This window comes from Ruegeria sp. CJ3, from assembly GCF_056536725.1.
The window spans coordinates 1-57,671 of record NZ_JBQFQE010000011.1 but is presented as its reverse complement, the minus strand read 5'-3'; the positions used below and the strand labels follow the sequence as shown (position 1 = coordinate 57,671).

Genomic DNA, 57,671 nt, shown 5'->3' with positions numbered 1-57,671 from the left:
GCCGATGACGAGGTCGATTTGGTTCTTTGTGTGACCTCTCATCAGTATTTTGAGATCCACCAGGCCCTGGCCGAGATATCGCGCATTCTCACCCCCGGAGGAGAGTTGATCATCGTGGGCGGAACCCTGGGCGCGTATGGCTGGTATGAAGCGCCCGCGCTGTTCCGGGGATTGGGGCAGGCAAAGGCCTATACCGTTACCATGGTCAATACGCTCGCCTATACCGTGTCGGGCCGGCGCCTGCTGCGCCCGCCCGGGGCCTATTCGACGTCGCGCCCCATCTATCCAAGCCGCAGCGCAATGCGCCGCTGGCTGGCGGCGGCGGGTTTGACCCAGATATCACCGGAATGCAGCGCAGGGGTCGAGACGTGTTTCCATTACTCGGCGGCGTCGTAAAAGTGGCCACAATACCGGCCCTGTCAGGGTAATGTTTCGAAAAGCAACGTAGAACCGGCGGGGTTTCCAAATTTCTTGAGCGGGTCCTGCGTTAACCTTAGAGTAGAATCGTTTTAGTGAGTTGTTCCAGTCATGCAGGTACTTAGCCACAGAGGTTATTGGCAAACGGCAGAGGAAAAGAACCTGTCGATTGCTTTCAGACGATCGTTCGAAATGGGTTTCGGTACCGAAACGGATCTGCGGGATCTGGCCGGGGCGCTGGTGGTGTCTCATGACCCGCCGGTTGGGGCGTGTATGTCGGCCTCAGAAATGGCCGAGATTCATCGCGAACTTGGGCCGGATCTGACGCTGGCGCTGAACGTTAAGGCGGACGGGCTGACCGATATGACCCGGGATCTGCTGGACGCGTTCTCGATCCGCGATGCTTTTGTCTTTGATATGTCCGTTCCCGACGCGCTGCGCTGGTTGTCCTCGGGCATTCCGGTCTTCACCCGCCACAGCGACGAGGAGATGGACCCCAGCTTCTATGACCGCGCAGCAGGCGTTTGGCTGGATGCGTTTCACTCGGACTGGTGGGGCCCGGATGTGGTCGCGCGCCATCTGGATGCGGGAAAGCGGGTTTGCATCGTCTCGCCCGAACTACATGGCCGCGATCATCGCCCGGTCTGGGAGATGCTGCGTGGTTCCGACATATCGGGTCATGAAAATGCCCTGATTTGCACCGATTATCCTGAACAAGCCAGAGAGTTTTTCGATGACCATTGAAGCCGTAGTATTTGACATGGACGGCGTGCTGATCGACGCCAAAGAGTGGCATTTCCACGCCCTGAACCGGGCGCTGGAACATTTCGGATATGAGATTTCGCGCGCCGATCACCTGTCCACCTTCGACGGGCTGCCGACCCGCGTAAAGCTTGAGATGCTGTCGAAAGAACGCGGCCTGCCGCGTGAATTGCATGGTTTCCTGAACACGTTGAAGCAAAAATTCACGATTGATCAGGTGCATCTGAACTGCAACCCGATCTTCGTGCATGAATACGCGCTGTCGAACCTCAAGGCGCGGGGCTACAAGCTGGGCCTTGCCTCGAACGCGGTACGCAGCAGCGTTGAACTGATGATGGATCAGGCGGCACTGTCGAAATACCTGGATGTGATGCTCAGCAATGAGGACGTGAAAAAAGCCAAGCCGCATCCCGAGATTTACCTGACCGCCGCCGAAAAGCTGGGCCTGAAACCCGAGCAATGCCTGGTGGTCGAGGACAACCCAAACGGGATCAAGGCTGCAGAAGAGGCGGGCTGCCCGCTGCTGGTTGTCCAGACCGTATTTGACGTGCAACTGGATCGCATTTTGGATGCCATTGCGCAGGTAGAGGAGCGCGCCGCATGAAAATCGTGATCCCAATGGCGGGCGGGGATGATCTGTTCCGCAAACATGGCTTTCCCTTTGCCAAGCCGATTATCGAGATCGACGGTCGCCCGCTGATCGATCACGCGACCGAGCCGCTGACCGGTATTGATGGGGCTGAGTTTGTCTTTATCGTTCGCAAAGAGGATGATCTGCGGTTCCACCTTGGCGACGTTCTCCGTTTGCTGATCCCGGGCTGCTCGGTCGTGCGTGCTGATGGCAAGACTGCCGGCGCTGCCTGCACCGCCCTGTTGGCGGTGGCGCATATGGACAACGATGAGGAACTGGTGATCACCAATTCGGATCAGGTTCTGGCCTTCGATATCGGTTCGGTGATCGACGGGTTCCGGGCGCGCGATCTTGATGCGGGAACGGTTGTTTTCGACAGTGTTCACCCACGTTGGTCTTTCGTCAAAACCGACAGTGAAGGGCTGGTGATCGAAGCCGCTGAGAAGCGCCCGATCAGCCGCGACGCAACGGCCGGGATCTATTATTTCCGCAAGGGTGCTGATTTTGTCGAAGCGGCGAAAACGATGATTCTGAAAGGGGCCGATGTGAATGGCGGTTTCTTTGTCTGCCCGTCTTTCAACGAGATGATCCTGTCGCAAAAGAAGATCGGAATTCACCGGATCGAGCGGGACCAGTATATCTCATTGGCGACGCCGCAGGCGGTCGAGGAATATGAGCAGGAGCTGGTCGCGCGTAGAAAGGCGGCGCGGGCATGAAGACGTTTCGCCTGAATGACATGACCAAAGGATGGTTTGTGGGCAACTTCGACCCGGCTGTCTTGCGGACGGACGCCGCGGAGGTTGCCGTTAAAACCTACGATGCGGGCAGTCTTGAGCCGCGCCACATGCACAAGGTCGCGCCCGAGGTGACGCTGATTGTGTCGGGCCGCGTGCGCATGAATGATCAGGAATATTCGGATGGCGACATCGTCCTGATCGAGCCGGGCGAAGCCACCGATTTCGAGGCGCTGACCGATACCACCACTGTTGTTGTAAAACTGCCCAGCGTAGCCGGAGACAAGTATCTATGTTGAACATCGTCGTGCCGATGGCAGGTCGCGGCAGCCGGTTTGCGACGGCTGGCTATGAGTTGCCCAAACCTTTGATCCCGGTACACGGGATCCCGATGATTCAGGTTGTCATCGCCAACCTGACCCCCAGCATCCCGCATCGTTTCACATTTCTGATCCTGCGGGATCACGACGCGGAATATGGGCTGGCGGACAAGTTGCAAAGCTGGGCACCGGGCTGCGGTATCATCTACGTGGATGAGGTGACTGAAGGCGCAGCTTGCACGGTATTGCTGGCGCGGGATGTGATTGATAATGACGATCCGCTGATGATCGCCAATTGCGATCAGTACATCGATGCCGATATCGACGCCTATCTGGCCGATCTCGGTGAAGCTGACGGGCTGATCATGACCATGTGGGCGGATGACGACAAATGGTCCTTTGTGCGTCGGGATGACACCGGGCGCGTGGTCGAAGTGGTGGAAAAGGTCGTCGTCTCGGATGAGGCGACGGTTGGTATCTACAACTTCGCCAAGGGTTCCGATTTCGTCGCGGCGGCGGATCGGATGATCGCGGCGGACATCCGGGTGAATGGCGAGTTCTACGTGGCTCCGGTCTACACGGCGATGGCGGATCAGGGTGCGCAGATTGTTTGCCATTCGATTGGGAAAGTCGGCGCGGGTATGCATGGGATCGGCGTGCCGGTCGATCTGGACGCATTCCTGGACTCTGCCGTTTCGCGGGTCGCCGTCGAGGGATTGGCAGATGAATAACGATCCCGAAGGCGAAAACAGTATCCCGCTGAAAATCGGCCGCCGGATTCTGTTGTCGACGATGCACAGGATGAACCGGTGGGGCGAGGCCTTTCTGACCTATACCAGCAGGCCAAAATACAGCTACCAGGTGGCCCCGATGGCCGAGCCTGAAAAAGATCTGGGACCCATGGCGATTGTCATGCAGGGCCCCATTCTCGAAGACGATAATTTCACCCTCGAAACGATGCGCATCTACGAGAAGACGATGCCGGGGGTTCGGCGGTATCTGTCGACCTGGGAGGATACGCCCGAAGCCCTTTTGGCACCGCTGCGGGCGCAGGGGGTCGAGATCGTTCTGTCCGCCAAACCCGAAATTCCGGGGATGTCCAATCTGAATATGCAGCTGGTTAGCGCAGGTGCCGGGGTGCGCCGGGCCCATGAGGACGGCGCCGACTGGATCATGAAAACCCGCACCGATCAGCGCCTGTATCGCCATAACGTCATGGGATTTCTGGCCAGCATGGCGCATACCTTCCCGCCCAATGGTGGATTCGATCAGAAGTTCCGCATTTTTGGCGTGGGTCATGGAACCCTGAAATACGCCCCCTATCATCTAGGCGATCAGACCGTGTTCGGCCATGCGGATGATATGTTGACGTACTGGACGCCCGACCTGAACCTGTCGCCGCCGCCCGACGACTGGCCCCAAACCGTACCTGAGATGTATGCCAGCAAGCCCCTCGGCGAGATGTGCCGGATCGCGGTCGCCGAAAGCTACATCGCGTCGCGCTTTCTTGAGAAAATCGGCCGCCCGCTGGATTGGACGATCGAGGATAACTGGGCCGTCTACCGGGATTGCTTCGGGGTGGTCGATTACGCCACGACCGACTTTTTCTGGGCCAAGGTGCAGACCGGTACCCTGCGTGAGTTCATCAACCGGTACGATCTTGTCTGGACCCGCAACGAACTCACGTTCTCGGACTGGCTGCTTCTGTATTCCGGCACCGTCACACCAGCGGACGGGCGAAAATATGAAAAGGCGCTGGATCTGCGGTTTATGGAGGTCATTGAACCCGGATCATCGGGGTAAGCCCCCGCTATGATCAGGACCTGATGTGCTTATGAGTAGAAAACTTCTTTTTATTGCGATTATTGCCGCGTTCATTTTTGGCGTGATTTACCGTCTTTTCCCGATCGTGGCGGGTGAAGCGGCGCTGGCGCAATTCTTCATTACCGAAGACGGCTACCTGATGCTGACGATTGCTCGAAACATGGCAATCGGGCTGGGCATGACCGTCTCGGAAGGGACGATCGTCACAAATGGCGTCCAGCCGCTGGCAACCTTTCTGTTCACGGTCCCCTATTTCATCACCGGGGGCGACAAGGTGGACAGCCTTGCCGGGATCATTCTGATTTCCGCGGCGCTTTCGGTGGCTGGGTATTTCGTACTGCAACGTTTCGCGCGAACCATCCTTGCCCCCCACACCGACGATCCCGTCTGGAGCTGGTTCGTGGCAACCCTGTGGTTTGTTGGGCCGCTGCTTTTGCTGCACAGTATGAACGCTCTGGAAACCGGGCTTTACACGTTGATGGTTCTTCTGACGCTGCTGCAGTTCGGAAAGATCCTGGATAAGGGGCTTGAGGCAACGGGGGCCGACCGGCTGTATCTGGGCGCTCTGTGCGGGGTGACATTTCTGGCGCGTATTGATGGCGCGTTGCTTGTCGTGGCCATTTTCGCGGTCTGGGGACTGTTTGAGCTGCTGGTTCTCAGGGTCCGGTTCTTGTCGGTTATCCGCCGGCTGGTCCCGCCCGGGCTGCTGTCGCTGCTGTTTGCGGCGCCATGGTTGATCTACAACAAGCTGCTGTTCGGCTCGATCACACCCATCAGCGGGATTTCCCAGTCTCATGGAGCGGGGTTCGGCAGCAATCTGTCTCTACTGCCAACCCGCCTGTTCGAGCATCTGTTCCCGATGTTGCCGCTGCCCGCCGCGGTCGAAGGGATGCAGGTCGTGATAGTTGTCTGTGGGTTGGTCGTCGCATTGGTGCTTGCCGTGTTCCTGACCTTTGTCTGGCGCACGGGGCATCGGTCTCGTCTGGTGGTCGCGGCCTATTTTCTGTTTGGGGTCTTTCTGGCGACTTACTACGGGCTCTATTTCGGGGCACCGCATTTCCTGAGCCGCTATATGGCGCCGCTGGCCCCTTTGCTGATCCTCGCTACTGTGGTTATCGGGCTGAAATCGGTCGAATGGTCGCGAGGGCGTGTAACCCGACCGATGCTGCAGGTGCTGGGCGTCATTGCAGTCGCCATGTGTCTGGGCCTGCTGGGGCGTTTGCTGATCCCCGGTGTCAAGGATCAGGGGCATTTCCAGGTTGTCGGCTGGGTGCAGGATAATGTGCCCGACGGTGCGTGGGTCGGCGCCGTGCAGACGGGGACGCTAGGCTATTGGCGCGACCGGACTATCAATCTTGACGGCAAGGTGAACCCCAACGCGTTGCGCGCGCTCAAGCAAGAGGGCCATGTCCTCAACTATGTCGTTGCCAGCGACATTGAGTTCATAGCGGATTGGAGCGGCGTTGCCGACTGGCCGGATCATGAGCCGGGCCCGGACAAGCCGTTTGGGCAGGCCTTCGAAGTTCTGGTCAAGGATGATGCTGCCAATCTGGGCGTCTTGGGCCGCCGGTCAGATCCCTCGTCCTGAGCTTAATAGCCGATGAATCTCAGGCGCAGGCGCTCCAGACTGTCATAGCGCCCCACCAGAACCCGCGGGATCGCGTAGGGATCGGGGGGCGTGGTCGCGCTCAGGGTTCCTTCCAGGATCGTTGCCGACCGAAATCCGGCGCGCCGGACCGCTTCGCCAAGTTCAGGGGTATGGTTCCCGTTGGGATAGGCAAAGTGGTCAACGGGCTGGCCGGTCCAGTTCTGCAACAGATCGCGCGACTTTTGGATGCTGGTCTCGGCCTGATCAAGTGGGATCTGGTCCAGAAGATTGTGGCAATGGCTATGCGCCCCGATGGTGACATGCGGGGTAGCGCCCAGTTCTTGCAGTTGTCCGACGGTCAGCGGGGCCAGCGGTGTGAATTTGCTTTGCACTGGCCCGGCCTGTTCCAGAATGGTGCGGGTCAGACGCTCGCGCCGTTCGGGGCTGACGGTTTTGAGGGTTTCGAGGATGTCCGATATCACCATCCACCGCGCGGCACCGGTCTCGGGTCCTACCTGCCATGTTCTGACGCCATTTAAATCGAGGCTGATCGTTGTTGGCCCGGGGTTTTGCAGCGCGTTCATGATGCGGTCGAACCAATAGGCCTGACCGCTTTCGATCTGCGCGGTCGCGATATAGAGCGTGACCGGAAGCGCCTCGGCTTTGACGATTGGCAGAAGATGCGTGAACAGGCCGATATCGCCGTCATCGAAGGTGATCACTGCCCGGGGCCGGCGTGAGGTCGGCATGGCAGGATCCAGCGCCTCACCGAGGCTTACAATATCGAACCATTGCCGCAAAAGGGCGATCTGGTCCCTGAAATCCGCCGCGCGGGTCACGGTCCAGGCGTCGATGGTGTCGGTATCCGGCCCCAGCGAATGGTAACACAGCACCAAGGTTGGCGCGTCGCGCAGCATCCGCGCTCGCAATACGGCGTGCACCGGTCCCTGGCTGAGCAGGGCCAGGGCGGTTGTCTTGAGCGCCCGCATCTCTCAGCGCTGCTCCTGATACAGTGCGCGCAGCTTTTCGACCTCGGTGCCAATGCTGTGGCGCGCGCGCACCCGGTCCAGCGCCGACCTGCCCATCTCGATCCGTTGTTCGGCAGAGGTGGCGAGGGCGGTCTGCATCGCATCAGCCAGCACTTCGGCATCGCCTGCGGGGACAAGCCAGCCGGTTTTGTCGGGCTGGACCAGTTCGGGTATGCCGCCCACATAGGTGGTGATGACCGGCCGGGCTTGCGCCATGGCTTCCATGATGACGACGGGCAGGCCCTCGATCAGGCTGGGCTGCACCAGTGTGTGGCACTGCTGGATCTCGTCGCGCACCTGATCCGATGAGATCCAGCCGGTGATGCGGACCGCATCGGTCAGGCCAAGCTCGCTCAGGCGGGTTTCGATGGTGCTGCGCAGCTCGCCATCCCCGGCCAGGACCAGCCGGGCTTGCGGATGGGTGCGCCGGATGTCGGCGAAGGCCTGCAACAGGATCAGATGGCCTTTTTCCGGGCTCAGCCGACCAATGCACAACAGGTGCGGCGCGGTGACAGCGGAGATTGAATTGGCGTCGGCAAAAGCATCCTGTTCCAGCCCGCAATGGACCACTTTGAGCCTTGGCCAGTCTTGCGGCGGGACATGCCGCATAAGCTGGCTGCGGCTGAAGGCGCTGATTGCGACGGCAAAGCGGGCCTCGGCCACTTTGCGGTCGAACGCCAGTTTCGGCGCGTTGTCGGCCTCATCCATCCCGTGGATCGTGAAGCTGTAGCCTGGGCCGCCAAGCTGGCGGATCAGCAACGCCACTTCGGTCGGGTTCGTGCCGAAATGCGCGTGCAGGTGAGAAACGGGGTTTTCATCCAGCCAGAGTTTGATCCGGCAGGCATGGGCCAGATAGATCAGATGGTAGGGCCACGGTCGCATGGCATTGCGCGACAGCGACAGCGCCGCCTTCAGCCCGCGCCAGAACGGCCCGGGGTTTCGCACCGCGTATCGCACGCCATCGATCAGCAGCGACCCCAACCCGTTATGCAGCGTATAGCGGGTCTTGCTGCGTTCGGTTTCATCCTGAGGATCTGCGACATCAGCGTCCCAGCCCCGAAAGGCAAAGCGTTCGACCTCGACCCCTTGCCGTTCAAGCTCGTTGATCTCGCGCCGGATGAAGGTGTGGCTTACTTTGGGGTACTGGTTGGTTAAATAGGCCACACGCATTGGGCATACCTTACTGTTACTTGCCACGGACCCCGGACCGGGGTCTTTGGGAAATCATATGTTCAAATCGCGATCCTGCCGTTGCAGAAGGGCAGAAAGAAGGCGCATCTGCAAGGCTTCGGGAGGTTCCGGATCATTTGTATTCGATAATTCCCGCAGGTTTGCCACGCCATTGCCGCAGGTGAAACTCGACAATGCCCAGTGCTTCGGGGAAGTTGCCCAGAACCAGAAAGAAAGCATGTTCCCAGGCGGATTTTCTGCCCAGGGCGTCCCGGCGGGCGATGCGGGCGACTTGAAGCGGGTATATCAGACCCAGACACAGCGCCCAGGGCGACACTAGAGCGACTGCCAACACCAGCATGACTGGCAAAATGCCCCCCCATACCAGAATCCGGCGCACCTCGCGGATGCGGTGCCGTTCAGGGGCAGCGCCATGCAGGGCAGCGCCTTCGGCGAAGGCGTGACCGCTGCGGCGGGCCCGGCGCCACCACTGTCCCAGATGGGTGATGTCCGCGTCGTGCAGCGTCATCTCTTCGTCCAGCCGCCAGACCTGCCAGCCTTGGGCGCGCAATCGCACGCAAAGCTCGGGTTCTTCGCCTGCGATCATGGTCTCGCGATAGCCGCCCACCTGAGTCAGCGCATCAACGCGCATCATGGCATCGCCGCCGCATGAATCCGTCTGGCCGACCGGAGTGTCCCATTCGATGTCACACAGGCGGTTATACACGGTGTCATCGGGAAACCGTTCGCGCCGACGGCCGCAGACGACGGCGGTTTTGCGGGATTGAGCCAGAAAATCGGCGGCAGTTTTGAACCAGGTAGGCTGTAGTATGCAGTCGCCGTCGACAAACTGCACAAAGCTGACCTCTGCGCATTCCCTCAGCACGCGGAACCCTGCATTTCTGGCACGGGCCGCGGTAAAGGGTTGATTCATATCCAGTTCGACGGTTCTGGCCCCGGCGCGCCGGGCGGTTTCAAGGCTTCCGTCGGTCGATCCTGAATCGACATAGACGATCTGCCCGATGTTTTCCGGAATCGAATCCAGGCACGCGACAAGTCGGCTGCCTTCATTTCGCCCTATTATGACGATTCCAATGCGCGAGTTGCCGTCCATACCCTCTCCTATAGGGAGAAAACGAAAGAAAATCGGCGTTTTTGCGCCCATATGGCAAAAAATTGCGCTGCAAATTGCTTGCCGTCAATGTTCCAATCATCCTTAACTTGAACTGTTACAAGATTTGAAACAGTCCAATAACAGGTACGCGGTTGAACCGCAAAATGATGGGCGAGCAGTAAGTATGTGGAATCATTGGGGCAAAGGCGCCAAAGGACGGCTTAATTGCGTCCGAAGCCAGATGTGCCCGGAACATCGTCCAGGGGTAGCTGACAGGCCCCCCGAAAGTAGTGCTCAAGTTGTTTCTAGTTTGCGGGCGAAGACGACGGCAACTGCCGCCCGACATAGTTTTGCCGTACTTGGGCCTCTCTGAGGTCAGTAAGTGGAAACAATCATCCCGAAACATCGGGATTTGACAGAACGGGCGTAGCTATGAGTCTTATCGCAGAATATTTCACCCTGGATTCGGGCTATACCGGGCTCGCGGATGTGGACTTTGCCGGTGTTCCGACAGGTATGTCGACCGTGGATGCCGTGGATATCCGCAGAATGCGGGGTGCCTTCTGGGAAGGTGGGGCTAAGAACTATTTTGCGGCGCGCTACCACGGCGATCTCAATGTTTTCGAGGGGGGATCGTATACATTCTACCTGAAGTCCGACAGCAACGCGATGCTGTATCTGGATGGTGTGCTGGTTGCGGAGAACGCAGGCGGCCGGGGTGGCCGCAAGAGCCAGATCACCTTGGACTTGGAAGCGGGCGCACACAATATCGAGATCCGCTATTTCGACGCCCGCGGGCGTTCGACGCTGCAGCTGGACTGGAAAGGTCCTGACAGCGACGGAGTTCGTGAGAACATCCGCGGCGAGGCGTTCTCGAACGGGGATACGACGGATAACGGCGATCAGGGGTCTGATGGCGATACCGACGGAGATAGCGGCACCGAGACCGGTGGTGAGACGGGCGAAGGCGGTACCGATAAGCCGGACACCGGTGACGAGACCGGCGGCGACACTGGCGACACCGGTTCGGGTGACGAAACCGGCGAAGACGACACCGATGGCGTTGACACAGGTGACCAGACCGGCGGCGATGCAGATACTGACGGTTCGGGTGATGAGACTGACGGCGAAACCGGCGAAGGTGACGGAGACCAGCCTGATACGGGCGATCAGTCCGGCGGCGATACGGGTGACACCGGATCGGGTGACGATACCGATGAAGATGGTTCCGACGGTTCGGACGCGGGCGATCAGACGGATGAAGATACCGATCAGTCCGGCTCGGACGGAACCGGCGAAGGTGGTCACGACACCGGATCGGGCGCGGCGCGGCAGGGTTTGCAAGGGGCCTACTTCATCTTGGCGCAGGCGGCGCACAGCATCCGCGACATCGACTTTGACGCCACCCCCTACGGCACCGGCACGGTCGAGAACCTGAGCTTCATGAATGGCTATGAGCCCTTCTGGGAAGGTGGCCCCGGTGATCTGTTCGCAGTGCGGTACACCGGCAAGCTGAACGTGGCCGAGGCGGGTACGTACACGCTGTATCTGACATCGGATGACGGCTCGGCGCTGTATATCAATGGCGAACCTGTGATCGACAATGACGGGATCCACGCGACCCTTGAGCAGCAGGTGACGCTGGAGCTTACGGCCGGGGCTCATGACATCGAGATTCGGTATTTCGAGGCCTATGGTGGCGCAACGCTGCAGCTGGAATGGGCTGGCCCCGATAGCGATGGCCGCCGTGAAGTGATCGATGGCACAGCGTTGAGCTATGCCGATGCCACCGACACCGGAAACGGTGGACATGGTACTGACGGGCATGATGGCTCGGATGGCGACACCGATACAGGTGATGGCGATCAGACCGGCGATGGTGACCATGGTTCGGGTGACCATGATGGTTCGGATGGCGACACCGATACGGGCGATGGTGATCAGACCGGCGACGGTGACCATGGTTCGGGTGACCATGATGGTTCGGATGGCGACACCGACACGGGTGATGGCCATCAAACCGGCGATGGTGACCATGGTTCGGGTGACCATGATGGTTCGGACGGTGACACCGACACGGGTGATGGCGACCATACCGGCGATGGTGACCATGGTTCGGGCGACCATGACGGCTCGGACGGTGACACCGATACGGGTGACGGCGATCATACCGACGGTGGCGACCATGGTTCGGGTGACCATGATGGTTCGGACGGCGACACCGATACGGGCGATGGCGACCATACCGGTGGTGGAGACCACGGCTCGGGCGACCACGGTTCAGGCAGCGGCCACGACAACCACAGCGACGGCCACGTTCCGCCGCCGACCAGCCCCGATGAAGTTGAAGACTATGTCGCCGCGGTCATGGCGCAACCGGAATCCCATGCACATAGCGGCGACGCTGGCATGGCGGCCGAGCATATGCAGGTTCTGAACCTCGTACCTCGCGCCGAGGCGACTCATGTGGCGATCAGCGACGGCGACTGGTTCGATGAGAGCACCTGGTACGAGGGCCGCATTCCGGGCGAAGGTGCTCAGGTTCTGATTCCCGAAGGGATCTCGGTGGACTACGCTGGCGTCAGCGATGCGTCTTTGTTCACGGTCCGCGTCGACGGCGAGCTGTCCTTTGCACATGATACCGACTCGAAGATGCTGATCGACACGATGGTCGTCTCTCCGACGGGCCGTCTGGAAATCGGGACCGAAGAAAACCCGATTGGCGACAACGTTGATGTTGAGATCGTGATTGCCAATAACGGTGACATTGATACCGGCTGGGACCCCATGCTGCTGTCACGCGGCGTGATCTCGCACGGTTCGGTCGAGATTCACGGGGCCGAAAAGACAAGCTTCCTGACCGTGGCCGACGCGCCGATGGCGGGTGACACCGAAATCACGCTCAGCGAGATTCCCGAAGGCTGGCAGGTGGGCGATACCATCGTTCTGACCGGCACCCACAAGCAGGGTTGGTACCGCGCCCCGGGTGAAGATGTCATTCGCCACCACGAGAGCGAGGATGAAGAGGTTGTCATCACCGCAATCAACGGCAACACGCTGACGATCGACCGCCCGCTGGAGCATGATCACGATGCCCCGCGCGAAGATCTGGCGGCATATGTCGCAAACACCTCGCGCAATATCACCTTCTACAGCGAGGACGGAGAAGATACGGCAACCCATCATCGCGGCCATACGATGTTCATGCATTCGGATGACGTCGATGTGCGCTATGCGGCCTTTGATGATCTTGGCCGGACCGACAAATCAGAACCGGCATTTGATGTGACCACGCTGGACAATGTCCAGGCGGATTCCAACATCAAGACCCGTTATCCGTTCCATTTCCATCGGACCGGTACCGAGGATCAGGAAAACCCTGCGATTGCCATCGGCAACTCGGTCAGCGGGTCGCCGGGCTGGGGCTACGCCCACCACGACAGCCACGCCATCTTTACCGACAACGTGGCCTTCGACATCTTTGGCGCGGCGTTTGTGGCCGAAGATGGCAATGAAACAGGTGTCTGGTCGCACAACATCGCGATCAGGACCGTTGGCATCTCGTACGGCGAGTCCGAAGTTAAGCTGGGCCCGGACGTGGCGCGGCACGACAATGGACGTACCGGTGAAGGGTTCTTCTTCGCGGGCCGTCTGGTTGAAGCCGCGGACAACGTCGCGGCCAACACGACCCATGGATATGTGTGGATGACCCGCGGCCATCCCCGCGATCCGCTGAGCGAAAATCTGGACCAGCCTGAAATTGCATTTGGCAGCGAGTATACGCGCCTCGATACGCCGCCGATCCAGGGGTTCCATAACAACGAAGCCTTCGGAACCGAGGTTGGTATTATCGTGGTCAAGGCTAGCCCCAGCCAGAACCATGATGTCCGCTCGGTGATGGACGGGTTCCTAAACTGGGAGACGTCGCGCGGCGTCGATCTATCCTACAGTTCGCACTATACGCTTATTGATTTCGATCTTCTGGCGGCGCAGGGCGGCTATCCGCAATATCCCGAGATCGGTTTCCAGCTTGGTGCCAACGCCTTTGACATCGTTGCCAACGGGCTGACCATTGATGGCTTTATCATTGGCGCCCATCTGGATCAGCCTTTCCACTTTGGTGAGGACGGCGTCGACTATGATGATGTCTTTATCGACGTGGTCATGCGCAACGTTGAGACAGATTATGTCGGCTATAATCCTGACCGGCACACGATCATGTCCTCGGATGAACTGGTGGCCGGCCGTCTGGGTTATGTTCTGGGTGCCGACAGGGCGATCTCCGAGAACGAAGACTATCAGCTTGGTGGCATCAAGACTGACTCGATCGGGACCCGGCCCCGCGACTTTGAAGGCGATGTGCATACGTTGTCCTGGCATGATGACATCGCGTCGTTCATTGCCACCCAAGGCTATTATAAGACCGAATCAGGCCAGAATGTTCTGGTGATCGAGGACTTTGTGGCCGACCGGGCGACGGGTGAGCTGCTGAAGTTGAGTCATGTAATCACGCTGGACATGACGGACGAACAGATCGACAGATCCTGGGCCATCAACTATTGGGGCGGCGCGCAGTACAACGGTGTCATTTCGTTTGACGGTGTTGGACCGACCACTCAGGACGACTCGGCGTCGACCGAGGCCGGTGGCGACGGGGTGTTGATCGACGTGCTGGCCAATGACTCGCACGCGGCGGGCGATGATCTGCGGGTCGATGGCTTGTCCACCACTCCGAATGGCAACGTCTATGTGCAGGACGACGGGCAGCTGCTCTATGTCCCCAACCCCGATTTTGTCGGAGTGGATACGTTCAACTACTGGGCTGCCGATGACGATGGTGAGTTCACTCAGGCTACGGTAACCGTGGAAGTGTTTGACCTGTAAGTTAGGCTCAGACCGGGTCCGCCCTGATCAGGGTGGACCTTACACGGGATGGATTTCCGCGGGCCCCGGGAATTTCGGGGCCCGTTTTCCTGATTGCAAGAGAGGTTGCGTCGCCCAAATGCCGGATTCAGCGTTTCTCGGCGCTTGAGATCGTTGCAGCCGGTAAGACCGCCTTGATACCGGTCAGCAGGCGCTGCCTGAACAGCATCACAAGAAATACAACCATACCGGTAATTGCATATGCTGCCACAGCAGCCCAGAGGCCAAGGCCTATTGCCAGACTGGCAATGCTGGCCAGAAGGCCAAAGCAGATTGAGATGATGAGCGCGCCAATCACGGGTCTGTTCCTGATTCGATGCCTCGGATTGGGCATTCTGCCATAAAGGCATAGAATGTCAGACTGGGACAGGGGTAGCGCGATGAGCACCGAAGAGGCGCAAAACCTCGCCTGTGCCCGGCAAGTCTCTGCCGATATGCTGGTGCGGGACCTTGAGAGCTTACCGTATGACGTGCCCTGGAGAAACACGTATAGGCAGAGTGGCGTCCTAACGTCAGCTCGTATGAGGATACAGCTAGATTGGACGTCGAGCGGACTACCCTGACATCGCTCAACGGGATGGGAAGGTTTGGTCTTATTTCACCTTGGCGCGGCGCTGTCATTCTTTTACCAATTTTCCCTGTAAGATGCCGGTATTGTTGACTGTTCAGCCACATGAAGTTCATTTTTGCCAGAGTATCTGTATAGTGTTGAAAAGATTGGAAGGCCCCTGGGCGCTCATGGCGCTTCTGCATGTGTATGGGCGAGTTTGGTTGTTTGTTACGAGTGCGCGCGGTCTGCAGATTGGATGGTGGCCGGGCCGGCAAGAAAGGTCTGAAATATGAAGGTGGAGGTCACACCACTGGCAGGCATCCTGATCCTGACACCTGCACGCTTTGAGGATGAGCGTGGCTATTTCAGTGAAAGCTGGAATCAGGCCCGACTGCAAGAGCACGGGATCGATGTGACGTTTGTTCAGGACAACCATTCGCTTTCGCGCCGGGCGGGGACGTTGCGGGGGTTGCATTACCAGTCTCCACCTCATGCGCAGGACAAATTGGTGCGCTGCGCGCGCGGGGCTTTGTTTGATGTCGCCGTGGATATCCGCAAGGGCAGCCCGACCTTCGGCCACTGGTTCGGGGCAGAGCTGAGTGCGGAAAACGGCCGCCAGATGCTGATCCCAAAGGGCTTTTTGCACGGCTTCGTGGCTCATGCGCCGGACACCGAGATCTGCTATAAATGCAGCGATTATTATGCGCCCGACTGCGATGGCGCGATCCGGTTTGATGATCCGGATATCGGGATCGACTGGGGGCTGTCCGGGCCGCCGGTATTGTCGGACAAAGACCGGGCTGCGCCGGGACTGGCCGATTTCGACAGCCCGTTCGTCTGGGAAGGATAGACCATGAGGCTGATGATAACGGGTGGCGCAGGGTTTATCGGGTCGGCGGTCGTGCGTCTGGCGATTGCGCGCGGGCATGAAGTGGTGAATATCGACGCGCTGACCTATGCAGCCTGTCCCGAAAATGTAGCAAGTGTCGCGCAGAACCCGAATTATCATTTTATTCAGGCCGATATCCGCGACCGGGATGCGATGAATGCGGCGCTGGCGGAACACAGGCCCGACGTTGTCATGCATCTGGCAGCCGAAAGCCATGTGGACCGGTCGATCGATGGCCCCGGCAGTTTTGTCGATACCAATATCACCGGCACCTACATCTTGCTCGAGGCTGCCCGAAAGCACTGGAGCGACCGGGGCAAGCCCGAGCGTTTTCGCTTTCATCATATCTCGACCGATGAAGTGTTCGGCAGCCTTGGCCGGACGGGTCTGTTTACCGAGAATACGCCCTATGATCCGCGCAGCCCCTATTCTGCGTCCAAGGCGGCCTCGGATCATCTGGTGCGGGCGTGGAACGAGACCTATGGCTTGCCGGTGGTGCTGACCAATTGCAGCAACAACTATGGCCCGTTTCATTTCCCGGAAAAACTGATCCCGGTGATCATCCTGAACGCTTTGGCCGGTGAACCTCTGCCGATCTATGGTGACGGTGCAAATGTCCGCGACTGGTTGTTTGTCGAGGACCACGCCGATGCCTTGCTGCTGGTTGCTGAGAAGGGGCAGGTGGGCCGGTCCTACAATATCGGCGGCAATAACGAGCGGTCCAATCTGGACCTTGTTCACATGCTTTGCGCTATTCTTGACGAGCTGCGCCCGCGTTCGCAGGGTCGCTACGCGGATCAGATCACATTCGTTCCCGACCGTCCCGGGCACGACGCACGCTATGCCATCGACGCCTCGCGCATCCGCGATGAGCTTGGCTGGCAGCCTTCGGTCACGCTTGAGGAAGGGCTGCGCCGGACGGTGCGGTGGTATCTGGACAACGAAGACTGGTGGCGCGCCTTGCTGGATCGCCACAATGTCGGCGGTCGGCTGGGGGTTGGCGCGTGATCCTTGTCTTCGGGTCATCGGGTCAGCTGGCGCGCGAGTTGCGGATGCTGCCAGATACAGAGTGTCTGTCGCGCGACGTCGCTGACCTGTCAGTCCCTGAAAGCTGCGCGGCTGCGATCGCTCAGAGACGGCCTGCCGCGGTGATCAACGCCGCGGCATACACCGCGGTAGATCAGGCGGAAGAGGAAGAGGGGCTGGCCACAACGATCAACGCCCGCGCCCCCCAAGCCATGGCGCAGGCCTGTGCCGATCTTGATATCCCATTCGTCGGGGTCTCGACGGATTATGTCTTTGACGGCACGGGTCAGGCACCGTGGGCACCGACGGATGACCCCGCCCCGTTGGGTGCCTATGGGCGGTCAAAGCTGGCGGGTGAGCAGGCCGTGGCTGGCACGAGCGCCCAGTGGGTGATGCTGCGGACCTCGTGGGTCGTCTCGGCGCATGGCAATAACTTTGTAAAGACCATGCTGCGCCTTGGGGCCGAGCGCGACAGCTTGAACGTGGTTGCCGACCAGATCGGCGGCCCGACGCCGGCGCGCGATCTGGCCCGCGCCTGCCATCAGATCGCACTCCGGATGTGCGAGGACCGGGGCAAACTTGGCATTTATCACTATGCTGGCGCACCAGCCGTCAGCTGGGCGGATTTTGCGCGCGAGATTTTCCGGCAGGCCGGTTTGACCTGCGCGGTCACCGATATATCGGGGTCCGATTATCCCACGGCGGCGCAACGACCCCAGAATTCTCGCCTGGATTGCGCCGAGACTGCGCGTGATTTCTCCATTTCACAACCTGACTGGCGGCAGGGACTGGCCAGCATCCTATCAGAGCTAGAAGGACATTCGCCGTGACACAGCGCAAAGGCATCATACTGGCGGGCGGCTCGGGCACACGGCTGTATCCCATTACCGAAGGGGTCTCGAAACAGCTATTGCCGATCTATGACAAGCCGATGATCTACTATCCGATCAGTGTGCTGATGCTGAGCGACATCCGGGACATTTGCATCATCACCACGCCGCAGGATCAGGATCAGTTCATGCGCGCACTAGGAGATGGCAGCCAATGGGGCCTTTCGCTGACCTATATCGTTCAGCCCAGCCCCGACGGTCTGGCGCAGGCCTATATCCTGGCCGAGGATTTTCTGGCCGGTGCGTCAAGTGCGATGGTCTTGGGCGACAACATCTTCTTTGGCCACGGTCTGCCCGAATTGCTGGCCCGGGCCGATCAGTCGCCGCAGGCGGCAACGGTGTTCGGCTATCACGTGAACGATCCGCAGCGTTACGGCGTTGTCGATTTCGATGCGCAGGACCGGGTGCAGGCGATCATCGAGAAACCTGAGACCCCGCCGTCGAACTATGCGGTCACGGGCCTGTATTTTCTGGACGGGTCGGCCCCGGAACGGGCGCGCAAGGTTGTGCCATCGGACCGCGGAGAGCTTGAGATCACCAACCTGTTGGAACAATACCTCGCCGAGGAACAGCTGAACCTGCTGCGGATGGGGCGGGGATATGCCTGGCTGGATACCGGAACGCATGGCAGCCTTCTGGATGCCGGAAACTTTGTCCGCACCCTGCAAGAACGTCAGGGCTTGCAGACGGGCTGTCTGGAAGAAATCGGGTTTCTGAAAGGTTGGATCACCGCCGCCGACCTGACCGAACGCGCCAGATTGCTGGCCAAGAACGGCTATGGCCGCTATCTGGCAAATCTGGTCAGCGGCTGAGGGGCGCGCTCGCGTCTACTGCTGAGGCACCCCAGTTGGGGCGTAGCTGGTGACCACATCCCAGACCACCTCTTGCATGACCCGGGCGGCCTCGGCCCCGGGATCGTCCGCGTCCGAGCCATCGGCCCGCTTCAGTTGATGGGGCAGGCCCAGCGGCGATTGCTGGTAAAGCACCGCGTAATGCGTCAGCGCAACCAGATAAGCACCCAGATCGTTATAGTGGATGTTGTCCTGCGTACCGTCTTCGGCCTTGAAAAACAGATCCTCGCGTTGCTGAATGGATCCGATACCGCCGCGGTTTTCGACTTCGCGGACGAAGCGGGCAAATACCTGCCCGGCCGGGATCACGTAGATGGGATTGGGCATGTCGTCATACGCCAGAGCACGGCGCAGAAGTTCGGTTTCCCAATAGCGATCCAGATCGAGATCAATCCGATTCAGCCAGCCTTCCTTGTCATCAAGCGGGTGCCACGTTTCATAGAGAAACACGCGGGTTTCCGGGTTCGCATCCCAAGCGGACCGAGCCCAGCGGTGCAGGTAATCGCCGCTGTCAAAGTATTTGATCGCATCTCGGATTTCGACCATTTCGGTGACGACAAGCGCATCATATTGACCCGAGTCCACGGCCTCATCCGCATCCCGATATCGGGGGTGATCATTTTCGACATCGAAACCGTTTATCGGTTCATCGGGTTCCCAATGGGCCTTCAGCGCCGTACCCCAGCCCAACTGGCTGTCATAGGAATGCCCGTTCCCGGCCAACTGAGCCAACATCGCCGGCATGTTACGGCCAACAAGGCTATGCCCGATGTGAAAAACGCTCTGCGCTGCCGCTGGGCTTGGGGCCGGGACGCGATAGAGTTCTTCGAATTCCGACTTGTCGATCGGCTTTGGTCCACCGCATTTGGTCAGACTGCCGCAGGCTGCCAGCAGCAGAAGAAGTCCGGGGGAAAGAACACGCTTGAAACTCTTGAACATGGGCAGCTAACTCGTTTTTTATGCGTCACAATTTTGGCGTATCGCGATGGCAATATCCTGTAACATATAGGTGTGCCGCGCCATCGTGACAAAGCATTTCGAAACCGGCATTCCAAATAGGAAACAGTAGGTGAATTCGTTGATGAGTACCGACAAAAAAACACTGATGATCTATGCACCGGTTCCGCTGTTTCAGGGGCCTTCCGGCTTTCTTCTAGAGGATCAGGCCTGCAACGGGCTGCGCCTTTGGGCCGAGAATTTTGAACGTGTGATCGGACTGTATCCGGTTGATCCCGGGCAACCGCCGCAAAGCTGGTGTCCGATCGAACGGGTCGGCCCGGCGTTGCAACGGGTCGATCTGGTGCCGTTGCCCATGGCGTACCGTCCGGACCAGTTTGCGCGTCATTACCGCAAGACCCGTGATCTGATACGCAAGAAGATCGCTCAGGCTGACTATCTGTCCTTTTCAATCGGCGGCTTGTTCGGAGACTGGGGCTCGGTCGCCTGTTATCAGGCGCATCGGATGGGACGTCCTTATGCCGTCTGGACAGATCGGGTCGAATCCGAAGTGGTGCGCCGCACGGCGCATACCGGGCGATGGCGCAGGCGGATGCTGGCCCATCTGAGCCACAGGCCGATGGCGCATCTTGAACGATTCCTGATCCGGCGGGCCGAACTTGGGCTGTTTCATGGCCGCGAGACATTCGACACTTATGCGCCTTATTGCTCCAACCCGCAGATGGTGCACGATATCCATATCAAGAAGTCCGAGCACATTTCGCCGGAACAGGTCGCAGCAAAAGCCGAACAGGCGCAGAGTGGGCCGTTGCAGATTGCCTATGTCGGACGTGCCGATCCGATGAAAGGCGGGTTCGACTGGGTGGATGTGTTGAGTGGTTTGAACCAGTCCGGCATCAGCTTTCAGGCGACCTGGTTCGGTGAGGGAACCGATCTTGAAGGCATGAAGGCACGCGTTACCGAAAGGGGTCTGGCGGACAGCGTGTCATTTCCCGGTTTCCTCCGCGACCGTGGCGCGGTTCTTGAGGCTTTGCGTAAAGCGGATCTGTTTTTGTTCTGCCATAAATCGCCCGAGTCGCCGCGATGTCTGATCGAGGCGTTGGTATCGGGCACGCCGATTGTTGGGTATGACGGCGCCTTTGCCAGAGATCTCATCTCGCAACACAAAGCCGGGCGGCTTGTCCCCTTGAACGATGTCGCTGCGCTTGAAGGGGCGGTGCGCGATCTGAACAGTGATCGCGCCGCACTGGGTCGTATGATCGCGGACGCGGCCCGAGATGGTGCCGACTTTGACGACGAGCATGTCTTTAAACATCGCAGCGACGTGATCCGCCAGTTTCTTTGAACGCAAAGAAAAACACCGGGCGGCGAGCCCGGCGTCCTGAATAGGTTAAGTGATTGGCGGCGGATCAGTATCCGGTCGCCCGGACCACCACACCAACGGTTGCATAGAGAATGCCCAGATCGGTCCGCAGCGTCAGATCTTCTGCATAGCTGGTGTCAAACTCGGCGCGGCTTGCAAATGTGCTGGCGTTGCGTTCGGACACCTGCCACGAACCGGTCAGCCCGGGACGCAGCGAGAAATAGGCCTGACCGGGGTACAGTTCGCGCTGTTCGGGCATCATGGGACGCGGGCCGACGAGGCTCATTTCTCCGATCAGAACGTTCCAGAGCTGCGGCAGTTCATCCAGCGATGTCTTGCGCAGCAGCTGACCGAAGGGCGTGATCCGCGGGTCGTCCTTGAGCTTTTGCGTCTCTTGCCACTCAAGCCGCGCCAGCGTGTTTCTGGCCAGATAATCCTCCAGCAGCACATCCGCATTCGGCACCATGCTGCGCAGCTTCCACATCGTAAAGACCCGACCGTCCTTGCCGATGCGACGCTGACCGTAGAAAGGATTGCCCCCATCAATTGCAATGCAAGCTGCCAGAACGATCACGATCGGCAGAATGATCGGCAGCGCAAGCAGGACAAAAGCCACATCCATCAGGCGTTTGAAAACCTTGCGGTACAGCTGAGCCGGTTCGGTGGAAACGTCTTCGGTATGACGGGCAACTTGTTGTTGCTGCCGCTTACCGGGAATACTCGTATCCTGAATCGTCATCTTCTTAACTTTCAAACCAAAGCCAAAATACGGCTTCACTATTTCAACGCACTTCCAGAGGCCTCAAATTGGTCTCTGAACTCAGTCACAACACGGAAAAGACAAACACATCCAACGTAGCGGCAACCTCTTCCACTTCATATGTTTACACTATCTTAACGAAGTCCACAAATCTCCTGTGCCACAGTAATGCTGAATTTTTGCCTCAATTCAGATTAAGTCCAGTTAAACTAGCTGTATTGTTTCTCAAAAAGTCGGGTCCATCACGCATAGGTTGTTCGTGGTTGCGCGTCTCTACCTATGGGCTTTGAGGTCGCCGTTCAACTCTCTGCTCTTCAGCCCTTCCAGAATCGCCCAGAGAAACTCGGCAGGAGGACTAGGCTCTGGACTTGCGGATATGTTTTGGCGGGATAGGTCTCTGAGCGTCGATTGCCGCGAGGCTGTCGTTGATTTCCGGATCAACTGCGCGGCGCTTGTTGGTCACATAGCCCGCCAGAGAACCGCCAATCAGCCAGGTCACTGGTGTCAGGGCGGAATTGGGGATCAGGTCAATGAGATTTGCCGCCATTACGAGGGCGAGGCCACTCGTGACCAGCGGGATAGATCGTTTTCGCCCCCGAGCCATCAGCAATAGCAGGGGGAACGTCAGTATGCCGAACCGAGCGATGTAACCAAGCCAACCGTAGTAGCCGATGAAAATGATCCATTGGCCATCAACGATCACAAGATCAACCCCTGTAACCGGGTCATAGACCCGGTTGCGGGCCCATCCGCCCCAGCCAAACCAAGGTTTTTCCTGAGCCCGATCCAGCAAGATGTCCTCATTCCTCACGCGGGTATCGAATGACGAGGCGCGCTCGGCGTCTATTTCCTGGGCGATGCTGGTGACTTCGTTGACCGGGACCCAGTCCAGAGCCCGCAGCATCGGGTAAGTGAGTACGATCAGTGCAATGACTGCCGCTGCGCGCATGATCCAACGGCTGGTTCCGAAAAGCACCAGCGGCAGCAGCAGCACCGTGATGATTAGCGCGCCCAGCGACTTGACGAAAACCAGCGTCATGAGCAACCAGAGCAGACTTAACGACCAGATCAGAGTGTTTGACGCAGCGAGTTTCTGACTTCGCAACATCGCGGCACCGGCCAGCGTCGCCATTGAAAAGAATATACCAACCATCAATCCGTGTTGCAGAAAGACAATGGGCCTGAAACCGCTGCCTCGTATGTGCTGATCAAAGGCGTGGGGGAAGAATCCGTAGAACCAGATGTTGAGCTGCGGGCTCATCCTGACCTCGAAGAGGGTGGGAAGGCTGTATATCAACCCAGCAACAGCCAGAAGACCGAGTACCTGTTGATGGTCCGCTTTGGTCGAAAGATATCGCCAGCCCAGATAGAAAGGCAGCAGCATCACAAGCGTATCCATCGCAATCGAAAAGGCGTCATAGATCCGCATCGGACGTAGATAGGCGGGACCAAAGATCAAAGCTTCCTGGTTGACCAGGACCGAGCCGAATATGCCGAACCCGAGGGTCAGCAACAGTATAATGAGTATTGCACGACCGCCGGCAGAATAGTCGGGCGACGGGGGCAGTTTCTGACGATATCCTGCGGCTTGGGGGCTGCCGTCTTTTATCAGCAAACACATAGTGATCGCGCTGAGGGCCGGGATCAGCGCCTTGTCAAAGGTCGGCAAGAGCGGAAGGTCAAAACCAGCAACCAGCGGCAGAAACAGATAGCCGCCCAGAACCGAGATGACGATTGCCCGCGGCCGGTCAAATATCCTGAACAGGATCGCGACGATCACCGGCCACGAGAACAGAATAAAATAGGCGAACACGTTGGGCATTGATGGACGGTCTCTGGCACGGATCGATTGCGTTCGGGGGCGTTCTGAGCGGGCTCAGATACGCAGGTTTTTGAACAGGGCTTCGGGAATGCACTTTATCACTGTCATCACCACCGCCCAAATGGGTTTGACATAGATTGTATTTTTCTGTTTCCGAATTGCGCGCCCGATGGCCGAGGCAACCTCGGTCGGTTGCGCGGTCAGTTTCTCGGGCAGGTCCAGATTCTCGGTCATCTTTGTGTCGACAAAACCGGGCAGAACGGTGACGACGTGGACTCCCTTTTTGGCCAGCCGGTTGCGCAGCCCTGAAAGGTAGGCGGTGAACCCGGCCTTGGCGGATCCGTAGATGTAGTTGGTCGCGCGTCCGCGCTCGCCCGCGACCGAGCTGATGCCGACCAGCACGCCAGCGCCGCGGTGCTCGAACCTGTTTGCCAGCAGGGCTAGGATACTGGCCGGACCTTCGAAATTGGCGCGCATGACTTGTGCCGCCGCTGCGATGTCCTGTTCGTCGTCTTCTTGGTTACCCAGCACGCCGATCGCGCAGACGGCGATGTCGGGCATTTCGGGCAAACCGTCAACAAAGGCGGCATGATGCCCGAGATCGAGAACGTCGAAATCGTGCAGTGACACTGGAACCTGATATCGGAGTTCCAGATCGTCTTTTTCAGGCTGAAGCGTCTGCGCGTTGCGCGCCGCAAGCTGTATCGGATGGCCGGACGCGGCCAGTTCATGCGCGACGGCAAGCGCGATATCCGAGCGCGCACCAAGGATCAGGACCGGGCCATTGCTCATAGTTTCAGCCTTTCTGATTGCACCGAGGCAAAGCGCTGTGCTGCCCCGCTATTCTGTCTCATGTCTTCAAACGCCCTGACGCGGGCCGCATCGGTCGCGCGCAAAGCCTGCGCATCCATCATGCTGTCTTTTGCCAGGTAGATTCGTCCGCCATTTTCGGCAGTCATCTGCCCAAGCTTCCGGATCAGTACCGTCGAGGTGTCAGACATCGGAAAGTCCAGCGCCAGGGTGTACCCTTCCATCGGGAACGAGAACCGGCTGTCCTGTTGGCCAAACCGCTTCAGCACAGCCAGAAATGAGCCGCGACCCGAAGCGGATATCTCGTTTAGCATGTCATGTAGGCCCGACCGCGCCGTATCCATCGGCAGGACGCATTGAAACTGCGCAAAGCCTCTGCGCCCGTAGATACGGTTCCAGTCAAGGATCGCATCCAGCGGGTAAAAATAGCTGTTCCAGTTCACATAGCTGATCGGCCCGCTGCGCTTACCATTCCAGTAATAGAGGTCATTGAAGGCACGCACCGAATATCGGTTCAGGCAAAATCCCGGCAGGTTGAAGGGCACGCCCAGCTTTTGTTGCGCAACGGCGGGAAAGGGGGTTTTGCGCTGTTTGTCGGGCAATTCGGCCAGCGATGCATGTTCGCCCAGCATCACAAGCGACCGGCCAAGAGAGTCGCCGCTGCTCAGGCAGTCGATCCAGGCGACTGAATAGGTGGCGTCCAGCGATGCCTCGAACAGATCGATCGCGGCGTCGACGTTTTGCGCCGCATGCGTCGTTTGCCGGATCCAGCCGGTTTCGACGGGGCGCAGCCGGAAGGCAATGCGCAGGATGACTCCGGTCAGGCCCATGCCCCCGATGGTCCAGTCGAACAGCTCGGGATTTTCGGTGCGAGAGCATCGCGTGACGGTCCCGTCGGGCCCAACAAGGTCCAGCCAGTCGACACAGTTTCCGAACGAGCCGTCGATATGGTGGTTCTTGCCGTGTACGTCGGCGGCGGCCATGCCACCTAAAGTTACAAACCGGGTGCCGGGCGTGACCGTAGGAAACCATCCTCGGGGCAGAAAGGCGGTGATGACGTCCGACAGCAGCACGCCTGCTTCAGCGACCAGCTGTCCGGTTTCGGGGTCGAACGACAGCATATGATTGAACCGGCGCATATCCAGCGTGTTGGTCCGGCTCAGCGCGCTGTCGCCATAGGACCTTCCGTTGCCGCGGGCGATGGCGCCGGATTTGCTGATCGCGGCGGTCAGCTCCCGGTCGTCTCGCGGGCGGCTGAGCTGGCAATCGACCACTGGGTATTTCCCCCAACCAGATAGCTTCATCGCGACGCTCCGATCGAAAGCGTGGAATCGGTGAACACAAACCGGCGATCCAGATTGAATTTCACGATATAGCCAATCGCGAGGCCCAGAACCGCTCCGGTCTCGCGCATGAGGTCGGTGTGCCAGATCAGCCAGAACGCCGTTTCCATCCCCCAGAAGATTGCTGTGGTGACAATCCCCATAGCGGTATAGGCCGAGAACTTTCGGCTATGGTCCGAGACGCCGGTGCCCAGGTCATAGAAGATCCAGCGCTTATCCAAGACGTATTTCAGAACCAGCCCCACGGCGGTTCCGACCAGAATCGCGGGGATCAGGGCATTGTCGCCCAAAGCGCCGAACACAAGTCTTTGCGCGCCCAGATTCGCCACCGTCGCCAGAACGGCGAACAACGCATAGCGCAGGACCAGCGATCGAAGACTCACAACACCGACCCCCCAAGTGCAAGCGCGGCAACCAGCGCAAAACAGATCTGGCTATTGCGATCACGCGCGGCAAAGACAATCGGATCGTCGTGCATCAGGCCCCGATGGGTGATCATGATGACCCGGCTGATCCAGAACAGCAGGATCGGGCAAATCCCCCAAAGCACAGTGGGCCAGGCATAAAGGGCGACCACGGCGGGCGAGTTGAGATAGAGCGCCAGAACCAGAACCGAGAGATACCCCGCCGCGACTGCCATCTGCGTCATAACCGGCAGATCATCGACATGGTATCCGCGCCCCGAAGCGCCCAGCTTGCCGCGTTTGGCGCTGTCAACCAGTTCGGCCTGCCGTTTGACCGCAGCCAGCGAGAAGAACAGGAAGATCGAGAAGGCCAGCAGCCAGACCGACAGCTCAATACCCGTCGCGACTCCGCCCGCGATGATCCGGATGGTATAAAGCCCTGCCAGCGTGCAGACATCCACGATCAACTTGCGTTTGAGGGAAACGGAATACGCGGTCGTAATTGCGAAATAGACAAGCATGATCCCGATGAAGGCCAGATTTGTCAGTGCCGCCAGCAAGAACCCCCCCAGCAATAGCCCTGACGCCATCCAGACCCCGTGCGAAACCGGAATGGCTCCCGAAGCAAATGGCCGGAGCCGTTTGCGCGGGTGGGCGCGGTCGGCTTTCAGGTCCAGCAGATCGTTCACCACATAGACGCTGGATGCGATCAGGCTGAAAGACAAAAACGCCAGCAGGCTGTTCAGCAAAGTGCTTGGCGCAAAATTATGCGCCGCGATCATGGGCAGAAAGACAAGCACGTTCTTCAGCCATTGATGCGGCCTCAGGGCCTTGAGATAGGCTTTGCGAGAGACATTCGGCGCGACCAAATGCTCGACCTCGCATCCCAGTTTGCTCAGCTTGTTTCGGATTGCGTCCGCGGCATTTACGGTGATCGCCTTTGCGGCCTTGCTCCAGACGGCCAGATCGGCGGCGCTGTCACCCATATAGGCGAAGCCGTTGGCCCCGTATTTCTGTTCAAGAAACCGGGCCTTGTTATCGCCCTTGAGGTTCAGGGTGCCGTCGGAGCCATACACCTCATCAAACAGCCCGACATGAGCTGCAATCTGATCTGCAATGCGCTGATCTGAGGCGGTCACCAGAACGGCCTGTCCCCCGCTTTCGCGCCAGGATTTGATATAGTCGATCACAGGCTGATTATAGGGCAGCGCATCCACCTGCACCTGAGCTGTGTCTTGTAGGGCTGCTTTCAGCGCGGCCCGCCCCTGCAGCAGGGCCAAAGGCGCCCGGAAGAATGTCGTCCAGTCCTGAGACAGCGAGGCCCAGAACGTTTCGTGCAGCATATCCGATGCAATCAGAGTCCCATCCAGATCGACCACCAGAACGGGGTCGGCAATCTTTAGGGCCTCTGTTTCGGACAAAACAGCCTGATCAGTCATCTATTTCGCCTCCTTCAGGAAATGCCAGTTTCCGGCGCACATCTCTCCAAGGCCCAGCTGAGCCTCAAAGCCCAGCACTGTCCCCGCCTGCGCGGTCGCTGCACAGGAAACCGCAGGATCACCGGCCCGGCGGTCCGTGATGGTATAAGGAATAGGTCGTCGGCAGACTCGTTCATAGGTTTTGACCACGTCCAGCACACTGTACCCTCTGCCTGTCCCCAGATTGACACAGTGATTGCCCTGATCGCCGAATAATGCATCAAGTGACAGCACATGCCCCCGGGCCAGATCCTGAACGTGGATATAGTCCCGGATGCCGGTTCCATCCGGCGTGGGGTAATCTCCGCCAAAAATCATCAGTTCATCCATCTGCCCCATGGCCACGCGGGCAATGACCGGAACCAGATTGGTTGGCGGCTGGCTGGGGTCTTCGCCGATCAAGCCCGAAGGGTGCGCCCCGACGGGATTGAAATAGCGCAGGATGCCAAGTTTCAGCGCCGGGTCTGCGCCGGCCAGGCCGGTCAGAAAATCTTCGCCGATGCGTTTAGTCTGGGCATAGAAACTTTGCGGAGAGGGGGGCGTCGCCTCGACAATCGGCATGGTTTCGGGGTTGCCGTAGATGGCCGCGCTTGACGAGAAGACGATGCGATTGACGCCATGCGCCTTCATTGCGGCGGCGATATTGTAAAGGCCAACACAATTGGTCTGGAAATACCCCATCGGGTTTGCCTGGCTTTCGGGCACGCTTTTCAGCGCGGCGAAATGGACCACAGCGTCGAAAGCCTGGTCCTCAAAGACGCGCGACACATCACCGGCATTTCTGATATCGCAATCATACACCTGTGCCGGTGCACCTGTGATCTGCGCCAGCCGGTCGGGGACATCGCGGCGTGCGTTCTCGAAATTGTCCAGGATCGAGACGTCGTAACCCGCCTCGGTCAGCGCGACATACGTGTGCGAGCCGATAAAACCCGCACCACCCGTCAGCAGGATGCGCCTGATTATGTCAGAGGTCCGGTTCATCTTCCTCGTGCCCATTCTGAATTCCCTGGCCCCAGCCGTACCAGAAGGTGCAGCGCGGAATAAACCGCAAAGCCGAGCGGCGCCTGACAGACCAGGCGGAGCAGGCCGGTCGCGGTCAGAGGTGGTTTGTTGTCATTGGCCGACAACTCCGGATACAGGCGCCGGATTTCTTCGACACCGGCATCCTGACGCCGCCGGACACGGATCAGGTTTCGCAGCCCTTCGACCATGGGCCAGTGATAGCGTGCAGGCACTTCGACCCTTTCGCCCGGGGCGAAATTCAGCCGAACAAACGTGTCGTCCGAGATGATCGAAGGAAACTGTCCCCAGCGTCGGCGCCCGGCTGCATTGACCGAAAAAAGCCCCGCCCCGACCGCGCCGCCCCGAACGAAGGGAAGCCGGACCCAGAAATCGGAATACCGCCGTGTGATCCACGTTCGCGCCGGGGCAACCTGCAGTGTGCCCGTGGCATAAAGCGGTCTGGTCTCGCTCAGCGCCTTCCGCAGCTGTCCCAGAAGGTCGGGGTCGCAGCGGACATCTGCATCCAGATAGATCGTGGCCGCGCCGGTCTTGACCTTGTCCCCCTGATTGAAGGCGTTGGGTTTGCCGGGTTCGCTGATGTTCAGCAGCACCAGCCGCCAGTTGCGGTCCTCGAACAGGTCTTTGAAACCTGACACGATGTCGGCCGTCCGGTCGGTGCAGGCATTTGCCGCAACCACAACCTCGATACGGCCAGCGGCGTTGTCCTGATGAACAAGTGAGTCCAGACAGGCCCCGATGTAGTGCTCTTCGTTATGCGCAGCGATGTTGACGGTCAGGATGCTTGTGGGATCAGCATCGACCCAGCTGGCGCCGGACAGAATGATTTTTTCGTCCGGCATGGTCATTTGCCGTCAAAGGGATCGCGGTAGAGCCCGAATTTCTGTTTGAGCAGCGCCCACAATACCGGCGGGTCCTGCAGGACATAGCGACGCCAGCGCTGGCGCGGCTCCTTGATCAGCCGATAGAACCATTCAAGGCCCAGGTTGGTAACCCAAGGGGCAGGGCGGGGCAGGGTTCCGGCCTCATAGTCTATCGTCCCTCCCAGCGGCAGGAACAGCCGGACGTTTGGCATCCGGTCCCGGTAGTCCATGATGAACTTTTCCTGTCGCCCGCCGCCGAGCCCGACCAACAGCACTGTCGCGCCGGATGCATTGATCCGCTCAATCGTCTTATCAACCGCAGCCGGGTTGGTTTCATAGTCAAATGGCGGGGCGTCGGTTCCGACGATAATGCGCCGACCGGTCTTATCGTTGATCCGGTCCGCAGCGATATCGGCGATGCCCGGTTTGCCGCCGCACAGGAACACCGTGACGTCCGGATCGTCTTTGTGGTGCATGTAGAATTTCGGAAAATAATCCGACCCGGATACCCTTTCGCGCACCGGGGTTCCCAGCAACTTGGCGGCGAAATACAGTATCTGGCTGTCGCAGGTGATGACATCAAACTTGTCGAAGATCTCGCGAAACTCACGATCTTTTTGCAGTTTCATCATCATATCGACATGCAGCGTCAGGATCGCGCCCGCGCTGAAGTTCTGCAGCAGGTCGTCCATGGAAACATCATGAACATATACGTTTAGCAGGTCGATACGGGGATAGTTGTTCCGCGTTGTATCCATTGTCGTTCCGAAGGGCGTTCCGTCAGCCATCACGCGGCCTTTCGCAGGTGCTGGCATACCGATCTTGCAAAGAGCAGATTCAGTGCGGGGCGCATTGTATGGCCCTGGGTCATAATCGTTAATTTCACGCCCATGCTTGCATGGCCTTCTCAATTGTTAACATCAAACAAATGCCCCAAAACAAGCGTGTCCGAGGATCGCTTTTGTATCAGGGCTGCACGACAGCCGATGATCCGACCACGACAGAAATTTCAAACTCAAAAATGCGGCCGGTTCTGTTTACTGCATACCTTTGCGTTTCAGACAACTTGCGATGGCTAGTTTCACGAATCCCGGCCCTTGGCCAAGGGGAAATGCGCACAATCGCAGCCATTTTGCGCGATTGTTTCAGCGTGGGGGTAGGGTGATTTTCGGTAAGACATAAGGTCGGTGCTGCTTGTTCTCAGCGGCTTGGATCACGGGTCAGGGTGAACGGCCGACAGCGGCGCTTTCGGGTTGGTGCGGGCCGTTGAGCGCGACATTGTCACCAGGGCCCCAGCCAGCAGGGACGCGACACCAAAACCGCTATAAAGGAGAAAGGCGGCAAAAATCGGCAATCCGCTGATCAAGCCGACGATCGCCGCCAGTCCACCTGCAACCATCCCGAATAGAACCAGCCCTGCGATCATCATGCCCTCTGTGTCTTTCGTGCTGCCTGGGCAGGTTGTCCCGGCAATCGTTAAGAAACACTCAACAGGGCAAAGAAGGCAAAATTATGCCCCAAACCGGTCCGGGGAACCAAAACCGTCTCAAAGTGTTGCGTTTTAGAGCTGATGACTCGAGAAAGTGAACAATCTGCAAATCAAAATATGGTGTTTGGCTCGAATCATGTGCAGACTGTGCCTGCCATGCGGATTTTGGAGACTTGACCCCCGGGGTCCGGCGGTCTTGGTGGGGAATAACTGGAATAGAATTAGGGAGAGCCTGGGACATGAAGCCCATCTATACTCTGCTTGTTACACTGGTCTTTGGTGCGGTTGCGGCTGTACCGGCTCTGGCGCAAAGCAGCTATCGCATTCAACCCGGCGACGTTTTGAACATTGAAGTACTTGAAGATCGTGAACTCAATCAGGAAGCGCTGGTTCGCCCTGATGGGCGCATCACTATGCCGTTGGCCGGTACGCTTGCTGTCAGCGGGCGCAGCGTCGAGCAGGTTCGCAGCGACCTGACCGACCTTCTCGCGCCGAATTTTGCGTCGACACCGAGCGTGTTCGTGTCACTGGGTTCGGTCGGCGAAGATGTGGAGCCGGACCCGATTCTGGTTTACGCCATCGGCGAGGCCGGATCGCCGGGACGTTACGAAGTGCCGCCGGGCACGACCTTGCTTCAGTTCTTCGCGGAAATGGGTGGCTTCTCGAGATTTGCGGCAACCAAGCGGGTCATGCTGCGGCGCACGGACAAATCGGGTAACGAGCGAGTGTTCCGATTCAACTATGACGCCATTCTGGAAGGTGCCGGACAGGGTGCAGCGACGCGGCTTGTAGACGGAGACGTCGTTGTTGTGCCACAGCGGCGCTTGTTCGAATAACACGAAAGTTGGGGCAGTGAGACAGGACGCGATGAATCGCCTGACGGGTGTTGGGGCCGCTGTGGCGGTGCTGTTGTCGACCACGATCGTGCGGGCGCAGGAAATACCTGTGGAACCCGGCGGGCTGGAGTTGCGATTTGGCATCGCCGAGCGCCTGGAATACGGGCGCAACCTGAGCCTTGATGTGCCTGATCCAGGCAATGGTTTCATCGCGTCGACCATCCTGTCTTTTGGTCTGTCCAGCGAAACGCGCACTCAGTCTATCAATCTGGATGCTGTCACGGGCCTGCGGCTTCAGGATCTGCCCAACATTGACGATAACTTCGATATTGGCGACGCCCGACTCGATTTCGGGTATACGCGCGAAGCCGCGAATGCGGGGCTGAGTCTGGACGCAGAATATCTGCGGTTTGATATCGGTTTCCTGCGGTCGCTGTCGGATTTCGAAGATGAGGATGGATTTATCATCCTGCCGGCCGATTTCGCAGATCTGACCGGTGACGGAACCCGCAACGACTTCAGCTATGGCTTCTCGCTCGATGGCGGTCGGCAGAGCCTTATTGGCTATAACCTCAGCCTGCGGGCCTCGGGGCTGCGGTACACGGACACCACCGATCCGGGGCTTGATGACAACGACCGGATCGACGGCCGGTTCGGATTGAGCTTTGCGTTCTCGCAACGGACCACCGGGCGCTTGGACTACGACCTCGAACGGTTCACCGATGACAGCCCGGACGAGATTGATCGTGATGGCAACACGATTACCTTCGGACTCTTGCACGAAGTGTCGTCCACCACGCGCTTTGACGCGGCGCTTGGCTATGCGGATATCGAGGAGACGCGGGAGATCAACGGTGACCGGGACGTATCGGGCATCGTCGGCAATCTGGGGGTTGAACGCGACGTCCCTGACGGGTCGTACCTCGCTCGCTATGAGACGACCCGGGAGATCGCTGGCCGTCTGGACCGGCTTTTTGTCGGGCGTAACCGCGAAATCCCTGATGGCGCTTTCGGGTTTACTCTTGGCGCCGCGCGGCAATCGGGCGGATCGGTCGATGCTATCGGATCGCTCTTGTTTGATCGCGAGTATGGGCCAGACACCCTGCGCGTGCGGCTGAGCCGGGACATCCTGTTCGATGACGAAGATGACTACTTTGCAGCGACGGTGGTGGATGTCGGGTACATCTGGGGCATTACACCCCTATCGCAATTTGCGTTGCGCGGGACTTATGCGCTGTCCGAGGAAACCGACACATCTTCTCAGGTCGAGTTCTCGAATGTAAGCGCGGTCTATAGCCACGACTTGACCCGGGAGTGGCAGTTCAACGCGGGCCTCGACTATCGCGTTCGCGACGAGGATGGCGTCGGCCGCGCAACCAGCCCGATGGTGTTCGTTTCGATCGGCAAGAACATCGTTTGGCGGCCATGATAGCGGTCGGGTGATCTGGCCTACAGATTCGCCCTATCAGGCCTCGAGTTGCATTTTGGGAACAATCCATCCGGGTAACGGTGAATTGTTTTGACCGCGAGCGGCGCGGCGGCGGAATGTGGGGGCCGGGCGGTTCCGCGTGAAGATATTGCATCTTTTGCCCGGGCAATGTGCTAGAGGGTGGCGATGGTTTTCCAGGGTGCGCTCGCAGTCGTTGACGCCGGTGGTCCGAGACCAACCCTGCCGCAACCGTAACCTGTGTTTGAAATGGACGATTGACACCCTTCGGAATGCCCAAAGACGCAAAAGCATATGATCACCAGAGACTGCTCGAAGAGACGGTCATCCGGTTCAATCTGCCAAAACTGGTGGGTAACGAACGCCGCTATCTCGATACGGTGCTCGAACAGGGGTTTCTTGCGGGCAACGGACAGTTCACCGCCGCGTGCGAGGCGCAGCTTCGGACGTTAACCCAGGCCCAGAAGGTGCAGCTTGTGCATTCCGGAACCGGTGCGCTCGAAATGGCGGCGATTCTTTGCGACCTCGGGCCCGGTGACGAAGTCATCATGCCCTCGTTCACTTTCGTATCCACGGCGAATGCGGTGGTATTGCGGGGGGCCGTGCCGGTCTTTGTGGACGTCGACCCCGAGACCCTGAATCTTGAACCAGAGGCGGTCGAGAAGGCCGTGACGGCACGGACAAAGGCTATCTTTGCGGTTCATTATGCCGGGGTCCCCGCCGAGATGGGGCCGTTGGCAGACATCGCCCGACAACACCGTCTGATCCTTGTCGAAGACGCGGCGCAGGCTCTGGGCTCGCGGTATTGCGGTCGCCCTTGTGGTGGGCTGGGTGACATCGCAGCATTCAGTTTTCACGAGACCAAGAATGTGACTTCTGGTGAAGGGGGTGCGCTGACGATCAACCGCCCTGATCTTGCCGAACGAGCGGACATAATCAGGGACAAGGGAACCAACCGGGCAAGGTTCCTTGAAGGGGCCGTGGACAAATACACCTGGGTCGATATCGGGTCTTCGTTTTCTCCGTCCGAGTTGACGGCGGCGATCCTTCTGGCGCAGCTTGAACAGACGGACAAGATCAACCGGGACCGGCTGGAAACCCTTGCGCGCTACAGGTCTGCCTTTTCAGATCTTGCACAGGCCGAGAGGGTCGGTCTGCTGTCAGCCCCCGAGCATCGTCAGGGCAACGGCCATTTGTTTTGCCTGTTGCTGAGGGATGCGCAGGACCAGCGTGACTTTATCAGCTTTATGCGGGCGCGGGGCATCGAGACGCCGTTCCACTATGTGCCGTTGCACTCGGCACCGGCCGGCCGGGTGCACGGACGATGCGCGGGCAGCTTGGCGGTGACGGACAGCGCGGCAGCCCGGTTGGTCCGCCTGCCGCTTTATTACGAGATGGGTGAGGCCGTCGATACGGTCATTGAAACCGCGCATGAATACCTTGCGAGACGGGCGCCTTAAGACACCCCAATGGCCAGGCTTCCCTGAAAAAAGGGCTGTCTTGTCTGTGCCTTGGCATCTATGCTGCCGCGACGTTTGAGACAGGGGTATCCGATGCGAATTGACGCTCATCAGCATTTCTGGACTATTTCGCGCGGCGACTATGGCTGGCTGACACCGGAACTTGTGCAGCTCTACCGGGACTTCACACCGGGCGATCTGTCGCCACTCTTGCAGCAGCATCAGATCGCGGGAAGCGTGTTGGTGCAGGCCGCCGCGACCACGGCAGAGACCGAGTTCATGTTGGGGCTGGCCGACGAGAACCCGTTTATCAAGGGGGTCGTCGGCTGGGTCGATTTTGAACGCCCCGAATCCCGTGCCGATATCGCCCGGTTCTGCAAGCACGATGCCTTTGTCGGGTTGCGGCCGTTGATACAGGATCTCGCAGATGACGACTGGATGCTCAGATCCGATCTGCGCCCGGTGTTCAATGAGCTGATCCGCTGCGACCTCACCTTTGACGCGCTGACCCTGCCACGTCATCTGTCCAATCTGCGCCGGTTGTTGGCCGATCTGCCGCAGATGCGGGTGGTGATCGATCATGGCTCAAAGCCGCTGATCCGGGACGGTATTGTTGAAGGCTGGGCCGAAGACATGGCCGCGCTGGCGCGTGATACGGGGGCGTTCTGCAAACTGTCGGGCCTTGTCACCGAGGCTGGCGAAGGCTGGACCCTCGATGACCTGAGGCCCTATGTCGACCACCTGCTTGCGCATTTTGGGCCCGAGCGGCTGATCTGGGGCAGCGACTGGCCGGTTTGTACCCTGGCCAGTTCCTATGCCCGCTGGGTCGAGACGACCGATCTGCTACTGGCGGATCTGCAACCGCACGAGCGCGCGGCCATTCTTGGCGGGAACGCGGCCCGGGCTTACAAGCTGCGGTCCTGAACGCCGACACCCACATAGGTTTCGAACCCTGCCCCCAGCACCATGGCTGACGAATAGATGTTGCGAAGGTCAACCATGCGGGGTGATTTCATGGCTTCGGAAAGATCGGTCAGGTTCAGGGCGCGGAACTCGTTCCATTCGGTCAGCAGAACCACCACATCAGCATCCTTGGCCGCGGCGTAAGGGTCGTCCATCCAGTCGACCCCGGGCAGCAGCGCCTCGCCTTCGGCACGGCCTTGCGGATCGACCACGCGCACCCGCGCGCCGCCGCCGATCAGGGCGGGAACAATGGTCAGCGAGGGCGCGTCGCGCATGTCATCGGTATTGGGTTTGAAGGTCACCCCCAGCACGGCCACGGTCTTGCCGTTGAAACTGTCGTCGCAGACATCGCGGATCTTTTCGATCATCCGTTTCTTGATGCCATCGTTGACGCGGATCACCGTCTCGGTGATCTCCATCGGATAGGCAAAATCCTGCCCGATCCGGGCCAGAGCGGCGGTGTCCTTGGGGAAGCATGACCCGCCATAGCCGGGGCCGGCATGTAGGAACTTGTTGCCGATGCGGCCATCCAGGCCGATGCCGCGCGACACCTCTTTGACATCACCGCCCACCCGTTCGCACAGGCCCGCGATTTCGTTGATGAAGGTGATCTTGGTCGCCAGAAACGCGTTGGCGGCGTATTTGATCATCTCGGCGCTTTCCAGATCGGTGGTCAGGATCGGGAAATCCCGCAGGTAAAGCGGCCGGTAGATTTCTGCCATCACCTCGGCCGCGCGGTCACTTTCGACGCCGACAACCACGCGGTCAGGGCGCATGAAATCGTCGATCGCAGCCCCTTCGCGCAGGAATTCGGGGTTCGAGGCAACGTCGAACTCGGCCTGCGGATTGGCGGCGGTCAGCGCGGCCTGCACTTTGCGGTTGGTGCCGACCGGCACGGTCGATTTGGTTACCACAACCGCATAGTCGGTCAGGGCCTGGGCGATTTCCTCGGCGGCGGCCATCACATAGGTCAGATCGGCGTGCCCGTCGCCGCGGCGGGTTGGGGTGCCGACGGCGATAAAGACCGCATCCGCCCCGTCTACGGCCTCGGCCAGATTGTCGGTGAAACTCAGCCGTCCGGCGGCCACGTTCTTGGCCATCAGAACGTCGAGGCCGGGTTCATAGATCGGAACCTCGCCGGCCTGAAGCATCTCGATCTTGCGGGCGGATTTGTCGACGCAGATCACGTCATGCCCGAAATCGGAAAAACAGACCCCGGAAACCAGGCCAACATATCCCGTGCCAATCATCGCAATGCGCATATCTCAAATCCTTGTCTAGGGCAGGGGTCAGACACCTGCCATCCATCGACCGTTTCTGGCGATCGAATACGTCTTTAGGCTGAGGGTATTCAAGGGGATTCTGCCCATCGGACCCTTTGCTCCGGTCCAGAGGTTGCACCGGGCCGCAAACGGGGGCTATGTGGGGCGCGACGGGATCAGCTCTATTGGCTTGATCCTTTGACAGAAACCCAAAACCGACCTGGCCGATCCCATGCTGACCCTGCAGGAAAGAACGCTTCGCAAAAGACGCCGCAACCGCTGGCTGATCCTGTTGTCGCCGGTGATCCTGCTGTTGTCGCCCGTGTTGCTGCCCGCCTATCTGGTCTATCGCCGGCGCAAGGCGCAGAAACTGTCGAAATCCGCGGCCCGCATGGGTGCGGTGGCGGGTTCGCTGGCCTCAATCCGGCCCGAAGTGAGGGACAGCGCGGCTGAGGCCGAAGTGGATGCGCAGGCGGACACCTTTGCGCTCTGCCGGGTGATCGGCAATGATCTGGTGCCCCGCCACAAGGCGGGTCAGTCGCAAGAGAATGTTCGGTTCATCCTGGAAAACGAACCCGAGTTTGAGAACTGCACCAAGCTGTGGATCCTGAACCGGATATTCGACCCCGAGAATGAGGCGGCCCTGATCGCGTTGTTGGAACGGCATGGGCAAAGCTATGAGCGTATTCCGTTCAGCCCGGATACGTTTCAGACCGTTGGGTTCGATTTCGAAACCTTCGAGGACCCGATGATATTTGCCGACGGATCGCTTGATCCGTTGGATGATGAAACCAAGGCAAAGATCATCGGCCAAAGCTATCGGGCCCGCAACGCCTACGTCATGAACAACAATGGCGCGCGCAATGCCGCGCTTGAGCTTTGCCTGCGCCATGCAAAATGGGCGCTGCCTTTTGATGGCAATTGCTATTTCACCCAGGGCGCCTGGGATGCGTTTTCTGCCGACGTGGTCGCGAACCGGGACAAGCGGTATCTGGTGGTGCCGATGGCGCGGATGCAGGATAATGCTGACTTGCTTGGTGACGATTGCACGCCCAACCCGACCGAGGAACCCCAGCTTGCCTTCCGCTGCGATGCGCCGCTGCGCTTTGATGAGGCGCACCCCTATGGCCGTCGACCGAAGGTCGAGCTGTTCTTACATCTTGGGATCGAAGGTCCCTGGCAGAAATGGCCGCTCGAGGCGTTTGACGCTCCGCCGCGCAAGGTCAGCCCCGAAGGTTATCGCGTCGGGTCTGCGGGATGGGTCGCGCGGCTGTTTTCCGGCCAAGGCAAGCTGGAAAAGGACAATGCACAGAGCTTCAAGAACCGCGGCCTGGCCCGAAACGATGCGATCCGCGCGACGCTGGACATGCTCGAGGCCCGGCACATGGCCCCCAGCGCCGCGCCCGGCGGGCTGGCTTTTTATGACGCGGCCCGGATTGAAACTCTGGCGGCGACGCGCGACGACCCTGACCATCGCGCGATATGCGCGGCTGCAGAGGCCGCTCTGGACCGTGGGCCGTTTTCCGTCACGGACAAGCCGCAGCCGGGGCCAAGCGGCGATCTGAAGGATTACTATCATCCCTCCCCCTACTGGTGGCCGGACCCGAAAAAGAAGGACGGACGCCCCTTTGTCTTCCGGGACGGAGAGCGCGTGCCGGGCACCCGGCTCTATGAGGATGAAAGCGACCGTTTCGACCGGACTCGACTGCAGCGGCTATTTGATGATTCCGTTGCGTTGACCCTGGCGGGGCGGCTGACGGGCGAGAGCAGATATGGCGACCATGCCGGGCGCTTGATCGAGACCTGGTTCATTAATCCCGACACACGGATGAACCCCAATCTGGACTATGCGCAGGTGCGGCTGGGGCATAAGGGGGACAAGGGCCTGTCGCATGGTCTGATCGAGACCAAGGACTTCTATTTCTTCCTCGACGCGGTCCGGATGCTGGACGATGCGTCGATCAGACAGGGCGTGCAGGCATGGGTGGCCGAGTTCCTGACATGGCTGCAAAACAGCGATCAGGGCCGCGGGGAACGCCGGGCCCGGAACAACCATGGCACCTGCTATGATCTGCAGGCAGCCGCGCTGGCTGCGTTTTTGGACGATACCGAAACGTTGCAGCAGATCAACCTGCGGGCGCAGGCGCGGGTGCTGGGCAGCATCACCCCGGACGGCGCGCAACCGCATGAGATGGCGCGCACGCTGACGCAGCATTACTGCGCCTTCAACCTGCAAAGCTGGATCAACCTTTTCACCCTGCTGGATGCGGTGGGGATGCGTCCTTGGAGCAGTCAGGCGGCGGATCGACTGGTCATCGCCATGCGCCGCCTGCTGACCGAATCCGCCGAAGGATGGACGCATGAGCAGATCGAGCCGTTTGAATTCGCCCGTCTGGTCCCCATCGACGCGGCGCTGCAGCAACAGACAGGGCAGGGGGTTCTGGACACCCACGAGGCCCCGGCCTGTTTCCACCCCCATGACGGTATCGCGCCCTTCTGGCGTCTGGCGCACGGTTCGCGTTGATCACATTCGGGTGTTGCAACTCGTAAAATGATCTGGATGATGCGGTGGCATGAGGACCGGAAACTCCGGCCAGCCGCAGTTTGATGCGGTCACAACAATAATGGGGAGACGACTTATGTCATTCAAAACTCTGATGCTGGCGGCCAGTGCCACCGCGATGATCGCGGCGGGTGCTTCGGCGGAAACGCTGCGATGGGCCCGCGCCGGTGACGCGCTGACGCTGGACCCACATGCGCAGAACGAAGGACCGACCTCGGCCATGGCGCACCAGATCATGGAAACGCTGGTGATGCGTGACCATTCCGGCGCGCTGGTGCCGTCGCTGGCCACCGAATGGGCACCGTCCGAAGACAACCCGAATGTCTGGGTGTTCAAGCTGCGTGAAGGCGTAACCTTCCATGATGGGGCCGAGTTCGACAGCGAAGACGTTGTATTCTCGCTGAACCGCGCGATGACGCCGGATTCGGACTACAAGGAACTGCTGGCCTCGGTCAAAGAAGTGCGCGCACCCGACAAGTTCACCGTCGAGATCGAAACCGATGGCCCGAACCCGATCATGCCCAACAACCTGACCAATATGTTCATGATGGACAAGGGCTGGGCCGAGGCGAACAACGCCGTGAAGGTGCAAGACTATGAGGGTGGCGAAGACACGTTTGCGGCCAAGAATGCCAATGGCACCGGCCCCTACAAGCTGGTCAGCCGCGAGCCGGACGTAAAAACCGTTCTGGCCGCCTATGACGGTTATTGGGGCAAGGATGAATTCCCGCTGCAGGTGACCGAGATCGTTTATACCCCGATCCAGAACGCCGCGACCCGCGTTGCCGCGCTGCTGTCGGGTGAGGTCGATTTCATTCAGGATGTGCCTGTGCAGGACCTTGAACGCGTTGCGGGCACCGATGGTCTGGATGTTCGCACCGCGCCGCAGAACCGGGTGATCTTCTTTGGTATGAACATGGGCGACGCTGATCTGGGCTCGGACAGCGTTGATGGTGCCAATCCGCTGGCGGATGTACGTGTGCGTCAGGCGATGTCCAAGGCAATCAACCGCGATGCGATCCAGCAGGTTGTGATGCGTGGCCAGTCGGCCCCCGCGGGCATGATCTCGCCGCCCTTCGTGAACGGCTGGGATGAGGGGATGGATGCGTCCTCGACCACCGATATCGAAGGCGCCAAGGCCCTGATGGCCGAGGCAGGGTATCCTGATGGCTTCTCGCTGACCCTGAACTGCCCGAACGACCGCTACATCAACGATGAGGCGATCTGCCAGGCCGCCGTGGGTATGCTGGCGCAGATCGGCGTGACCGTGAATCTGGATGCCAAACCCAAGGCGCAGCACTTCCCGCTGATCAACAACCTTGAGACCGACTTCTACATGCTGGGTTGGGGTGTTCCGACTTATGACTCGGAATACATCTTCAACTTCCTGGTCCATTCGAAGGGCGAGAAATACGGCTCGTGGAACGGCACGCGCTATTCCAACCCTGAGCTGGATGCCAAGATCGTGGCGCTGGCCTCGGAAACCGACCTGCCCGCGCGCGATCAGCAGATCGCCGATATCTGGCAGGTGGTTCAGGACGAACAGCTTTATATCCCGATCCACCATCAGGTGCTGAACTGGGGTATGAAGTCGGGCGTTGGCACCATCGTTGAACCCGAAGATTCGCCTAAGATCAAATACTTCGAGATGAACTAAGCCATCCTTCCGGATGCAGGGCAGGGCGCGGTTTCGCGCCCTGTTTTCGTTTGCGTGGGCAGTAACGGGCGCGTGATCTCATCGTGAGAATTCCTTTACGCGGCGGCCAAAACATCCCAAGCTCTGACCCATAAACAGGGAGATATCGCCATGATCCTCAGGAACAGCGCCATTGGCCTGACCATGCTGCTGGCCAGCACCGCGCAGGCTGCCGAGTTCAAATGGGCCTCGACCACCGATCCGCAGACAATGGACCCGCATGCGGTCAACTCGGCCCCGGTGCTGGGGTTTCTCAATAATGTCTACGAAGGGCTGGTGCGGCGCGGCAAAGATATGGCCGTTGAACCGGCGCTAGCTGTCAGTTGGGAGCCGATCGGGGACGGTGAGGGCTGGCGGTTCAAGCTGCGCGAGGGCGTCACCTTCCACGATGGCAGCAGCTTTGACGCCAATGATGTGCTGTTCAGCTATCAACGCGCCTCGGGCGAGGCTGCGGACACCCGCAGCTGGTTTGCGCCGGTCAGCGATGTGATTGTGGTCGATGACTATACCGTCGATATCATGACCACCGCGCCCAACCCGCTGTTCCCATCCTCGATTGCCAACTGGATGATCATGGATCAGGGCTGGACCGAGGCCAACGATGCCGTGGTGCCCGACAAGGAAACCGGCAACTACGCTACGATCAACGCCAACGGCACCGGCGCGTTCAAAGTGACCGAGCGCGAGCCGGGTCTGAAAACCGTGCTGGAGCCGCATGAGGGCTGGTGGGGCGAGGCTGAACACAACATTACCCGTGCCGAATTCAATCCGATCCAGAACCCGGCCACCGCCGTTGCAGCGCTGTTGTCGGGTGATGTGGACATGATCAATCCGGTGCCGATTCAGGACGTAGCGCGGCTGCAACAGAGCGCAGATGTGGACGTCATTCAGGGGATCGAGGCGCGCGTGATCATGCTGGGCTTTGATCACGAGGCCGAGGCGCTGAAATACACCGATGACGCGGGCAAACCGAACCCGTTCCGCGATGCGCGCGTGCGTCAGGCCGTCGCTAAAGCGGTCAATGTGGATGCCATTCTGGCCACCATCATGCGCGGCAATGCCGAAGCGGCCTCGCAACTCGTCACCCCGGTGATGAGCGGTTATTCTCGGGCCAATGCGGACCGTCCCGCGTTCGATGTTGATGCTGCGAAGGCGCTGCTGGCGGAAGCGGGCTATGCCGACGGCTTCTCGTTCGGGCTGAAATGCCCTAATGACCGCTACCTGAATGATGAGGCCGTGTGTCAGGCGGTTGTCGGTATGCTCGCCCAGATCGGCATTACCGCTGAACTGGATGCGATGCCGGTGCGCAACTACTGGCCGGAACTGCGAGAGGATAACTACGATATGTACCTGCTGGGCTGGAGCCCCGGTACATTCGACGCCGAACACCCGGTCCGGTTCCTGGTCGCGACCCCGAATGAAGAGAAGAAGCTGGGCAGCTGGAATTTCGGCGGCTACTCGAACCCGCGGGTTGATGAATTGCTGCCGAAGATCCAGTCCGAGCTGGATCAGACCAAACGTCAGGCCATGCTGGATGAGGTGACGCAGATCTATCAGGACGATCAGGTCTATGTGCCGATGTACGTGCAGCCTCTGGTCTGGGGGACGCGCAACAATGTCGAGCTGACACAGCGCCCGGACAACTTCTTTATCCTGCGCTGGGTGACGGTGAACTGAGCCCATGGGCGTGATGATCGCCGGGGTCTATCACGCCGAGGACCCCGCGCCCGACACAAGGCTTGACGGCGAATTCCGCCGTCAGGCCTCGACCATTCGGAACGCGCTGCCGGATGCTGTGGAACCGGGGCGATTTCACCTTTACGCGGCGTGGAACTGCCCTTGGGCCCATCGCGTGTTGCTGGTTCGTGCGCTCAAGGGCCTGCATGATCTGATCACGGTTGCCTATGCCGAGCCGCGCCGCACAGTCGATGGCTGGGTCTATGCCGACGGCGCGGATGCGGTCTATGGCGCAACGGCGCTGCATCACGCCTATGCCCGCGCGACACCGACCTATACCGGGCGGATCACGGTGCCCTTGCTGTGGGACCGGGTTGAGGATCGGGCGGTCTCTAACGAATCCGCCGATCTGGTACGGATGTTGGGCTCGTTGCCGGGCTATGGTCCCAATCTGGCACCATCAGACAAGCTGGACCAGATCAACGCGTGGAACGAAAAGATCTACGCGCGCCTCAACAACGGCGTCTACCGCGCAGGGTTCGCCCGCACGCAAGAGGCTTATGAGGCGGGTTTTCGCGATGTGTTCGCAACGCTGGACGAGATCGAGGCGCATCTGGCCACCAACCGCTACCTCTGCGGTGACATCCTGACCGAGGCCGATCTGCGTCTGTTCCCCACGCTGGCCCGGTTCGATGTGGCCTATCACTATGCCTTCAAATGCAACCTGCGTCGGCTGATCGACTATCCGAACATTTGGGGCTATGCGCGCGAGATCTACGCGCTGCCCGGCGTGGCCGAGACAGTGAAGTTCGACATCTACAAGCAAGGCTATTTCTCGCCATCCGAACTGCGAAATCCGCTGGGGATCGTGCCGTTGGGCCCTGAAATCGATTGGAACGCTCCGCACCACCGCGACATCTTGACCACCCGGTCGGTTAAAGCATAGAGAGACGCACCAATGGGGAAAATCAATGTTCGCATATATCGTCAGACGGATGTTCCAGTCCGTCATCGTGCTGTTGGTCGTGGGTCTGGTGGCCTTTTCGATGTTCCGCTTTGTCGGCGACCCGATCGACAACATGCTGGGGCAGGAACGCACGCAAGCTGACATCGACCGCCTGCGCACCGAACTGGGGCTGGATCAGCCCTTTGTGGTGCAATACGCCAAGTTCCTGCAGGGCGCGGTTCAGGGCAATTTCGGGGTCTCTTACCGGCAGGGCCGTCCGGTTTCGACAATTCTGGTGGAACGGGCCCCGGCGACGCTGGAGCTGGCATTTGTGTCGGGCTTTCTGGCGATCACGATCGGCATCGCCCTGGGGGTTTTCACGGCGATCCGACGACAAGGGATTGCGGCAAATGTGATTATGACGGTGTCCCTGATAGGGGTCTCACTGCCCACCTTCCTCATAGGGATATTGCTGATCTACATCTTCTCGGTCGAGCTTGACCTGCTGCCCAGCTTCGGGAGGGGCGAGACCGTTATGATTGGCGGCTGGTCCACCGGGTTCCTGACCGCATCGGGGCTTAAAGCACTGATATTGCCTGCGATTACGCTGGGCCTGTACCAGATGACACTGATCATGCGGCTTGTGCGGTCCGAGATGCTGGAAGTGCTGCGCGCCGATTATGTCCGCTTTGCCCGCGCGCGCGGATTGTCGGACCGGGTGATCAATTTCCGCCATGCGCTGAAGAATACTCTGGTGCCGGTGATCACCATCACAGGCCTGCAGCTGGGTTCGATCATCGCGTTCGCTATCATCACGGAGACGGTGTTCCAGTGGCCCGGCGTCGGCCTGTTGTTCATCAACGCGATCCAGTTCGTCGATATTCCCGTCATGGCGGCTTATCTGATGCTGATCTCGGTGATGTTCGTGACGATCAACCTGATTGTCGATCTTCTCTATTATGCCATTGACCCGCGCCTGCGTGTCGACGCGAGGGCCACATGACCGATACCCCAAACACTCAAACCCCGTCGCGGATGGCGAAATTCTGGGACAGCGACTTTGCATGGTCGTTCCGGCATTCGCCGGTGGCGGTGATTGCCTCGCTGGTCGTGGTCATTCTGGTGCTGGCGGCGATTTTCGCGCCGCTGATCGCGCCCTTTGATCCGTTCGATCCGTCCACGCTGAACCTGATGAACGGGTTTACGCCCCCGGGCACGCCCAACGCCTTCACGCAGGAAACCTTTCTGCTGGGCACCGACGATCAAGGACGGGATGTGTTTTCGACCATCCTTTACGGCATGCGGATTTCGCTGTTCGTGGGCGCAGCGGCGGTGCTGCTGGCGCTGATCATCGGGGTTATTCTGGGGCTGGTGGCAGCCTATTTCGGCGGCTGGATCGAGACGCTGATCATGCGCATCGCCGATGTGCAGCTGACCTTTCCGGCCATTCTGGTGGCGATGCTGATCTTTGGCATCGCCAAGGGGATCACCCCGCCCGAATACCGGGATGAGATGGCAATTTATGTGCTGATCATCGCCATCGCCCTGTCCGACTGGGTGCAGTTCGCGCGTGTTGTGCGCGGCGCGGCTCTGGTTGAGAAAAACAAGGAATACGTTCAGGCCGCGCGTCTGATCGGACGTGGGTCCTTCCCGATCATGTTCCGCCATATCCTGCCGAATGTCCTCAGCCCGGTTCTGGTGATCGCCACCATCTCGCTGGCGCTAGCGATTATCGCCGAGGCGACGCTGAGTTTCCTCGGCGTCGGAGCGCCACCGACCCAGCCGTCGCTGGGTACGCTGATCCGCATCGGGCAGGGGTTCCTGTTCTCGGGTGAGTGGTGGATCCTGTTCTTCCCGGCCTGCACGCTGCTGGCCCTTGCCCTGTCGGTCAACCTGCTGGGCGACTGGCTGCGCGATGCGCTGAACCCCAAGCTGCGGTGATTTCATGAGCCTTCTGACGATCAACGACCTGACGGTCGAATTCCCGACCCGCCGCAAGCTGTTCACCGCTGTCGACCATGTGGACCTGTCGGTTGAGCCGGGCCAGATCCACGGTCTGGTGGGTGAATCCGGTGCTGGCAAATCGACCATCGGTGCCGCCATCATGGGCCTGCTGGACCGGCCCGGTCGCATTGCCAGCGGCACCATCAAGCTGAGCGGAGACCAGATCAGCGGTATCGACGCCGAGGCGATGCGGGGACTGCGCGGCAAGAAGATCTCGATGATCTTTCAGGACCCGCTGACCTCGCTGAACCCGCTGTTCACCGTGCGCGAGCAACTCGTCGAGACCATTCAGGCCCATCTGGGCGGGTCCGAGGCCGAGGCCACCAAACGCGCCCGCGACCTGATTGACCGGGTGGGTATCCCCGACCCGGATACGCGTCTGGACCAATACCCGCATCAGTTCTCGGGCGGGATGCGGCAGCGCGTGGTGATCGCGCTGGCGCTGTGTACCGAGCCGGACGTGATCATCGCGGATGAGCCGACTACCGCGCTGGATGTCTCGGTCCAGGCACAGATTCTGGACCTGATCAAGGAACTGGCGCAGGAACGTCAGGTGGGCGTCATCCTGATTACGCACGACATGGGCGTGATTGCCGACACGACGGACCGCGTGACGGTGATGTATGCGGGCAAAGTGGTCGAAACCGGCACCACCGGGCAGGTGATGGGCCAGCCGCAGCACGAATACACCAAATCCCTGATCGCTGCCGTGCCGCGCCCGACGCTCAAGCTGCACCGCTTTCCACAGATCAGCTATGGCGGGCGCGAGACGCGTTTCGCGATCGAGGATATGGCCCGTCACTGGCCCAAGGTCGACAATGACGCCAGCAAGCCGGTGTTCGAGATCCGCAACCTGACCAAGAAGTTCCTGCAAAAGCGCGGGCTACTTCCATGGGACCGGACCTATTTCACCGCCGTCGATAATGTCAGCTTCGACATCCATGCCGGGGAAGTGTTCGGCGTGGTGGGCGAATCCGGCTCGGGCAAGTCCACCGTGGCGCGGATGATTGCGGGCCTCTATCCGGTGGATGGCGGTACCATCGATTTTCAAGGTCAGCGCGTCAGCGACCTGAGCAATCGTGCGGTACAGGATGAATACCGCAAGAACATCCAGATGATCTTTCAGGATCCCTATTCCTCGCTCAACCCGCGGATGCGGGTGGATGAGATCGTGGCCGAACCGATCCGCCATCATCGCCTGATGGACAACACGCATATCAAGCGCCGGGTCGACGAGTTGCTGGATCAGGTGGGGCTGGGCCATGAGGCCGGGCAGAAGTACCCGCATGAATTCTCGGGCGGGCAACGGCAGCGGATTTCCATCGCGCGCGCCTTGGCCACGCAGCCGCGTTTCCTGATCTGTGATGAGCCGACCAGCGCGCTGGACGTGTCCATTCAGGCGCAGATTCTGAACATCCTGAAAGATCTGCAGGAACATCTGGGCCTGACCCTTCTGTTTATCAGCCACGACCTGCCGGTGGTGCGTCAGATGTGCGACCGGGTGGCGGTGATGAAACAGGGCCAGATGGTCGAGATTCAGGACACCACCGATCTGTTCACCAACCCTCAGACCGAATATGCGGCCGAGCTGCTGCGGCTGATGCCCAAGCTTGACGATCTGTCGACCGACGGGCTGGGCGAGCGCGAGGCGTAACACGCAAAGGTTGACGAGACCTGCTTGGCGTGGCCTGATCGGGCCACGTCAATGCAGGGAGATATTGCAATGCTGATCCGATCCGTGACCGCCGTTCTTCTTGGGCTGTTCGCACCGCTGTCCGCTCAGGCGCAAGATGGGTTCCCGGACCTCGTGGGCAAATGGGTCTGTAATATCGAATATGGTGCCTATTTCTTTGACCTGCTCGAAGGGCCTTATGAATTCGAACTTGAGATCACCGAGCAGTTGGGCGCGGGTTTCAAGGGGCACTCGGTCTGGATCGGGGACCGGGATGAGTTGCCCGATGACCAGATCGATCGCCCCGGGCAGACAATCGTGGCCGAAGAGGGCACGAAGGTCACGATCCACGAAGAGTTTCTGGGCATGATCGGCTGGGGGGACCGAAACCTTCATATGGTGGATATCGCCGATGACGGGATCAGGATCGGACGGCTATTGGCCGATGGCGAATTCGAGATGCTCGCCGCGCGCGCCGGCGAACACGCGGCCCTGACCCGAACCCGGTGCATGAAGCAGCCCGGATAGACCTGCGCGGTGGCCGCACCCCTGAAACCCTCGGACAAGATCGAACGCCTGTCGCGGGCGGTGCATCCCGGTTTGCTGGACACCGCCATCGACCCGCATTTGATGATCATCCTGATCCTCGCCAATCTGATGAGCGATACTCTGTGGCAGGTTCGGGACAGGATCGCCGACCGCGCGGCGGTGGATGGCCTGCCGGTCACCGATGAAATGCTGTCTTTCATCGACCACCACTTTACCCATGATTTCCCCATGGGCACCGCCGAACGTGTCGGCATCCTGAACCTGCAGGACGAGCGTGACCGGTTGGGGGCCGGGGCCGTCGATACGATCAAGGCGCAGCTTTGGCGCCATGTGACCTGGCGGCGGGACAAAGGACAGCTGACGCCTGCGCTGGATATCTTTCCACTGCTCGAACAGGACCAACTGCCGATCTATACCTATTCGACCATCGACGGCCTGCACGCGATGTCGCGCCTGCTGAAACATAAAAAGCACCGGCCCATGGGCGTGACGGTCTGCGCCGACGAGGCGACGTTGACCACCTCGCTTGCCAGCGTTCTGAACGGCGTCGCGCTGGAGGATGTGTTCATCGTGGGCTCTCCGGGTCACTATACGACGCTGCTGCAGCAGAGCGGGCGGCGATACTGGTGCAATGGCAAGCCCGAGTCCTTTTCGCAGGCCCGCTGGGCCGACCTGACCACCGGGGCCGATGCGGCCGACCCCGGGACCGAATTCGAGCGGCGGATGCCCTATGCGGACCGGTTCCTGTCGATGTTTGGCGTGCTGAAACTCGGCGATGGGGTCAGCACGATTCCACGGGCCGAGCTGACACGGTTCGAAGCGGATTGTGCGGCGTTTTTCGGGACGCAGCTGCCTCCGTTCGAGGCGCTGCATCGGCAAGAGGTATCATTTGCGGCAAGCGTGGCGACCCGGGACCAGCTTGCGCAGCTTGACGCGGCAGACGGCGCGGCGAGTGCCCGTCAGGTGATCGACCAACTGGCGCAGGGCGATGATCTCTCGGTCTTTGGGCAGGCGGCCTATTGCTATCGTGACCTTCATGTGCGCTATCCAGGCGCGTATCTTTCCAACGCGCTTCGGGGGCCAAAGCTGCGCAAACTTGCGGCTTCGGTGCGCAGCATCGATCAGGCCCTTGCGGTGGTCTCGGGCATTGCCGGTCGGCAGAGCATCTTTCAGGGCCGAGACCGCATCGCCATGCCGGATGAGGTGCTGCTGTTCGGCACCGCAGACGATGTTGACCGGGGCCTGCTATTGTTGTCGCTGTTGTTGGCGGCGGCCCCCGATCAGATCGGGGTCGAGGCGGCGCTGAAAATCACGCAGCATTCGACATATCTGCAAATCCGCGACCGGGTGATCGATGTTGATACCCTAAGCGATGTTCGGGTCGAAGGTGAGGTCGGGCTGACTCTCGATCCTTCCGCGCTGACGGCCGCCTAGTCGGGCAGGCACCCGAGTTCGAAGGCCCGGAACTCGACAGCAATGGCTGTTGCGGCGGTCTCAAGCAACCGCGCGCCGTCTTCGGGCGTTGCAAGGGCGGAATGGGACCCGACGCGTCCGTCCGGGAAGGCGGCGCGGTGCTCATCCGGCGGCCCATGACGGTCGCCGGCATGGGCGCGCAGATAATCGGGGCTAAGCTTTTCGGGCGGCTCAGCCGCCCGACCCACGGGCAGCGCACCCAGCAGCGTTTGGGTGATTGCAACCTCGGATGGGGTGGCGTGCATCCCCTCCCATGCGCCATAGAGGTCTTTGCGCAGGATGTTGACCGCCTTGGGGTCCCACCAACTGCGGATTGTCATTTGATGCTGGGGCAGAGTCGCCTTGATTTGTCGCAGCGGGTCCAGATTGGCCCCGTGGCCGTTGACCACAAACACGCCCCCGAACCCCTGCGTCAGAAGCCCCGCGATGACTTCGGCGGCCAACAGGCGAAAGGTGTCAGCCGAGACCGAAACCGTGCCGGGAAACCCGGTGTTGAACGGTGCAGGCGTATAGGCCAGCGCAGGGGCCACGATGGCATCGCAGCGCTCGGCGGCTGCCAGCGCAACGGACTCGGCGCAGATCGTGTCGGTACCGATCCGGCCCATGGGGCCGTGCTGCTCGGTCGAGCCGACCGGCAGCATCACGGCGGCACCCGCGTTGATACGGGCGTCGACCTCGTACCATGTCATGTGGTCCAGTTTCATCGGTGGGGATGGATAACGCCCGGCAGGACTGCCGGGCGCGCGCGGGTCAGAGACCCCATTTCTTCCGGTTTTCTTCGAAGAACCCTTGCGCCTTTTTCACCTCGATCCAGTTGTTCACATAGTTGATCCAGACCTGATCGTTCTGCGGCAACAGCATCGCGATGGGCGAGGGCGAGCGGGGGCCCGCGTTTTTCACGCGCTCGACGGGGAATTTCTCTTCCAAGGTCGAGCCCTCGATGTTGGAGGTGATGAACACGTCCGCGCGGCCTGCGATTACTTCCTGAAAGCCGCGGGCCGGTGCCTCGACCACTTTGATTTCGGCATTCGGGAACCACTCGCGCACGCGCTTTTCAAAGGTGGTCCCCAGCGTGGTGGCGACGGTCACGTCCGGCTGGTTGATCGAATCATAGCCGTCGAATTTGTCAGCCTTGTCCTTGGTCGTGTAGGGAAACAGCTCGACCGCGATGTAGCTGTCCGAGAAACCGGCAACTTTCATGCGCGGCGGCGAGATCGAGGCCGATCCGGTCAAATGGTACTTGCCCGCCACCACACCATTGACCAGCGTTTTCCAGTCGGTGGGCACATATTCAACCTCGACCCCCAGATCAGCGGCCAGCGCGTTCATGATGTCGATATCATAGCCCTTGTAACTGTTCGTCGCCGGATCGCGCAGCGACATCGGGTTCCAGTCACCGGTTGTGCCAACTTTCAGCACACCGGAATCCAGCACCTCGTTCAGGGCAGATTGCGCATGTGCGGCGGTGCCGATCACAAGCCCAAGCGCCGCGGCTGCGGCGGTTTTGAAGAACCGTTTCATATATTTCTCCCGTTGGTGGCGTTAAGCGATTGCCGCTACATTGTTTCTTGATCTAAGCGTAAAGACAAAGATAACCTCAAGCAAATAATTGACCAGAAAACAAAGGCAGGCCAGCAGATGCAAGACGCCGCTATCGAGCTTGTCGGTGTGAACAAGTGGTTCGGTACCTTCCATGTTCTCAAGAATATCAACCTAACAGTGAACAGCGGCGAAAAGGTCGTGATCTGCGGCCCCTCGGGGTCCGGAAAGTCGACCGTGGTGCGTTGTATCAACCAGCTTGAGAAACATCAGAAGGGCACGATCCGCGTGGATGGGGTCGAGCTGACGAATGATCCCAAATCCGTGGCTGCCATCAGTTCCGAGGTTGGCATGGTGTTTCAGCAGTTCAATCTGTTCCCGCATTTGACGGTGCTTGAGAACCTGACGCTGGGCCCGATCAAGGCACGTGGTCTAAGCCGGAAAGAGGCCGAGGAGAAGGCGCGGCACTATCTGGAACGCGTGCATATCCCGGATCAGGCCGACAAGCGACCCATCCAGCTGTCGGGCGGCCAGCAGCAGCGCGTCGCCATCGCGCGGTCGTTGTGCATGGAGCCTCGGGTTTTGCTATTTGATGAACCCACCTCAGCGCTGGACCCCGAGATGATTTCCGAGGTTCTGGATGTGATGGTCGAGCTGGCGCAGGACGGCATGACCATGGTTGTCGTCACCCACGAGATGGGATTTGCCCGCAAGGTGGCCGACAAGATGATCTTTATGGATGCAGGCGAGATCGTCGAAGAAGGCCACCCCGAGCATTTCTTCACCGATCCGCAATCCGAGCGGTGCCGTAAATTCCTGTCTCAGATTCTGCAGCACTAGGTGGGGCCGATGAAAAAACTTCTTCTGATATCGCCGCTTCTTTTGCTGGCTGGGTGTTCGTCTTCGTCGACCTGGGGCTGGTATGTGATCAATCCGACCACCGACTCGGGCTGGACGAATGTCAAATTCCTGATCTCGGGGATGGGCGCGACGATCCAGATTTCCCTGATCGCTGCGGTGATGTCGATTGTCATCGGCCTGCTGGTGGCGCTGCCGGGTCTGTCCGAGAAACGCGGCTGGCGGCTGGTCAACCGGGTCTATGTCGAATTCATCCGCGCCATTCCCCTGCTGCCGATGCTGTTCTGGGTATTTTACGGGTTGCCCATCGTGTTCCAGTCGATGGGGATGAACGTGCCCATTGATCCGTTCTGGGGTGCAATCATTACATTGGCCATTTCCGATAGCGCGTTTACCGCCGAGATCTACCGCGCGGGCATCCAATCCATCGCCCGCGGTCAGCGCGAGGCGGCGCAGACCATCGGGCTGAATTATGTGCAAACCATGCGCTATGTGATCCTGCCGCAGGCGATCCGGCGCATTCTGCCCCCCTTGGCGAACCAGTTCATCTACATCGTCAAGATGAGCGCCTTTGCCAGCGTCATCGGTATGCAGGAACTGACCCGCCGAGCAAACGAACTGGTGGTGACCGAATACCGCCCATTGGAAATCTACACGCTTTTGATCTTCGAATACCTGATACTGGTCCTGATCATCAGTGCAGGCGTGCGCTGGCTGGAGCGCCGCATGGGCGCAGACGAGCGCGGATAAGGAGCAAGCATGGACTGGAAAGACTTCATGGCCGAGACAGAGGCCAATATCGGTAGCTTCTCGAAAGAGGTGCCCGAAACCGTGCGTGGCTTTGGCATCATGGGCAAGGCCGCCAAAACCGACGGCGCGCTGAGCGAAAAGACCAAGGAATTCATGGCCCTTGGCATCGCTATCGCCACCCGATGCGACAGTTGCATCGGGTTCCACGTCAAGTCTCTTGTCCGCCTCGGGGCAACGCGCGACGAGATGTGCGAGGCTTTGGCCATGGCAACCTATATGGGCGGTGGCCCGTCATATGCCTACAGCGCCAAGGCGTTAAAGGCCTATGATGTGTTTTCGGAGTAAACCCCATGCGTCCTGATCTGGCCGGAGCCGAAGGGTTCATCCGAAACAGCTGGTACGTCGCGGGCCGGTCCGAGGATTTTGGCCGCGAACTGAGCGCTGTCCGGATGCTGGACGAAGAGATCGTGATTTACCGCGACACCAAAGGCGCTGCAATCGCGCTCGAGGATGCCTGCCCGCACCGAAAACTGCCTCTGTCACGCGGCACCATTGAGGGTGATCATGTGGTCTGCGGCTATCATGGGCTGACCTTTGGTTGCGGCGGCGAATGCGTCAGCGCGCCGACACAGTTGGACAACCCGCCGCGCCGCGCCGCCGTCCACGCCTATCCGGCCGAGGATCGCTGGGGATTCCTGTGGCTGTGGATGGGCGATCCCGATCAGGCCAACCCGGGCGATATCATCGACATTCCCAATTTCGACAACCCGGATTGGGGCAAGACCCAGAAGGGCGCGATGGAGATGGCGTGTCACTACCTCTACATCATCGACAACCTGCTGGACCCCAGCCATGTGGCGTGGGTGCATCTGACCTCGTTTGCCGGGGCCGGAACGGACAATCGTCCGCTGGATGTGGAAGAGACCGAGGGAGGCGTCATCGTCTCGCGCTGGATCGCGGATGAACCCGCGCCGCCTTATTACGCGCCGATCCTGCCTTTCGGCCCCAGTTGCGATCGCAAGCAGCATTATGAATGCCGCCTGCCGTCGACGGCGATCAATATGTCGGTCTATACGCCTGTGGGTGAGGGCGGCGCGGAACGGCCTGTCTCGCCCAATGCGTTTATCAATATCTCATATAATTTCATCACGCCCGTGGACGCCGAAAACTCGCGCTATTTCTGGTTCCAGCATCGCAATATGCACGCGGGGGACGCGGCGATGTCGCAGCGCATGTTCGAAGGTGCAGTGATGGCGTTCAACGAAGACAAAGAAGTGCTGGAATATGTCCAGACCGGGATGGCGCGCCGCAAGAGCGGGTATATCAACCTGGGCCTGGACGCCGGTGCGATGCGCTTTCGCACGCGTGTTGCGCGGGTGATCGCGGACGAGGCGGGCTGATCAGGACGCGCTCAGCCGACCATTTGCGCTTTGCCCCACGGCCTGAGCCGGGTCGTCGAACACCGCTTTGACGCAGGGATATTCTGCAAGAATCTGTGCGCCGCCGGGAATGCGGTCGGGGTGCAGCACACCATCCTCCCACACCGCGATACCGTCGACGCGGATGGTGGGGTCCAGCACGTTCAGCGAGATTTCTCCCGGTGCGTAATGCCCGCAGGTGTGGAAATGCAGCAGGCGCGGGTTGCCGAAGGCGGACCCGCTCCACTTTTCGAAATTCTGGAAGGCAGGCGCGGTATAGGCGCAGCCGGGATGTATCCCCGCATGCCAGGAATGCATGGTCAGCGGGTCAAGATCAAACATCTGACCGACTTTCGCATAGTGCATTTCGGCGCAATGCACATCCATCGGATGGCCCGAAAAACCCAGCAAGCGGCTGTTTTCAAACTGCACCGCAAGCGGCTCGCGCAGCTCGCAGCCATAGGGTTCATAGAATTTTGAGCCGGTCCCGACCAGAAAACCATCCTGCATCACGGTGCCGGAAAAACCCTGCGCGGGAACGGGTGCAAAGACCGACATCGGAAACCGTGCCACGCTGACATCCGATGCGCCGGTTTTGGGAAAGGCGGCGCCGGGGCCGCTGAAATCCGTGCCCAAAGGGCAGGTCACATGAATATGCCGGGCCTCGGCCAGCAGGGTATTGACCGCGTTCTTCAGCGCGACAAAGCCAAAATAGTTTGCCCGCCCAAAGCCAGAGGCCAGCGCATCCTTGTCCAGCGCATAAGACATGATCGGGTGCACATCGGCCAGATCGGCGTCAAATCGAATCTGATCGCCGGTTCGCGACAGGAACAGCGTGCGGTCCGCGGCCTTCATCGCCGCGATAACCTCACCGGATAGCCGGGGGCCCATCGGGTCGAACGGGATGGCCTGCAACGTGGCGTGGATACCCAATGCCTGTGCGCAGTCCAGAATCCCCTGCGCGATCTCGGCGTCGTAATAGGCGTTGCCGGGGGTTTCGCACAGCACCAGTAATTGATCCCCTGCCGACAGCCCGCCACATCGGACCAGCAGGTTCTGTGCCCCGGAGCGCAGATCTGGATTGTGCATGCGACGGTTCCTCAGACGCCAGTTTCACAGGCGCTTTATATCGCCTTCACATTTCCGTTACCGTCAGAAAACGACCTGCTGCAAAAAATTTCTGCTGGCAGGGGCGGCGGCTTTGTTCATATGCTGATCCGGCACCAGACAGGAGGAATGGGGATGAGCGCCTGGATCGAAATGATCTCCGACGATCAGGCGGATGGCCGCCTGAAAGAGCTTTTGGACAATGCCAGAACACCCCACGGCACGGTGGACACAGTGATGCGCGTTCATTCTCTGCGACCCGAGACGATGAACGGGCATGTGGTGCTGTACCGCTCGGTCCTGCATTCCAGCGACAACCGGCTGCCGTTCTGGTTTCTGGAAGTGGTGGCCAGCTATACTTCGATCCTGAATGACTGCACCTATTCGCTGACGCATCATTTCATGAATGTGCGCAATCTGCTGAAGGATCAGCCCCGCAGCGACAGAATATTCGTCGCCCTCAAGGCGCACCGTCCCGAGGATGAGTTTCAGGGCAAGGAACTGGCCCTGCTACGCTATGCCGCCAAGCTGACCACCGAGGTCGGCAAGATGGTGAAATCCGATTTCGAGACGCTGAAGCTGGCTGGCTGCGACGACGGAGAGATTCTGGAGGTCAATCAGGTCTGCGCCTATTTCAACTATTCCAACCGCCTGTTGAATGGTCTGGGGGCGACAACCGACAATGATGTGATCGGATACTATTCCGGCGGCGATTGAGGCACCGCGCCTTTACCGCTGCGCGATGGATTTGAGACCCAGCAGGATGGCAGCCCCGATCATGAACCCTCCGCCAATCCGTTCGATCCAGACCCGGGCCGGGCCGTTGAAGCGCGCCGCAATCCAACTTGCGCTAGCGCCATAGGCAGACAGAAACATACCGTCCAATGCGATATATGTTGCTGACAGGATGAGGAATTGCGGCCAGAACGCGCTGTCGGCTGAAAGGAATTGCGGGAACAGGGCGGCGAAGAACACAACGGCCTTGGGATTGGCTGCCGAGGTCAGAAACCCCTGCATCCACAACGCCTTCAGCGATGCTTTGGGCCGCGCGGTGCCCGTTAGCGGGTCATCGGGTCTGGCGCGTCGGATCATCCGCGTCCCCAGCCAGATCAGATAGGCCACGCCGGCCCATTTGATGACGGCCAGAGCGGTCGCCGATGCGGCGATAAGCGCCGCCAGCCCAAGGCCTGCGGCCAGCATTTGCAACGCGTTGGCGGTCAGATCACCCGCCGCCGTGGACAGCGCGCGTCGAAAACCATGCGTACCGCTGTTGGACAGCATCAAAAGCTGGCTCGGGCCCGGTGTGCTCATGAGGGCAAGAACCGTGAGGACGTATAGGGTCCAGATTTCGAAAGTCATATGATCACCTCAGGTCGCAGGGTCACGTTATCGCGGCTGTTGCGGGACGCCATCGCGCAGTTATTCGGCGGCGGTGATGTTTTTGTCGTCCTGCACCTTGCGGACGAAGTCCATGAAGGCGCGGATCACCTTCACCTCATGGCGCTGAGTCAGGCAGATCATGCTTTCGCCCATCTGCAGGTTCACATCACGCAGTTCGATGAGCCGCAGGCGGTCGTCATGACCGAACTCGGCGTGCGAGACAAAGCCGATCCCGGCCCCCGATGCCACCAACTCGCGCACGGCTTCGCGTCCTTCGGCAACTATGGCGGGTTTCAGCGTCATTCTTTTGTCGCGCGCCGCATCCTCAAGCTTTTGCCGGGTCTTCGAGCCCTGTTCCCGAAAGACCAGCGGCAGATCCTTCAACTCTTTGAACGTCAGCGTTGTTTTTTCGCTGGGCAGCAGGTCCTTGGCCGCGAAAGCGACAATATTGGTGGCCCCGAGGTTGAGCATCGTCATGTCCTTGCCGGGCGATGGGCTGCCGACGATACCGATCTCGGCGTTATAGGATCGCAATTCTTCGAGGATGTCGTTGGTGTTGCCGGTCCGGACCACGATTATGATATTCGGGAACATGGCGCGGAATGGCCCCAGATAATCGGTCAGATGGTGGGCGGAATCCGCGATGATGCGCAGCTCGCCATCAATGGCGGCTTTTGACTCGGACAGATAATCCTCGATCTGGCCTTCGATCTCGAAATACTGCTTGGTAAAGCGAAACAGCCGCTCGCCCTCAGGGGTCAGCGAGACGCGCTTGCGTTCGCGCAGGAACAGCAGCAGATCGTGATCCTGCTCCAGCTTTCGGACCTGTTCTGACACCGCAGGCTGGGTCAGAAAAAGCGCCTCGGCCGCGCGGGAAAAGCCGCCGTGCAGGGCGACGCTGTGAAAAGCCTTGAGCTGGCTGTGGCGCATGATTTGTCCTTAATGCTGGTTTATAAGCCGTGCTTATCCATTGATCGATATTCTCGATTTTACATATGGGGAGAGTGGTTGCAAACGTGTGTTAGTTACGCGGTATTGGAGC

The 57,671-nt window shown here is 59.6% G+C and carries 53 protein-coding genes (1 of these 53 running past the window's edge); 32 read left to right on the top strand and 21 right to left on the bottom strand.

The annotated features are described in order from the left end of the window. From ACR0J1_RS16995 to ACR0J1_RS16960, 8 genes are all read left to right on the top strand, one after another. Positions 1–396, top strand: the end of a protein-coding gene (locus ACR0J1_RS16995) for a class I SAM-dependent methyltransferase (RefSeq protein ID WP_480733901.1). The gene continues 480 nt to the left of window position 1, outside the view; the window shows 396 of its 876 coding nt (coding positions 481–876); the start codon falls outside the window, past its left edge; it ends in the stop codon at positions 394–396. Positions 397–609: 213 nt separating this feature from the next. After that, positions 610–1,161: a PI-PLC domain-containing protein gene (locus tag ACR0J1_RS16990; RefSeq protein ID WP_480733902.1), complete on the top strand. Its 552-nt coding sequence runs from the start codon at positions 610–612 to the stop codon at positions 1,159–1,161. Continuing rightward, positions 1,151–1,783, top strand: coding sequence for an HAD family hydrolase (locus ACR0J1_RS16985; protein ID WP_480472327.1), 633 nt, complete (start codon positions 1,151–1,153; stop codon positions 1,781–1,783). The genes ACR0J1_RS16990 and ACR0J1_RS16985 overlap by 11 nt, the downstream gene beginning before the upstream one ends. Continuing rightward, positions 1,780–2,526, top strand: a complete 747-nt coding sequence (locus tag ACR0J1_RS16980) for a glycosyltransferase family 2 protein (protein ID WP_480733903.1) — start codon at positions 1,780–1,782, stop codon at positions 2,524–2,526. Before ACR0J1_RS16985 ends, ACR0J1_RS16980 begins: the two co-directional genes overlap by 4 nt. Beyond that, positions 2,523–2,843, top strand: coding sequence for a cupin domain-containing protein (locus ACR0J1_RS16975; RefSeq protein ID WP_480733904.1), 321 nt, complete (start codon positions 2,523–2,525; stop codon positions 2,841–2,843). The genes ACR0J1_RS16980 and ACR0J1_RS16975 overlap by 4 nt, the downstream gene beginning before the upstream one ends. After that, positions 2,837–3,595: a glycosyltransferase family 2 protein gene (locus ACR0J1_RS16970; RefSeq protein ID WP_480533121.1), complete on the top strand. Its 759-nt coding sequence runs from the start codon at positions 2,837–2,839 to the stop codon at positions 3,593–3,595. Before ACR0J1_RS16975 ends, ACR0J1_RS16970 begins: the two co-directional genes overlap by 7 nt. Beyond that, entirely contained in the window at positions 3,588–4,667 is a 1,080-nt protein-coding gene (locus ACR0J1_RS16965; protein ID WP_480733905.1) for a WavE lipopolysaccharide synthesis family protein, read from the top strand. Before ACR0J1_RS16970 ends, ACR0J1_RS16965 begins: the two co-directional genes overlap by 8 nt. Positions 4,668–4,698: 31 nt before the next feature. Beyond that, on the top strand, positions 4,699–6,276 hold the full coding sequence (locus ACR0J1_RS16960; RefSeq protein WP_480733906.1) for a hypothetical protein: 1,578 nt from the start codon (positions 4,699–4,701) through the stop codon (positions 6,274–6,276). 2 nt (positions 6,277–6,278) lie between these two features. Here ACR0J1_RS16960 and ACR0J1_RS16955 read toward each other — a convergent pair whose 3' ends face one another. The 3 genes from ACR0J1_RS16955 to ACR0J1_RS16945 all read right to left on the bottom strand — a co-directional run bounded on the left by ACR0J1_RS16955 (position 6,279) and on the right by ACR0J1_RS16945 (position 9,588). Next, on the bottom strand, positions 6,279–7,265 hold the full coding sequence (locus tag ACR0J1_RS16955) for a polysaccharide deacetylase family protein (RefSeq protein WP_480733907.1): 987 nt from the start codon (positions 7,263–7,265) through the stop codon (positions 6,279–6,281). 3 nt (positions 7,266–7,268) lie between these two features. Further along, positions 7,269–8,474 carry a glycosyltransferase family 4 protein gene (locus tag ACR0J1_RS16950; RefSeq protein ID WP_480733908.1) on the bottom strand — a complete coding sequence of 402 codons (1,206 nt, stop codon included), beginning with the start codon at positions 8,472–8,474 and terminating at the stop codon, positions 7,269–7,271. Between the two features lie 133 nt (positions 8,475–8,607). Continuing rightward, entirely contained in the window at positions 8,608–9,588 is a 981-nt protein-coding gene (locus ACR0J1_RS16945; RefSeq protein WP_480733909.1) for a glycosyltransferase family 2 protein, read from the bottom strand. Between the two features lie 432 nt (positions 9,589–10,020). Between ACR0J1_RS16945 and ACR0J1_RS16940 the strand changes: the two genes are divergently transcribed. Further along, the gene (locus ACR0J1_RS16940; protein WP_480733910.1) at positions 10,021–14,472 is read left to right on the top strand and encodes a PA14 domain-containing protein; all 4,452 of its coding nucleotides are present in this window, start codon (positions 10,021–10,023) and stop codon (positions 14,470–14,472) included. Between the two features lie 127 nt (positions 14,473–14,599). Here the strand turns inward: ACR0J1_RS16940 and ACR0J1_RS16935 are convergent, their stop codons facing one another. Further along, the gene (locus ACR0J1_RS16935) at positions 14,600–14,809 is read right to left on the bottom strand and encodes a hypothetical protein (RefSeq protein ID WP_480733911.1); all 210 of its coding nucleotides are present in this window, start codon (positions 14,807–14,809) and stop codon (positions 14,600–14,602) included. Between the two features lie 541 nt (positions 14,810–15,350). Here ACR0J1_RS16935 and rfbC point away from each other — a divergent pair. The 4 genes from rfbC to rfbA are packed head-to-tail and all read left to right on the top strand — an operon-like array spanning position 15,351 to position 18,678. Then, positions 15,351–15,911 (top strand): dTDP-4-dehydrorhamnose 3,5-epimerase, encoded by a 561-nt coding sequence (gene rfbC / locus ACR0J1_RS16930; protein ID WP_480733912.1) that lies wholly within the window; start codon positions 15,351–15,353, stop codon positions 15,909–15,911. A gap of 3 nt (positions 15,912–15,914) precedes the next feature. Then, complete coding sequence (gene rfbB / locus ACR0J1_RS16925; protein ID WP_480733913.1) at positions 15,915–16,958, top strand: dTDP-glucose 4,6-dehydratase; 1,044 nt, start codon at positions 15,915–15,917, stop codon at positions 16,956–16,958. After that, on the top strand, positions 16,955–17,806 hold the full coding sequence (gene rfbD, locus ACR0J1_RS16920; RefSeq protein WP_480733914.1) for a dTDP-4-dehydrorhamnose reductase: 852 nt from the start codon (positions 16,955–16,957) through the stop codon (positions 17,804–17,806). The genes rfbB and rfbD overlap by 4 nt, the downstream gene beginning before the upstream one ends. Then, positions 17,803–18,678: a glucose-1-phosphate thymidylyltransferase RfbA gene (rfbA, locus tag ACR0J1_RS16915; protein WP_480733915.1), complete on the top strand. Its 876-nt coding sequence runs from the start codon at positions 17,803–17,805 to the stop codon at positions 18,676–18,678. The genes rfbD and rfbA overlap by 4 nt, the downstream gene beginning before the upstream one ends. Before the next feature lie 15 nt (positions 18,679–18,693). Here the strand turns inward: rfbA and ACR0J1_RS16910 are convergent, their stop codons facing one another. Further along, positions 18,694–19,656: a hypothetical protein gene (locus ACR0J1_RS16910; RefSeq protein WP_480733916.1), complete on the bottom strand. Its 963-nt coding sequence runs from the start codon at positions 19,654–19,656 to the stop codon at positions 18,694–18,696. A gap of 142 nt (positions 19,657–19,798) precedes the next feature. On the opposite strand from ACR0J1_RS16910, the gene ACR0J1_RS16905 reads away from it, so the two are divergent. Beyond that, positions 19,799–21,019, top strand: a complete 1,221-nt coding sequence (locus tag ACR0J1_RS16905; protein ID WP_480733917.1) for a glycosyltransferase — start codon at positions 19,799–19,801, stop codon at positions 21,017–21,019. A 64-nt stretch (positions 21,020–21,083) separates the two neighbouring features. Here ACR0J1_RS16905 and ACR0J1_RS16900 read toward each other — a convergent pair whose 3' ends face one another. From ACR0J1_RS16900 to ACR0J1_RS16855, 10 genes are all read right to left on the bottom strand, one after another. Further along, entirely contained in the window at positions 21,084–21,776 is a 693-nt protein-coding gene (locus tag ACR0J1_RS16900) for a sugar transferase (RefSeq protein ID WP_480733918.1), read from the bottom strand. Between the two features lie 376 nt (positions 21,777–22,152). Further along, positions 22,153–23,619: a hypothetical protein gene (locus ACR0J1_RS16895; RefSeq protein WP_480733919.1), complete on the bottom strand. Its 1,467-nt coding sequence runs from the start codon at positions 23,617–23,619 to the stop codon at positions 22,153–22,155. A gap of 54 nt (positions 23,620–23,673) precedes the next feature. Next, a complete protein-coding gene (locus ACR0J1_RS16890) occupies positions 23,674–24,411 on the bottom strand; it encodes an SDR family oxidoreductase (RefSeq protein ID WP_480733920.1) in 738 nt (245 codons plus the stop codon). Next, entirely contained in the window at positions 24,408–25,733 is a 1,326-nt protein-coding gene (locus tag ACR0J1_RS16885; RefSeq protein ID WP_480733921.1) for an FAD-binding oxidoreductase, read from the bottom strand. Before ACR0J1_RS16885 ends, ACR0J1_RS16890 begins: the two co-directional genes overlap by 4 nt. Beyond that, complete coding sequence (locus tag ACR0J1_RS16880; protein ID WP_480733922.1) at positions 25,730–26,155, bottom strand: GtrA family protein; 426 nt, start codon at positions 26,153–26,155, stop codon at positions 25,730–25,732. Before ACR0J1_RS16880 ends, ACR0J1_RS16885 begins: the two co-directional genes overlap by 4 nt. Next, positions 26,152–27,615 carry a UbiA family prenyltransferase gene (locus tag ACR0J1_RS16875; protein ID WP_480733923.1) on the bottom strand — a complete coding sequence of 488 codons (1,464 nt, stop codon included), beginning with the start codon at positions 27,613–27,615 and terminating at the stop codon, positions 26,152–26,154. The genes ACR0J1_RS16880 and ACR0J1_RS16875 overlap by 4 nt, the downstream gene beginning before the upstream one ends. Further along, complete coding sequence (galE, locus tag ACR0J1_RS16870; protein WP_480733924.1) at positions 27,616–28,653, bottom strand: UDP-glucose 4-epimerase GalE; 1,038 nt, start codon at positions 28,651–28,653, stop codon at positions 27,616–27,618. Then, positions 28,635–29,519 carry a glycosyltransferase gene (locus ACR0J1_RS16865; protein ID WP_480733925.1) on the bottom strand — a complete coding sequence of 295 codons (885 nt, stop codon included), beginning with the start codon at positions 29,517–29,519 and terminating at the stop codon, positions 28,635–28,637. Before ACR0J1_RS16865 ends, galE begins: the two co-directional genes overlap by 19 nt. 2 nt (positions 29,520–29,521) lie before the next feature. Beyond that, entirely contained in the window at positions 29,522–30,232 is a 711-nt protein-coding gene (locus ACR0J1_RS16860; RefSeq protein WP_480734555.1) for a WecB/TagA/CpsF family glycosyltransferase, read from the bottom strand. A 521-nt stretch (positions 30,233–30,753) separates the two neighbouring features. Then, a complete protein-coding gene (locus ACR0J1_RS16855; RefSeq protein WP_480734671.1) occupies positions 30,754–30,969 on the bottom strand; it encodes a hypothetical protein in 216 nt (71 codons plus the stop codon). A gap of 299 nt (positions 30,970–31,268) precedes the next feature. Between ACR0J1_RS16855 and ACR0J1_RS16850 the strand changes: the two genes are divergently transcribed. The 4 genes from ACR0J1_RS16850 to ACR0J1_RS16835 all read left to right on the top strand — a co-directional run bounded on the left by ACR0J1_RS16850 (position 31,269) and on the right by ACR0J1_RS16835 (position 35,696). After that, positions 31,269–31,865: a polysaccharide biosynthesis/export family protein gene (locus tag ACR0J1_RS16850; RefSeq protein WP_480733928.1), complete on the top strand. Its 597-nt coding sequence runs from the start codon at positions 31,269–31,271 to the stop codon at positions 31,863–31,865. Between the two features lie 31 nt (positions 31,866–31,896). Beyond that, a complete protein-coding gene (locus ACR0J1_RS16845; protein ID WP_480733929.1) occupies positions 31,897–33,294 on the top strand; it encodes a hypothetical protein in 1,398 nt (465 codons plus the stop codon). Between the two features lie 290 nt (positions 33,295–33,584). Further along, positions 33,585–34,772, top strand: coding sequence for a dTDP-4-amino-4,6-dideoxygalactose transaminase (gene rffA / locus ACR0J1_RS16840; RefSeq protein ID WP_480733930.1), 1,188 nt, complete (start codon positions 33,585–33,587; stop codon positions 34,770–34,772). Positions 34,773–34,865: 93 nt separating this feature from the next. After that, a complete protein-coding gene (locus ACR0J1_RS16835; RefSeq protein ID WP_480733931.1) occupies positions 34,866–35,696 on the top strand; it encodes an amidohydrolase family protein in 831 nt (276 codons plus the stop codon). Here ACR0J1_RS16835 and ACR0J1_RS16830 read toward each other — a convergent pair. After that, positions 35,678–36,997, bottom strand: coding sequence for a UDP-glucose dehydrogenase family protein (locus tag ACR0J1_RS16830; protein ID WP_480733932.1), 1,320 nt, complete (start codon positions 36,995–36,997; stop codon positions 35,678–35,680). The genes ACR0J1_RS16835 and ACR0J1_RS16830 overlap by 19 nt on opposite strands. 232 nt (positions 36,998–37,229) lie before the next feature. On the opposite strand from ACR0J1_RS16830, the gene ACR0J1_RS16825 reads away from it, so the two are divergent. From ACR0J1_RS16825 to ACR0J1_RS16785, 9 genes are all read left to right on the top strand, one after another. Further along, positions 37,230–39,521, top strand: coding sequence for an alginate lyase family protein (locus tag ACR0J1_RS16825; RefSeq protein ID WP_480733933.1), 2,292 nt, complete (start codon positions 37,230–37,232; stop codon positions 39,519–39,521). Positions 39,522–39,636: 115 nt separating this feature from the next. Next, entirely contained in the window at positions 39,637–41,217 is a 1,581-nt protein-coding gene (locus ACR0J1_RS16820) for an ABC transporter substrate-binding protein (protein WP_480733934.1), read from the top strand. Between the two features lie 150 nt (positions 41,218–41,367). Further along, positions 41,368–42,933, top strand: coding sequence for an ABC transporter substrate-binding protein (locus ACR0J1_RS16815; RefSeq protein ID WP_480733935.1), 1,566 nt, complete (start codon positions 41,368–41,370; stop codon positions 42,931–42,933). 4 nt (positions 42,934–42,937) lie between these two features. Next, positions 42,938–43,879 carry a glutathione S-transferase family protein gene (locus tag ACR0J1_RS16810; protein WP_480733936.1) on the top strand — a complete coding sequence of 314 codons (942 nt, stop codon included), beginning with the start codon at positions 42,938–42,940 and terminating at the stop codon, positions 43,877–43,879. A gap of 25 nt (positions 43,880–43,904) precedes the next feature. Next, positions 43,905–44,882 (top strand): ABC transporter permease, encoded by a 978-nt coding sequence (locus tag ACR0J1_RS16805; RefSeq protein WP_480533183.1) that lies wholly within the window; start codon positions 43,905–43,907, stop codon positions 44,880–44,882. Then, positions 44,879–45,820 carry an ABC transporter permease gene (locus ACR0J1_RS16800; protein WP_480733937.1) on the top strand — a complete coding sequence of 314 codons (942 nt, stop codon included), beginning with the start codon at positions 44,879–44,881 and terminating at the stop codon, positions 45,818–45,820. The genes ACR0J1_RS16805 and ACR0J1_RS16800 overlap by 4 nt, the downstream gene beginning before the upstream one ends. Positions 45,821–45,824: 4 nt before the next feature. Next, a complete protein-coding gene (locus ACR0J1_RS16795; RefSeq protein WP_480733938.1) occupies positions 45,825–47,537 on the top strand; it encodes an ABC transporter ATP-binding protein in 1,713 nt (570 codons plus the stop codon). Between the two features lie 69 nt (positions 47,538–47,606). Continuing rightward, complete coding sequence (locus tag ACR0J1_RS16790; protein ID WP_480733939.1) at positions 47,607–48,083, top strand: hypothetical protein; 477 nt, start codon at positions 47,607–47,609, stop codon at positions 48,081–48,083. Positions 48,084–48,092: 9 nt separating this feature from the next. Then, on the top strand, positions 48,093–49,538 hold the full coding sequence (locus ACR0J1_RS16785) for a hypothetical protein (RefSeq protein WP_480733940.1): 1,446 nt from the start codon (positions 48,093–48,095) through the stop codon (positions 49,536–49,538). Here the strand turns inward: ACR0J1_RS16785 and ACR0J1_RS16780 are convergent. Next, complete coding sequence (locus ACR0J1_RS16780; RefSeq protein ID WP_480733941.1) at positions 49,535–50,281, bottom strand: creatininase family protein; 747 nt, start codon at positions 50,279–50,281, stop codon at positions 49,535–49,537. The genes ACR0J1_RS16785 and ACR0J1_RS16780 overlap by 4 nt on opposite strands. Before the next feature lie 46 nt (positions 50,282–50,327). Next, on the bottom strand, positions 50,328–51,098 hold the full coding sequence (locus ACR0J1_RS16775; protein ID WP_480733942.1) for a transporter substrate-binding domain-containing protein: 771 nt from the start codon (positions 51,096–51,098) through the stop codon (positions 50,328–50,330). Positions 51,099–51,215: 117 nt separating this feature from the next. Here ACR0J1_RS16775 and ACR0J1_RS16770 point away from each other — a divergent pair, with 117 nt between their 5' ends. The 4 genes from ACR0J1_RS16770 to ACR0J1_RS16755 are packed head-to-tail and all read left to right on the top strand — an operon-like array spanning position 51,216 to position 54,124. After that, positions 51,216–51,956 (top strand): amino acid ABC transporter ATP-binding protein, encoded by a 741-nt coding sequence (locus tag ACR0J1_RS16770; protein ID WP_480733943.1) that lies wholly within the window; start codon positions 51,216–51,218, stop codon positions 51,954–51,956. 9 nt (positions 51,957–51,965) lie between these two features. After that, positions 51,966–52,724 (top strand): amino acid ABC transporter permease, encoded by a 759-nt coding sequence (locus tag ACR0J1_RS16765; protein ID WP_480733944.1) that lies wholly within the window; start codon positions 51,966–51,968, stop codon positions 52,722–52,724. Positions 52,725–52,733: 9 nt separating this feature from the next. Next, positions 52,734–53,069, top strand: a complete 336-nt coding sequence (locus ACR0J1_RS16760; protein ID WP_480733945.1) for a carboxymuconolactone decarboxylase family protein — start codon at positions 52,734–52,736, stop codon at positions 53,067–53,069. Positions 53,070–53,074: 5 nt separating this feature from the next. Then, positions 53,075–54,124, top strand: a complete 1,050-nt coding sequence (locus tag ACR0J1_RS16755) for an aromatic ring-hydroxylating dioxygenase subunit alpha (protein WP_480733946.1) — start codon at positions 53,075–53,077, stop codon at positions 54,122–54,124. Here the strand turns inward: ACR0J1_RS16755 and ACR0J1_RS16750 are convergent, their stop codons facing one another. After that, on the bottom strand, positions 54,125–55,231 hold the full coding sequence (locus ACR0J1_RS16750; protein ID WP_480733947.1) for a hypothetical protein: 1,107 nt from the start codon (positions 55,229–55,231) through the stop codon (positions 54,125–54,127). A 153-nt stretch (positions 55,232–55,384) separates the two neighbouring features. Between ACR0J1_RS16750 and ACR0J1_RS16745 the strand changes: the two genes are divergently transcribed. Next, positions 55,385–55,966, top strand: coding sequence for a carboxymuconolactone decarboxylase family protein (locus ACR0J1_RS16745; RefSeq protein WP_480733948.1), 582 nt, complete (start codon positions 55,385–55,387; stop codon positions 55,964–55,966). A gap of 12 nt (positions 55,967–55,978) precedes the next feature. Here the strand turns inward: ACR0J1_RS16745 and ACR0J1_RS16740 are convergent, their stop codons facing one another. Then, a complete protein-coding gene (locus tag ACR0J1_RS16740; protein ID WP_480733949.1) occupies positions 55,979–56,560 on the bottom strand; it encodes a LysE family translocator in 582 nt (193 codons plus the stop codon). 108 nt (positions 56,561–56,668) lie between these two features. Beyond that, positions 56,669–57,559 carry a LysR substrate-binding domain-containing protein gene (locus ACR0J1_RS16735; RefSeq protein WP_480733950.1) on the bottom strand — a complete coding sequence of 297 codons (891 nt, stop codon included), beginning with the start codon at positions 57,557–57,559 and terminating at the stop codon, positions 56,669–56,671. Positions 57,560–57,671: the final 112 nt, after the last annotated feature.

Bases quoted from the DNA above. Each gene is read 5' to 3' on its own strand.
- ACR0J1_RS16990 (WP_480733902.1), top strand. From the start codon at position 610: ATGGGTTTCGGTACCGAAACGGATCTGCGGGATCTGGCCGGGGCGCTG.
- ACR0J1_RS16985 (WP_480472327.1), top strand. From the start codon at position 1,151: ATGACCATTGAAGCCGTAGTATTTGACATGGACGGCGTGCTGATCGAC.
- ACR0J1_RS16980 (WP_480733903.1), top strand. From the start codon at position 1,780: ATGAAAATCGTGATCCCAATGGCGGGCGGGGATGATCTGTTCCGCAAA.
- ACR0J1_RS16975 (WP_480733904.1), top strand. From the start codon at position 2,523: ATGAAGACGTTTCGCCTGAATGACATGACCAAAGGATGGTTTGTGGGC.
- ACR0J1_RS16970 (WP_480533121.1), top strand. From the start codon at position 2,837: ATGTTGAACATCGTCGTGCCGATGGCAGGTCGCGGCAGCCGGTTTGCG.
- ACR0J1_RS16965 (WP_480733905.1), top strand. From the start codon at position 3,588: ATGAATAACGATCCCGAAGGCGAAAACAGTATCCCGCTGAAAATCGGC.
- ACR0J1_RS16960 (WP_480733906.1), top strand. From the start codon at position 4,699: ATGAGTAGAAAACTTCTTTTTATTGCGATTATTGCCGCGTTCATTTTT.
- ACR0J1_RS16955 (WP_480733907.1), bottom strand. From the start codon at position 7,265: ATGCGGGCGCTCAAGACAACCGCCCTGGCCCTGCTCAGCCAGGGACCG.
- ACR0J1_RS16950 (WP_480733908.1), bottom strand. From the start codon at position 8,474: ATGCGTGTGGCCTATTTAACCAACCAGTACCCCAAAGTAAGCCACACC.
- ACR0J1_RS16945 (WP_480733909.1), bottom strand. From the start codon at position 9,588: ATGGACGGCAACTCGCGCATTGGAATCGTCATAATAGGGCGAAATGAA.
- ACR0J1_RS16940 (WP_480733910.1), top strand. From the start codon at position 10,021: ATGAGTCTTATCGCAGAATATTTCACCCTGGATTCGGGCTATACCGGG.
- rfbC (WP_480733912.1), top strand. From the start codon at position 15,351: ATGAAGGTGGAGGTCACACCACTGGCAGGCATCCTGATCCTGACACCT.
- rfbB (WP_480733913.1), top strand. From the start codon at position 15,915: ATGAGGCTGATGATAACGGGTGGCGCAGGGTTTATCGGGTCGGCGGTC.
- ACR0J1_RS16910 (WP_480733916.1), bottom strand. From the start codon at position 19,656: ATGTTCAAGAGTTTCAAGCGTGTTCTTTCCCCCGGACTTCTTCTGCTG.
- ACR0J1_RS16905 (WP_480733917.1), top strand. From the start codon at position 19,799: ATGAGTACCGACAAAAAAACACTGATGATCTATGCACCGGTTCCGCTG.
- ACR0J1_RS16900 (WP_480733918.1), bottom strand. From the start codon at position 21,776: ATGACGATTCAGGATACGAGTATTCCCGGTAAGCGGCAGCAACAACAA.
- ACR0J1_RS16895 (WP_480733919.1), bottom strand. From the start codon at position 23,619: ATGCCCAACGTGTTCGCCTATTTTATTCTGTTCTCGTGGCCGGTGATC.
- ACR0J1_RS16890 (WP_480733920.1), bottom strand. From the start codon at position 24,411: ATGAGCAATGGCCCGGTCCTGATCCTTGGTGCGCGCTCGGATATCGCG.
- ACR0J1_RS16885 (WP_480733921.1), bottom strand. From the start codon at position 25,733: ATGAAGCTATCTGGTTGGGGGAAATACCCAGTGGTCGATTGCCAGCTC.
- ACR0J1_RS16875 (WP_480733923.1), bottom strand. From the start codon at position 27,615: ATGACTGATCAGGCTGTTTTGTCCGAAACAGAGGCCCTAAAGATTGCC.
- galE (WP_480733924.1), bottom strand. From the start codon at position 28,653: ATGGGCACGAGGAAGATGAACCGGACCTCTGACATAATCAGGCGCATC.
- ACR0J1_RS16865 (WP_480733925.1), bottom strand. From the start codon at position 29,519: ATGCCGGACGAAAAAATCATTCTGTCCGGCGCCAGCTGGGTCGATGCT.
- ACR0J1_RS16860 (WP_480734555.1), bottom strand. From the start codon at position 30,232: ATGGACGACCTGCTGCAGAACTTCAGCGCGGGCGCGATCCTGACGCTG.
- ACR0J1_RS16855 (WP_480734671.1), bottom strand. From the start codon at position 30,969: ATGATGATCGCAGGGCTGGTTCTATTCGGGATGGTTGCAGGTGGACTG.
- ACR0J1_RS16850 (WP_480733928.1), top strand. From the start codon at position 31,269: ATGAAGCCCATCTATACTCTGCTTGTTACACTGGTCTTTGGTGCGGTT.
- ACR0J1_RS16845 (WP_480733929.1), top strand. From the start codon at position 31,897: ATGAATCGCCTGACGGGTGTTGGGGCCGCTGTGGCGGTGCTGTTGTCG.
- rffA (WP_480733930.1), top strand. From the start codon at position 33,585: ATGCCCAAAGACGCAAAAGCATATGATCACCAGAGACTGCTCGAAGAG.
- ACR0J1_RS16835 (WP_480733931.1), top strand. From the start codon at position 34,866: ATGCGAATTGACGCTCATCAGCATTTCTGGACTATTTCGCGCGGCGAC.
- ACR0J1_RS16830 (WP_480733932.1), bottom strand. From the start codon at position 36,997: ATGCGCATTGCGATGATTGGCACGGGATATGTTGGCCTGGTTTCCGGG.
- ACR0J1_RS16825 (WP_480733933.1), top strand. From the start codon at position 37,230: ATGCTGACCCTGCAGGAAAGAACGCTTCGCAAAAGACGCCGCAACCGC.
- ACR0J1_RS16820 (WP_480733934.1), top strand. From the start codon at position 39,637: ATGTCATTCAAAACTCTGATGCTGGCGGCCAGTGCCACCGCGATGATC.
- ACR0J1_RS16815 (WP_480733935.1), top strand. From the start codon at position 41,368: ATGATCCTCAGGAACAGCGCCATTGGCCTGACCATGCTGCTGGCCAGC.
- ACR0J1_RS16810 (WP_480733936.1), top strand. From the start codon at position 42,938: ATGGGCGTGATGATCGCCGGGGTCTATCACGCCGAGGACCCCGCGCCC.
- ACR0J1_RS16805 (WP_480533183.1), top strand. From the start codon at position 43,905: ATGTTCGCATATATCGTCAGACGGATGTTCCAGTCCGTCATCGTGCTG.
- ACR0J1_RS16800 (WP_480733937.1), top strand. From the start codon at position 44,879: ATGACCGATACCCCAAACACTCAAACCCCGTCGCGGATGGCGAAATTC.
- ACR0J1_RS16795 (WP_480733938.1), top strand. From the start codon at position 45,825: ATGAGCCTTCTGACGATCAACGACCTGACGGTCGAATTCCCGACCCGC.
- ACR0J1_RS16790 (WP_480733939.1), top strand. From the start codon at position 47,607: ATGCTGATCCGATCCGTGACCGCCGTTCTTCTTGGGCTGTTCGCACCG.
- ACR0J1_RS16780 (WP_480733941.1), bottom strand. From the start codon at position 50,281: ATGAAACTGGACCACATGACATGGTACGAGGTCGACGCCCGTATCAAC.
- ACR0J1_RS16775 (WP_480733942.1), bottom strand. From the start codon at position 51,098: ATGAAACGGTTCTTCAAAACCGCCGCAGCCGCGGCGCTTGGGCTTGTG.
- ACR0J1_RS16770 (WP_480733943.1), top strand. From the start codon at position 51,216: ATGCAAGACGCCGCTATCGAGCTTGTCGGTGTGAACAAGTGGTTCGGT.
- ACR0J1_RS16765 (WP_480733944.1), top strand. From the start codon at position 51,966: ATGAAAAAACTTCTTCTGATATCGCCGCTTCTTTTGCTGGCTGGGTGT.
- ACR0J1_RS16760 (WP_480733945.1), top strand. From the start codon at position 52,734: ATGGACTGGAAAGACTTCATGGCCGAGACAGAGGCCAATATCGGTAGC.
- ACR0J1_RS16755 (WP_480733946.1), top strand. From the start codon at position 53,075: ATGCGTCCTGATCTGGCCGGAGCCGAAGGGTTCATCCGAAACAGCTGG.
- ACR0J1_RS16750 (WP_480733947.1), bottom strand. From the start codon at position 55,231: ATGCACAATCCAGATCTGCGCTCCGGGGCACAGAACCTGCTGGTCCGA.
- ACR0J1_RS16745 (WP_480733948.1), top strand. From the start codon at position 55,385: ATGAGCGCCTGGATCGAAATGATCTCCGACGATCAGGCGGATGGCCGC.
- ACR0J1_RS16740 (WP_480733949.1), bottom strand. From the start codon at position 56,560: ATGAGCACACCGGGCCCGAGCCAGCTTTTGATGCTGTCCAACAGCGGT.
- ACR0J1_RS16735 (WP_480733950.1), bottom strand. From the start codon at position 57,559: ATGCGCCACAGCCAGCTCAAGGCTTTTCACAGCGTCGCCCTGCACGGC.